49 protein-coding genes, 1 tRNA gene and 2 pseudogenes (1 of these 52 cut by a window edge) are annotated in these 57514 nt (G+C 63.0%); 36 read left to right on the forward strand and 16 right to left on the reverse strand.

Annotation, left to right across the window (positions count from 1 at the left end):
- The first annotated feature begins 219 nt into the window (after positions 1 to 219).
- The gene (locus tag ACVJNE_RS09300; RefSeq protein ID WP_499565453.1) at positions 220 to 522 is read left to right on the forward strand and encodes a DUF1684 domain-containing protein; all 303 of its coding nucleotides are present in this window, start codon (positions 220 to 222) and stop codon (positions 520 to 522) included.
- An 81-nt stretch (positions 523 to 603) separates the two neighbouring features.
- On the opposite strand, the gene ACVJNE_RS09305 is transcribed toward ACVJNE_RS09300, so the two are convergent.
- Complete coding sequence (locus ACVJNE_RS09305; RefSeq protein ID WP_499564944.1) at positions 604 to 1542, reverse strand: LysR substrate-binding domain-containing protein; 939 nt, start codon at positions 1540 to 1542, stop codon at positions 604 to 606.
- Positions 1543 to 1784: 242 nt separating this feature from the next.
- Here ACVJNE_RS09305 and ACVJNE_RS09310 point away from each other — a divergent pair, with 242 nt between their 5' ends.
- The 8 genes from ACVJNE_RS09310 to ACVJNE_RS09345 all read left to right on the forward strand — a co-directional run bounded on the left by ACVJNE_RS09310 (position 1785) and on the right by ACVJNE_RS09345 (position 11358).
- On the forward strand, positions 1785 to 2819 hold the full coding sequence (locus ACVJNE_RS09310) for an ABC transporter ATP-binding protein (RefSeq protein ID WP_499564946.1): 1035 nt from the start codon (positions 1785 to 1787) through the stop codon (positions 2817 to 2819).
- Positions 2820 to 2887: 68 nt separating this feature from the next.
- Positions 2888 to 3943, forward strand: a complete 1056-nt coding sequence (locus ACVJNE_RS09315; protein WP_499564948.1) for an extracellular solute-binding protein — start codon at positions 2888 to 2890, stop codon at positions 3941 to 3943.
- Positions 3944 to 4082: 139 nt separating this feature from the next.
- Positions 4083 to 5687 carry a class I adenylate-forming enzyme family protein gene (locus tag ACVJNE_RS09320; protein ID WP_499564950.1) on the forward strand — a complete coding sequence of 535 codons (1605 nt, stop codon included), beginning with the start codon at positions 4083 to 4085 and terminating at the stop codon, positions 5685 to 5687.
- A 13-nt stretch (positions 5688 to 5700) separates the two neighbouring features.
- Complete coding sequence (locus ACVJNE_RS09325; RefSeq protein ID WP_499564952.1) at positions 5701 to 7143, forward strand: amidase; 1443 nt, start codon at positions 5701 to 5703, stop codon at positions 7141 to 7143.
- A complete protein-coding gene (locus tag ACVJNE_RS09330; RefSeq protein ID WP_421927194.1) occupies positions 7140 to 7988 on the forward strand; it encodes an amidohydrolase family protein in 849 nt (282 codons plus the stop codon). Before ACVJNE_RS09325 ends, ACVJNE_RS09330 begins: the two co-directional genes overlap by 4 nt.
- Positions 7989 to 8024: 36 nt before the next feature.
- The gene (locus ACVJNE_RS09335) at positions 8025 to 8906 is read left to right on the forward strand and encodes an ABC transporter permease (protein ID WP_499564955.1); all 882 of its coding nucleotides are present in this window, start codon (positions 8025 to 8027) and stop codon (positions 8904 to 8906) included.
- 3 nt (positions 8907 to 8909) lie between these two features.
- Positions 8910 to 9704, forward strand: coding sequence for an ABC transporter permease (locus ACVJNE_RS09340; RefSeq protein WP_173194742.1), 795 nt, complete (start codon positions 8910 to 8912; stop codon positions 9702 to 9704).
- Between the two features lie 106 nt (positions 9705 to 9810).
- Complete coding sequence (locus ACVJNE_RS09345) at positions 9811 to 11358, forward strand: acetolactate synthase large subunit (protein WP_499564957.1); 1548 nt, start codon at positions 9811 to 9813, stop codon at positions 11356 to 11358.
- On the opposite strand, the pseudogene ACVJNE_RS09350 reads toward ACVJNE_RS09345, so the two are convergent.
- Positions 11355 to 11751, reverse strand: a pseudogene (locus ACVJNE_RS09350) (IS5 family transposase); the annotation flags it as partial. The gene ACVJNE_RS09345 and the pseudogene ACVJNE_RS09350 overlap by 4 nt on opposite strands.
- Here ACVJNE_RS09350 and ACVJNE_RS09355 point away from each other — a divergent pair.
- The 3 genes from ACVJNE_RS09355 (at position 11743) to ACVJNE_RS09365 (ending at position 13177) form a co-directional block, all read left to right on the forward strand.
- A complete protein-coding gene (locus ACVJNE_RS09355; protein WP_499564959.1) occupies positions 11743 to 11937 on the forward strand; it encodes a short-chain fatty acyl-CoA regulator family protein in 195 nt (64 codons plus the stop codon). The pseudogene ACVJNE_RS09350 and the gene ACVJNE_RS09355 overlap by 9 nt on opposite strands.
- Positions 11938 to 12068: 131 nt before the next feature.
- Positions 12069 to 12299, forward strand: coding sequence for a hypothetical protein (locus ACVJNE_RS09360; RefSeq protein ID WP_499564961.1), 231 nt, complete (start codon positions 12069 to 12071; stop codon positions 12297 to 12299).
- A 233-nt stretch (positions 12300 to 12532) separates the two neighbouring features.
- Positions 12533 to 13177: a hypothetical protein gene (locus ACVJNE_RS09365; RefSeq protein WP_499564963.1), complete on the forward strand. Its 645-nt coding sequence runs from the start codon at positions 12533 to 12535 to the stop codon at positions 13175 to 13177.
- A gap of 91 nt (positions 13178 to 13268) precedes the next feature.
- On the opposite strand, the gene ACVJNE_RS09370 is transcribed toward ACVJNE_RS09365, so the two are convergent.
- A tRNA-Thr gene (locus ACVJNE_RS09370) sits at positions 13269 to 13344 on the reverse strand.
- Positions 13345 to 13611: 267 nt separating this feature from the next.
- On the opposite strand from ACVJNE_RS09370, the gene ACVJNE_RS09375 reads away from it, so the two are divergent.
- The 5 genes from ACVJNE_RS09375 (at position 13612) to clpS (ending at position 19434) form a co-directional block, all read left to right on the forward strand.
- Entirely contained in the window at positions 13612 to 14112 is a 501-nt protein-coding gene (locus tag ACVJNE_RS09375) for a (2Fe-2S)-binding protein (RefSeq protein ID WP_368802119.1), read from the forward strand.
- 119 nt (positions 14113 to 14231) lie between these two features.
- Positions 14232 to 16586: a xanthine dehydrogenase family protein molybdopterin-binding subunit gene (locus ACVJNE_RS09380; RefSeq protein WP_499564966.1), complete on the forward strand. Its 2355-nt coding sequence runs from the start codon at positions 14232 to 14234 to the stop codon at positions 16584 to 16586.
- 12 nt (positions 16587 to 16598) lie between these two features.
- Positions 16599 to 17399 (forward strand): FAD binding domain-containing protein, encoded by an 801-nt coding sequence (locus ACVJNE_RS09385; protein ID WP_444727275.1) that lies wholly within the window; start codon positions 16599 to 16601, stop codon positions 17397 to 17399.
- A gap of 110 nt (positions 17400 to 17509) precedes the next feature.
- Positions 17510 to 19066 (forward strand): phospholipase D family protein, encoded by a 1557-nt coding sequence (locus tag ACVJNE_RS09390; RefSeq protein ID WP_499564968.1) that lies wholly within the window; start codon positions 17510 to 17512, stop codon positions 19064 to 19066.
- A 56-nt stretch (positions 19067 to 19122) separates the two neighbouring features.
- Positions 19123 to 19434, forward strand: a complete 312-nt coding sequence (clpS, locus tag ACVJNE_RS09395) for an ATP-dependent Clp protease adapter ClpS (RefSeq protein WP_173187188.1) — start codon at positions 19123 to 19125, stop codon at positions 19432 to 19434.
- Here clpS and ACVJNE_RS09400 read toward each other — a convergent pair.
- A complete protein-coding gene (locus tag ACVJNE_RS09400) occupies positions 19412 to 19861 on the reverse strand; it encodes a DoxX family protein (protein ID WP_499564971.1) in 450 nt (149 codons plus the stop codon). The two genes, clpS and ACVJNE_RS09400, sit on opposite strands and share 23 nt — an antisense overlap.
- Positions 19862 to 20038: 177 nt before the next feature.
- On the opposite strand from ACVJNE_RS09400, the pseudogene ACVJNE_RS09405 reads away from it, so the two are divergent.
- Positions 20039 to 20973, forward strand: a pseudogene (locus ACVJNE_RS09405) (glycerophosphodiester phosphodiesterase family protein).
- Between the two features lie 3 nt (positions 20974 to 20976).
- Here the strand turns inward: ACVJNE_RS09405 and dgcN are convergent.
- Positions 20977 to 21972: an N-acetyltransferase DgcN gene (gene dgcN / locus ACVJNE_RS09410; protein ID WP_499564973.1), complete on the reverse strand. Its 996-nt coding sequence runs from the start codon at positions 21970 to 21972 to the stop codon at positions 20977 to 20979.
- A gap of 262 nt (positions 21973 to 22234) precedes the next feature.
- Between dgcN and ACVJNE_RS09415 the strand changes: the two genes are divergently transcribed.
- The gene (locus tag ACVJNE_RS09415; protein ID WP_499564975.1) at positions 22235 to 23932 is read left to right on the forward strand and encodes a bifunctional metallophosphatase/5'-nucleotidase; all 1698 of its coding nucleotides are present in this window, start codon (positions 22235 to 22237) and stop codon (positions 23930 to 23932) included.
- Between the two features lie 36 nt (positions 23933 to 23968).
- Here ACVJNE_RS09415 and ACVJNE_RS09420 read toward each other — a convergent pair whose 3' ends face one another.
- Positions 23969 to 24886, reverse strand: a complete 918-nt coding sequence (locus ACVJNE_RS09420; RefSeq protein ID WP_499564977.1) for a DMT family transporter — start codon at positions 24884 to 24886, stop codon at positions 23969 to 23971.
- Between the two features lie 11 nt (positions 24887 to 24897).
- Positions 24898 to 25851, reverse strand: coding sequence for an NAD(P)H-dependent flavin oxidoreductase (locus tag ACVJNE_RS09425; protein WP_499564979.1), 954 nt, complete (start codon positions 25849 to 25851; stop codon positions 24898 to 24900).
- A 205-nt stretch (positions 25852 to 26056) separates the two neighbouring features.
- Between ACVJNE_RS09425 and ACVJNE_RS09430 the strand changes: the two genes are divergently transcribed.
- Positions 26057 to 27088 (forward strand): hypothetical protein, encoded by a 1032-nt coding sequence (locus tag ACVJNE_RS09430; protein ID WP_499564981.1) that lies wholly within the window; start codon positions 26057 to 26059, stop codon positions 27086 to 27088.
- 3 nt (positions 27089 to 27091) lie between these two features.
- On the opposite strand, the gene ACVJNE_RS09435 is transcribed toward ACVJNE_RS09430, so the two are convergent.
- Positions 27092 to 28690 carry a cisplatin damage response ATP-dependent DNA ligase gene (locus ACVJNE_RS09435; RefSeq protein WP_499564983.1) on the reverse strand — a complete coding sequence of 533 codons (1599 nt, stop codon included), beginning with the start codon at positions 28688 to 28690 and terminating at the stop codon, positions 27092 to 27094.
- Between the two features lie 60 nt (positions 28691 to 28750).
- Positions 28751 to 29761, reverse strand: a complete 1011-nt coding sequence (locus ACVJNE_RS09440) for a ligase-associated DNA damage response exonuclease (RefSeq protein WP_499564985.1) — start codon at positions 29759 to 29761, stop codon at positions 28751 to 28753.
- Positions 29762 to 29867: 106 nt separating this feature from the next.
- Here ACVJNE_RS09440 and ACVJNE_RS09445 point away from each other — a divergent pair, with 106 nt between their 5' ends.
- The 3 genes from ACVJNE_RS09445 to pdeM all read left to right on the forward strand — a co-directional run bounded on the left by ACVJNE_RS09445 (position 29868) and on the right by pdeM (position 34133).
- Positions 29868 to 30842: a class I SAM-dependent DNA methyltransferase gene (locus tag ACVJNE_RS09445; protein ID WP_499564987.1), complete on the forward strand. Its 975-nt coding sequence runs from the start codon at positions 29868 to 29870 to the stop codon at positions 30840 to 30842.
- Between the two features lie 67 nt (positions 30843 to 30909).
- Positions 30910 to 33420: a ligase-associated DNA damage response DEXH box helicase gene (locus ACVJNE_RS09450; RefSeq protein WP_499564989.1), complete on the forward strand. Its 2511-nt coding sequence runs from the start codon at positions 30910 to 30912 to the stop codon at positions 33418 to 33420.
- A gap of 44 nt (positions 33421 to 33464) precedes the next feature.
- Entirely contained in the window at positions 33465 to 34133 is a 669-nt protein-coding gene (gene pdeM / locus ACVJNE_RS09455; protein WP_499565455.1) for a ligase-associated DNA damage response endonuclease PdeM, read from the forward strand.
- Here the strand turns inward: pdeM and ACVJNE_RS09460 are convergent, their stop codons facing one another.
- The 4 genes from ACVJNE_RS09460 to ACVJNE_RS09475 form a co-directional block, all read right to left on the reverse strand.
- Positions 34134 to 34586, reverse strand: coding sequence for a DUF3429 domain-containing protein (locus ACVJNE_RS09460; protein ID WP_499564991.1), 453 nt, complete (start codon positions 34584 to 34586; stop codon positions 34134 to 34136).
- A gap of 5 nt (positions 34587 to 34591) precedes the next feature.
- A complete protein-coding gene (locus tag ACVJNE_RS09465; RefSeq protein WP_499564993.1) occupies positions 34592 to 35395 on the reverse strand; it encodes a TIGR02186 family protein in 804 nt (267 codons plus the stop codon).
- A 3-nt stretch (positions 35396 to 35398) separates the two neighbouring features.
- On the reverse strand, positions 35399 to 36322 hold the full coding sequence (locus ACVJNE_RS09470) for a sulfite exporter TauE/SafE family protein (protein ID WP_173187162.1): 924 nt from the start codon (positions 36320 to 36322) through the stop codon (positions 35399 to 35401).
- A 179-nt stretch (positions 36323 to 36501) separates the two neighbouring features.
- Positions 36502 to 40203: a peptidoglycan-binding protein gene (locus ACVJNE_RS09475; protein WP_499564995.1), complete on the reverse strand. Its 3702-nt coding sequence runs from the start codon at positions 40201 to 40203 to the stop codon at positions 36502 to 36504.
- A 418-nt stretch (positions 40204 to 40621) separates the two neighbouring features.
- On the opposite strand from ACVJNE_RS09475, the gene ACVJNE_RS09480 reads away from it, so the two are divergent.
- The gene (locus ACVJNE_RS09480; RefSeq protein WP_368802829.1) at positions 40622 to 41059 is read left to right on the forward strand and encodes a MerR family transcriptional regulator; all 438 of its coding nucleotides are present in this window, start codon (positions 40622 to 40624) and stop codon (positions 41057 to 41059) included.
- Between the two features lie 61 nt (positions 41060 to 41120).
- Here the strand turns inward: ACVJNE_RS09480 and ACVJNE_RS09485 are convergent, their stop codons facing one another.
- Positions 41121 to 41630, reverse strand: a complete 510-nt coding sequence (locus tag ACVJNE_RS09485) for a GNAT family N-acetyltransferase (RefSeq protein WP_499564997.1) — start codon at positions 41628 to 41630, stop codon at positions 41121 to 41123.
- Positions 41631 to 41835: 205 nt separating this feature from the next.
- On the opposite strand from ACVJNE_RS09485, the gene ACVJNE_RS09490 reads away from it, so the two are divergent.
- From ACVJNE_RS09490 to ACVJNE_RS09535, 10 genes are all read left to right on the forward strand, one after another.
- Entirely contained in the window at positions 41836 to 43626 is a 1791-nt protein-coding gene (locus ACVJNE_RS09490; protein WP_499564999.1) for an acyl-CoA dehydrogenase C-terminal domain-containing protein, read from the forward strand.
- 68 nt (positions 43627 to 43694) lie between these two features.
- Positions 43695 to 44861, forward strand: coding sequence for an acyl-CoA dehydrogenase family protein (locus ACVJNE_RS09495; protein WP_173189882.1), 1167 nt, complete (start codon positions 43695 to 43697; stop codon positions 44859 to 44861).
- 2 nt (positions 44862 to 44863) lie between these two features.
- Entirely contained in the window at positions 44864 to 45496 is a 633-nt protein-coding gene (locus ACVJNE_RS09500) for a glutathione S-transferase family protein (protein WP_499565001.1), read from the forward strand.
- Positions 45497 to 45557: 61 nt separating this feature from the next.
- Complete coding sequence (locus tag ACVJNE_RS09505; RefSeq protein ID WP_173187158.1) at positions 45558 to 46766, forward strand: acetyl-CoA C-acetyltransferase; 1209 nt, start codon at positions 45558 to 45560, stop codon at positions 46764 to 46766.
- A gap of 8 nt (positions 46767 to 46774) precedes the next feature.
- A complete protein-coding gene (locus ACVJNE_RS09510; protein ID WP_499565003.1) occupies positions 46775 to 47359 on the forward strand; it encodes a cysteine hydrolase family protein in 585 nt (194 codons plus the stop codon).
- Positions 47360 to 47370: 11 nt separating this feature from the next.
- Positions 47371 to 49584 (forward strand): 3-hydroxyacyl-CoA dehydrogenase NAD-binding domain-containing protein, encoded by a 2214-nt coding sequence (locus ACVJNE_RS09515; protein WP_499565005.1) that lies wholly within the window; start codon positions 47371 to 47373, stop codon positions 49582 to 49584.
- A gap of 70 nt (positions 49585 to 49654) precedes the next feature.
- Positions 49655 to 50200 carry a thioesterase family protein gene (locus ACVJNE_RS09520; RefSeq protein WP_499565006.1) on the forward strand — a complete coding sequence of 182 codons (546 nt, stop codon included), beginning with the start codon at positions 49655 to 49657 and terminating at the stop codon, positions 50198 to 50200.
- A gap of 97 nt (positions 50201 to 50297) precedes the next feature.
- Positions 50298 to 50912, forward strand: coding sequence for a 2-hydroxychromene-2-carboxylate isomerase (locus ACVJNE_RS09525; RefSeq protein WP_499565008.1), 615 nt, complete (start codon positions 50298 to 50300; stop codon positions 50910 to 50912).
- A gap of 89 nt (positions 50913 to 51001) precedes the next feature.
- Positions 51002 to 51652 (forward strand): S24 family peptidase, encoded by a 651-nt coding sequence (locus tag ACVJNE_RS09530; RefSeq protein ID WP_499565010.1) that lies wholly within the window; start codon positions 51002 to 51004, stop codon positions 51650 to 51652.
- 9 nt (positions 51653 to 51661) lie between these two features.
- The gene (locus ACVJNE_RS09535) at positions 51662 to 52387 is read left to right on the forward strand and encodes a thermonuclease family protein (RefSeq protein WP_499565012.1); all 726 of its coding nucleotides are present in this window, start codon (positions 51662 to 51664) and stop codon (positions 52385 to 52387) included.
- On the opposite strand, the gene ACVJNE_RS09540 is transcribed toward ACVJNE_RS09535, so the two are convergent.
- Positions 52376 to 54034 (reverse strand): lysine--tRNA ligase, encoded by a 1659-nt coding sequence (locus ACVJNE_RS09540; protein WP_499565014.1) that lies wholly within the window; start codon positions 54032 to 54034, stop codon positions 52376 to 52378. The two genes, ACVJNE_RS09535 and ACVJNE_RS09540, sit on opposite strands and share 12 nt — an antisense overlap.
- Before the next feature lie 155 nt (positions 54035 to 54189).
- On the opposite strand from ACVJNE_RS09540, the gene ACVJNE_RS09545 reads away from it, so the two are divergent.
- Positions 54190 to 54603: a tellurite resistance TerB family protein gene (locus ACVJNE_RS09545; RefSeq protein WP_499565016.1), complete on the forward strand. Its 414-nt coding sequence runs from the start codon at positions 54190 to 54192 to the stop codon at positions 54601 to 54603.
- Between the two features lie 6 nt (positions 54604 to 54609).
- Here ACVJNE_RS09545 and ACVJNE_RS09550 read toward each other — a convergent pair whose 3' ends face one another.
- Positions 54610 to 55416, reverse strand: coding sequence for a transporter substrate-binding domain-containing protein (locus tag ACVJNE_RS09550; RefSeq protein ID WP_499565018.1), 807 nt, complete (start codon positions 55414 to 55416; stop codon positions 54610 to 54612).
- A 669-nt stretch (positions 55417 to 56085) separates the two neighbouring features.
- Between ACVJNE_RS09550 and ACVJNE_RS09555 the strand changes: the two genes are divergently transcribed.
- Positions 56086 to 57514 carry the 5' portion of a glycosyltransferase family 2 protein gene (locus ACVJNE_RS09555; RefSeq protein ID WP_499565020.1) on the forward strand. The gene runs 518 nt beyond the window's last position, so the window shows 1429 of its 1947 coding nt (coding positions 1-1429); its start codon is at positions 56086 to 56088; its stop codon lies beyond the right edge, outside the window.

The raw sequence follows: 57514 nt of genomic DNA on the forward strand, positions 1-57514 counted from the left end.
TGGCGTCCACATCAGGTCTCTCCGAATAGGCTTCGACACCCAATTCGGAATCACGACCGCGCCAGCTACTCAACCCTTTCGAGACGGGCTCTTAGGCCGATACGTTTCGCGCCTTAGCGGGATCGAATTGCGCCTCAGTAAGGCTGCGTTGTCGCTCTGCAGATTGTTGGCCGCCTTTGCCCAAAACGCTAGGAGATTAGGCCTCGATCCGTCTTGCAGATGTCAGCGCCCCCAAGCGTACAGCCCGTAGCGCACATTCGCGAGAGAAGCAGCGGCCCAGTCACCTACGGAGCCGACCGCGTCATCGAGTTGCAGCTCGCTGATGATACGAAAATCTGCATCGACTGGATCGATTTGAACTATGTGGTTGCGCTGCCATGCGCATTCACGAACGTCGTCACCTGCCCGGTGGTCCCTCCTGAAAATCAACTCGACTTCCAGGTCCTCGCGGGGGGAGAATTACCCCCGCAACAGGTGGTTAGGACGATGACATTTCAAAGCGAAGCAAAGGGCGCTTCTTGACCGCCGTCAGTTTATGCACAGGGCAGTGTCCATCGACAGCGGAAAGGCGGCTGGAAGAACGGAAGTGTTTCGGGTCTACCTCTACGTCTCATCTGCGAGCTCGACTTCTCGCAACCCCCTTGGATCCTCAAGCCTGCCGAACTGCACGATGCGCGTCTTCAGGTCTGCCACAAAGTGATCTGTAAGGCGCGACGCTTTCTTGAAGCGCGGCAGCAGCATATTGAAGGTGAAGTGGATGGCCGGCTCCAGTCTGCAAACGGCAATGCCGGGTGGCTGCCGGTAGGCAACCCCAAGCGGCTCGACGATGCTCACGCCCACGCCGCGCTCGACCAGAGCGCAGGCCTCTCCGGAGGAATAGACATCGTATTGTGTTTGGCGTGCCACACCCCTGCTTTCAAACAGCGCGTCGATGATGTGCCGCATCCGGCTGTCACGCATGAAGGAGATGAACTGCTCATCCCTCAGGTCTTCCGGGCTCACCACTTCCTTCTCCGCAAGACGGTGACCGGCGGGAACGATGCACACCGCGCGGGAATAGAAGAGTGGCTGCGTGTGGAGGAGGGGGTGCTGGAACCTCAGGAACGAAAAGCCGATATCCACCTGTTGGGTCATCACCGAATGGCCAACGCCGCTGGTGATGTAGAAGAGCATTCGGGTCTTCGGGTGCTGAGCGGAGAAATGCGCGATCGTATCGGCGATCAGCGTTTGCCCGACCGAGGCGGCAGTCGCTATGCGTAGCTCGCCGGCGCGCAGGTTGCGCAGATCGTCGGCGAAATTCTCGACCTCGGCCAGCGACGACATAATGCGTAGAACCTCCTGGTGAAGAAGCTCGGCCTCGTCGGTTGGCACCAGGCGCTTCTTCTCGCGGATGAAAAGCTGCAGTTTCAGGTCCATCTCCAGGCCGGCGAGAATCTTGCTGACTGCGGGCTGTGTGACCCGCATTCTTTCAGCCGCGGCGGTAACGCTGCCCGTTTCCATGAACATGCGAAACGCTTCGAGTTGACGATGGGTGATCGGCATGACTGGGTCCCCGAGTGTCAGGTCGCATCTAACATTACTTTTGATTATGAAGATACGCTCACTTGAAATTTGCAGGCACCCTTGCGGCGTGTTCTGTTGGATGAAAGTGGCTTTGAGGGCAGATTATGAATCGAATACAGGGCCATACAGCGGGAGGAGTGCTGTTGAGATCGTCGGGCGGAGATATAAGCTTTGCGCTTGAAATCGAGAATGTTCGCAAGACATTCGGAGGATTTCGTGCTGTGGACGGCGTCTCGTTCACGGTCCGGCGCGGGGAGTTTCTCTCGCTTCTCGGTCCCAGCGGATGCGGCAAGACAACACTGCTGCGCATGATTGCCGGCTTCGAGAGGCCGACATCTGGCGAAATCCGCATCGCTGGCTCTCGTGTCAACGAACGGCCTCCTTATGCCCGCCCCATCGGGATGGTGTTCCAGAACCTCGCCCTGTTCCCCCACATCTCGGTCGGTGAAAACGTCGCCTACGGGCTGCGGGTTCGATCTGTCGACAAGGCGGAAATCGTCAGGCGTGTGGACGAGGCACTGCAGCTCGTCGGACTGCAGGGGTTCGAAAGTCGCAAGATTCATGAACTCAGCGGAGGCCAGAAGCAGCGCGTCGCGCTTGCGCGGGCGATTGTAATCCGGCCGGAGGTCCTGCTTCTGGATGAGCCTCTGAGTGCGCTGGATCTCAAGCTGAGACGGCAAATGCAGCAGGAACTCAAGCAGATCCAGAGACGCATCGGCACGACCTTCATTTTCGTCACGCACGATCAGGAGGAAGCTCTGGCGATGTCGGACCGCATCGCCGTGATGAATAACGGGAAGGTCGAGCAATTGGGGGAGCCACAGGCGATCTACGCAAGCCCGCTGACGCCTTTTGTCGCCCGGTTCGTGGGCGATACGAACTTTTTCGAGGGAAGTGTGGCTTCAGCGTTCGATGACGGTTTGCAGGTTTCGATCCCGGAACTTGGCCGGGAGGCGCGGTTGCGAACCCCTTATTACCTGAGCGCGGGCGAGCGGGTCGGCATTTCGGTGCGCCCCGAACACGTGTCCATTGCGCACGAAACCGCGGGTGCAACGGCGCTTCCAGGCCTGGTGACGGAGTGTTCCTACGTCGGCGCAAACACGCGTTACGTGGTGACACTGAAAGAGGCGCCGACGATTGGCGAACTCATCGTCCTGACGCCCAACACCCAGGTTGGAACGCAGCAATTCGAAACCGGCCAGGACGTCTATGTCGGCTGGAGCGACGACAGCATGGCGCTGGTCCCGCTTGCCTGAATCTCTGCGAGCAGGCCGCAGATGCAGCCGCAACATCGCAACGATGCTTAACAATGGGAGAGGAAGATATGCCGAACTTACTGAAAGCAAAATGCATTGCCGGGGTTTCGTTCCTCGCGTTGGCTACAGGCATCGGCCCCGCTGCGTCGGAAGAGTTGCTCATCGCAACGTGGGGTGGCGGCGTTGAAGCCGTGTGGGAGGAAGCCTTCGCAAAACCCTTCAAGGAGGAAACGGGTCTCGACGTGCGTATCGTGCCCGTGCCCACGCCGGAAGCACAATTGCGCACGCAGGCAGGCGACCCGCAATATCATGCGGTCATGGTGACCTATCCGCAGGGTGCCAACCTGCTGAAGGACGGCATGATCGAGTTGTTCGATCCCGCCGATATTCCGACTTCCGCAGAAACCAATCCCGACTATCTGATGCGCAGCGAAGACGGGAAGCTGGCAGGCGTTAGCCCGTATTTCATGTATTACGGAATCGCGGTCAACACCGACCTGGCCAAGCCGGAAGAGTTCAGTTCGTGGAGCAATCTCGGCGACGAGAAATGGCGTGATCTTCTGGCGATCACGCGCCCGATCTATCTGTCATCCTATGATCTGCCAATCATGGCCAAGGCGATGGGTGGCGACGAGCGCAACCCGGAGCCGGGCCTCGAACTGCTGAAGAAGGTGGCCGCCAACACGCTGACGACCTACAGCTCGATCGCGCATATGAACAATCTCCTGACGCGCGGCGAAATAGCCGCCGGGCCTTATTATTCCGGCCGGGTCTGGCACCTGCGCCAGCAAGGCGCTGAAAACGTGACCATGGTCTCGCCGAAGGAAGGCGTTCTGATGATCCCGTACATGCTGGTCGTTCCGAAAGGGGCGAAGCGGCTGGAGGACACGAAGAAGTTTCTGGACTTCGTGTCGAGGGCCGAACCCCAGCTTCGCGGCTCGATCCTGGGTGGCTACCTTCCGCTCAACTCCAACGCGGTCCTCCCTCCAGAGGCTGAAGAACAGATGGGCATGACGTTCAAGGAGCTGATGGAACGCGTTTATCAGCCCGACTGGCAGTACATCGCCGAACAGGAGCGCGATCGCATCAACATGCTCGAACAGCTCATCGGCGCTGTCGAATAACGGCTTGCCGCGCCATGGCGACGTGGCGCGGCCATCTATCAAGACCAGAACCCTACCCAGATTGAGGAACAGTGCGACGATGTCCCCTGTTATTGATGCCCCTTTGCCTGTTGAAACGTTTGTCGACGCGCTTTCTCGAATGAACCCGCAAGGTCGGCGGGACGCGCTTGAGGGGGCACAGCTCCCAAGAAACATCGGCGCTCTTCTCGATCAGGCGGCGGCAGAGGCGGGCGGGCGTGACGCGCTGAATTTCTTCGAGTTGGGAGAAACGCTGACCTATTCCGAACTGGTCGAAAAGGTCGGGCAGGCGGTCAATACCTTGCTGAGCTGGGGTGTGACGCGCGGAACGCATGTAGCCGCAATGCTTCCCAATATCCCTGAGATGCCGATCATATGGCTGGCGCTTGCCCGGATCGGGGCGGTGATGGCGCCGGTCAACACGCGCTATACGGCGCGCGAGCTTCATTACGTGGTCACGGACTCCGAAGCCGAATTCCTGATCGTTCACGCCGACCACGCTGCTCTGGCCGGGCAACTGTCGTCATTTGGCGAGATCAAGATCACGGCCGACAGGATTGCAGTCGTCGGCGCGGCCGAAACATACCGCTCCTGGAGCGATATGGGGGCTGGCCAGCCCATCGCCGTCTCGCTCGACTACGAGGTCGATCCGGACGACCTGATGAATATCCAGTACACATCCGGCACCACCGGCTTTCCCAAGGGGTGCATGCTCACGCACCGCTATTGGGTCATGGCAAGTTTCGTCAACGGTTTGCGTGACGGCCGACGCTATGAGCGCGTGTTCGCGTCGACCCCCTTCTTCTATCTCGATCCTCAATGGCTGATGCTGCTGGCCTTTCACCAGCGCGCGACGCTGTTCGTGGCGAACAGGCAAAGCTCCAGCCGCTTCGCGGGCTGGCTTCGCGAGCACAGGATCCATTTTTGCCTGTTTCCTGAGATCGCCTACAAGCAGCCGCCTTCACCGCAGGACCACGAACTGGTCGTGCGTCGCGCCAACATCTATGGGGTCCGAAAGCAGATTCATGCCGATCTCCGTCGCCGGTTCAATCTTCCTGCGATGGAGGCCTTCGGCATGACCGAAGTCGGACCGACGCTTTATATGCCGCTTGAACACACGGAGATGGTCGGCTCCGGCTCATGTGGCATTCCCGCGCCGTTTCGCGAGTGCCGGATCGTCGATGATGAGGGTATCGACGTCGCGCGAGGGGAAGAGGGCGAACTGGTGGTCCGGGGCCTCGGCATCATGCAGGGCTATTACAAGAAGCCCGAGGCCAACAAGGAGAGCTTCTTCGGCGAGTGGTTCCGCACCGGCGATCTTTTCCGGCAGGATGAAAAGGGCTTTTTCTACATCGTCGGCCGCAAGAAGGACATGGTGCGGCGTGCGGGCGAAAACGTTGCCGCAAGAGAAGTCGAGGCGGTTTTGCGCGACGGGCCGGGCGTTCTCGATGCCGCCGTAGTGGGTGTTCCGGACGATCTTCGCGGTCAGGAGGTGAAAGCCTACATCGTCCCGGCCGTTCCCCAGGACGAGGCCGACGCGGTTGTGGAAGCGGCGATGGCGCATTGTGTCGCCAACCTCGCCGCGTTCAAGGTGCCGCGTTACTACGAGATCGTCGAGAGTCTTCCCCGAACGCCATCGGAGAAAATTGCCAAGGGAGAACTCATCAAGGCCAAGGAAGATCTTCGAACGGGTTCGTTCGATCGCGTCGACAAGGTGTGGCGCTGAAGGAGAGACCGCAATGACCAGCATATGGCGCCTTCCGGCGGGTCAACTTGCATCGCGAATTCGTGCCCGGGAAATGTCCTCCCGTGATGTCGTCGAAGCCTTCTTGACGCGCATCCAGACACTGGATGGCCAGGTCAATGCGTTCGCACTGCTGGATGCAGAAGGGGCGTTGAAGGCTGCTGATGCGGCGGACAATGCGCTCGCGTCGGGAACCGCAGTGGGATCGCTGCACGGGGTTCCCGTATCGGTAAAGGACCTCGTGGCGACGAGAGGCATGGTCACGGCCTTCGGCTCGCACGCATTTGCCGACAATGTTCCCGCCGAGGATGCGGAAGCGGTGGCACGACTGCGGGCGGCGGGAGCCATCATTATCGGCAAGACGACGACGCCGGAGTTCGGGCACAAGGTTCTGACGGACAGCCCCGCCTACGGCTACACGCGCAATCCCTGGGATGTGTCGAAGAGCCCCGGCGGTTCCAGCGGCGGCGCGGCTGTCAGCGCGGCCATGGGCTTTTCGCCGCTTGCTGTCTCGACGGACGGTGCAGGCTCTGGCCGCATCCCGGCATCTTGCTGTGGCATCGTCGGATTGAAGCCAACTATCGGCGCGGTGCCGCACGAGACCAATTCCGATCTCTTCGGCTCGCTGACCTGCATTGGCGCGATGGCGCGCTCGGTGTCGGATACGGCCTTGCTGTACTCCGTCATGCACGGGCCTGACCCGCGTGACCCCTGGTCTCTGGCGGGCAATGCCGGGCCCGTAAATCTGCCGTCCGATCCGATCGGTGTCCTGAAAGGCCTTCGCATCCGCTATCTGCCAAGGACGCAAAACAGCTATCTCGACCCGGAGGTCGAACGGCTGTGCGCCAGTATGGTGGCGCGCCTTGAGGGCGAAGGTGCCGAGGTCAGGGGCGACGATCCCATCGGGGACTGGAACCTTGCTGCCGCCTTGAAGCTGATGCGCGCCTATCAGGCCGCCCGGTTCGGCCATCTGCTTGATCGATGGCGCGACAGGATGGATCCGGCCCTTGTCGAAGGGCTGGAGCAGGGGCGCGCATTCAGCGGTGAGGAAGTCGCCCATGCCATCGCCGATCGCACGCGGCACTACCGCAGCATGCAATCGCTTTTCGCGGATGCCGATGTCCTTGTCACGCCGACGGTCTCCGTACCTTCGCTCGACATCGAGCAACGCTCCAACGAGCCGCTGGTGATCGACGGCAATACGCTCGGTCCACTTCGTGAAACCTGGTATTGCTACACAATCCCGTTCAATCCCTCCGGCAACCCGGCCATATCGGTGCCATGCGGTTTTTCCGGCGCGGGCCTGCCCGTCGGACTGCAGATCGTCGGACCGTGGCATTCCGAACCACTTCTTTTGTCGATCGCCGCTGCGATCGAGTCGCTTTCGCCCTGGGCGGACCGCTGGCCGGCTCTTGCCGTTGAAGGAAACCCGCAATGATCATCGACTACGCAAGCCGGCCGCCGGTGCCAGAATTCACGCAAACTGCGACAGGTCATTTGCACCGGTACAGAACGGTGTACGGCGCGAGTGAGAAGGCGGCACAGTCCCGTCCGGCGACACTCGAAGATTATCTGTCGGCCTATGACGCCGCGGGCGCGCAGCATGTCGTGGTCAAAGCGCGCGATCTCGAATCGACCTTCGGCTGGAAGATTTCCAACGAGGACGTCGCTGCCTTCTGCCGCAAGCAGGGGGAGCGTTTCATCGGCTTTGCGGGTGTCGATCCGCACAAGGGGATAGCCGCGGTCCGGGAGCTTGAGCATGCCGTGCGCGATCTCGGGCTCAAGGGGCTCAATCTACAGTGTTTCGAGCACAAGCTGGCGATCAACGATCCGCGTATGTATCCGCTCTATGCCAAGTGCATCGAGCTCGACATTCCGGTCAATCTCCACACGTCGATCAACTTCGCCACTTCCACACTCATGGAGTATGGCCGGCCGGCGCTGCTGGACGAGGTCATGGTGCATTTTCCCGAGCTTCGCGTCTGCGCCGGGCCGCCCGGCTTCCCGTGGGTCCATGAGCTGATCGGTGTCGCCTGGCGTCATGCCAACGTCCATATCGGCCTGGTTGCGGTACGACCCAAATATCTCAACACGCCGGGTTCGGGCTATGAGGGGCTCTTGGCCTACGGCAAATCCATCCTGCAGGACCGCATCATTTTCGGCTCCTCGTTTCCGCTTATGCCGGTCGAATGGTGCGTGGACGAAATCAACGCCCTGCCGCTGGACGAAACGGTAAAGCGCAAATGGCTGTACGAGAACGCAAAGCGTTTCCTGCGTCTTTGAAATGGAATTGGGCCGGTCGGCACGGGAGGAGGGCGGATGTCTTCAACGGATTTGGCGTTCAGACAGAAGATGCGCGGCCCCGGACGCGAGGCGTGGGGCAGGTTGTTGCTGCTGGCACCCGCTGTTTTGTTGCTTGGCCTGTTTGGCGTGAGCGTGGTGCAGCTCATCGCCTCGTCTTTCGTCGATGAGGGCCGGCTGAGCCTGGCGCTCTATACCGACTTTTTTTCCCGTGCCGACTACCGCGACATCCTGTTCAGGACAATTCGCGTGTCGCTGCTGGTAGCTGCACTGTGCGTCGTGATTGGGTATCCGATCGCCTACGCGATGTGGCGCTACAAGGGCAACCGCAGCCACCTGATGATATTGATCATCCTGCCGTGGTTGGTATCGATTGTTGTTCGCACTTACGGCTGGATGGTCATCCTCGGTCCCAAAGGCCTGATCAACGAGTTTCTTGCCTGGGCCGGGCTTATCGAACGGCCGGTACGGATGATGTTCAACACCACGGGTGTCGTCATCGGACTGGTTCACATTCTGATCCCGTTCATGATCATCTCCATCCTGTCGGTCATGCTGCATCTCGACCGCCGTCTGGAGGAAGCGAGCGCCAGTCTGGGCGCGCGCAGCTACCACACTTTCTTTCGTGTCACGCTGCCTTTGACCGTTCCGGGGATCATCACGGGAACGATGCTCGTCTATCTCATGTCGACGGGTGCCATCGTGACGCCGATTCTGCTCGGCGGCGTACGCGACAGGATGATGGGAACGCAGATGTATCAGGAGGTCATCCAGACCTTCAATTTCCCAAAAGCCTCCATGCTTGCCTTCCTCCTCCTGCTCGCCGGACTGGCCGTTGTGCTCCCGTTGCAGGCACTCGAACGCAAGCTGTCGCGCTTCATGGATCAGAAGGGGAGCTAGGCGATGCTGAAGCAGAGATGGGATACGATCGGCATCTGGGCGGTCCTGCTGTTCATGCCTGCGCCGATTATTATCGTCGCTGCGGCGTCCTTCAGCCACGACGGCTACATCCAGTTCCCGCCAGGTGAACTGTCGCTACGCTGGTACCAGGAATTCCTGACGGATGCACGCTGGCTGCGCGCTCTGGTGGTGAGCCTTGGGTTGGCGATCGCCGGCGCCTTGTTGAGTACCACGGTGGCTTTCCTCGCTGCGCTGGCCGTCTCGCGCCGGCAAACTGCCTTCACGCGCTACTTCGAAGTCGCGGTGATGACACCGCTTCTTTTTCCGCACGCAGCACTGGGCGTCGCCATGCTGTCGCTCTTGATGATGATCGGCGGCTACGGCACCTTTGCCGGGCTGCTTCTCGTCCACTGCATCATCACCTTGCCGTATGCCTACCGGCCCATTTCCGTGAGCCTGCGCAAGCTGGACAGGGAACTGGAAGAGGCGTCCATGAGTATGGGAGCACGGAACTGGTATACGTTCCGGCACGTGACCCTGCCGCTGGTGCGCCCGGGGATCATCACCGCGCTTCTGTTCAGCTTCATCCTGTCCTTCGATGAGGTGACGGTGACCATGTTTCTCGTCGGCCCGTTCATCACGACACTCCCTGTCGAGACCTACTCCTTTATTCAGGAGAGCGGCACGCCGGTGGTTGCCGCGATTTCGACGGTGCTCGTCGTGATGACGCTGCTGCTGGTCATTCTCCTCGAGCGGCTGGTCGGCCTGGAGTTTTTTGTCGAACCGGATCGCAAATAGGCCGAGTACGATAGCAACCGGATCATCCGCCCTGGATCATTGCGGCGCGCGGACAAGTTGCTTTTCATCGCCGCGCGATGAACCGAAGTGCCATGGGAGAGATGAGATGAACGGTGCCGACAAGCTTTGCGATGTGCTTTTGACCAATGGCGTCGACATGTGCTTTGCCAATCCGGGCACCTCGGAGATGCATTTCGTCGCCGCCCTCGATCGAAAGCCGGAGATGCGCTGCGTGCTGGGTCTTTTCGAGGGCGTGGTGACCGGTGCTGCCGATGGCTATGCGCGCATGGCGGACAAGCCGGCGGCTACGCTCCTGCATCTCGGGCCGGGCCTCGCGAATGGGTTGGCAAACCTGCACAATGCGCGCCGCGCCGACACACCCGTCATCAACGTCGTCGGCGATCATGCAACATACCACCTGCAGTACGATGCGCCACTGACCAGCGACATTGAAAGCCTGGCACGGCCGATGTCCCAGTGGGTTGGCCGGGTTGAAACCGCGGCGGACATGCGCCGTGTGACGGAAGATGCTTATCGCGCGGCTGTAAGCCGTTGCGGCGTATCGACGATGATCCTGCCCGCAGATGCGGCGTGGGGCGATACGGAGCCCGAGGATCTTCGGCCGGTCGAAGTGCCTGCCGCAGTGCCGGCCGCCCCCGAACAGATCAGCGAGGTTGCCGTGGCGCTGACGGGTGGAAAACGCGCGGCGATCATTCTTGCGGGCAGGGCGCTTCGCGCGGACACGCTGGAGGTCGCAGGGAAAATCGCGGCGGCGACCGGCGCACAGCTTTTTTCGCAGAATTCAGCCAGGCATGAGTGCGGCGCCGGACGCGCATCGATTAAGCCGATTCCCTATCCAGTCGGCATGGCGGTTGCAGCACTGGCGGAATTTGAGGTTGCGATCTGTGTTGGCAAGGGCGCGCCTGTCGCATTCTTTGCTTATCCCGGCATGCCCAGTCTCATCCTGCCGCCCGATTGCAAGGTCATCGACCTCGGCGGGCCGGAAGCCGACCTTCTCCAGACGCTGGAACTTCTTTGTTCCGAACTGGGCGCCGGGTCGACCAAGCCCGCACTGAACGCATTGACACAAGCTGAAATGGAGGAACCCACCGGCGACCTGACGCCGGAAACGATCAGCCAGGCGCTCGCCCGGCGAATGCCTGAAAACGCGATCATCTGCGATGAGGCGATCACATCCGGGCGCGGGTTCGGCCAGCTTTCGTCGGGCACTCATCCGCACGATCATCTGTCATTGACCGGTGGGGCGATCGGCATCGGCATTCCGCTGTCGATCGGCGCGGCGCTGGCGCGGCCCGACCGAAAGGTCATCCTGCTGCAGGCGGACGGGAGCGGGATGTACACGGCGCAGGGGCTGTGGACGCAGGCGCGGGAAAATCTCGATGTCGTCACCATCATCTACGCAAACCGCTCTTACGCGATCCTTCAGGGCGAGATGCGCAATGTCGGCGTGAACAAACTCGGCAGGAATGCACGCGCCATGCTGAACCTCGATAGCCCGGATCTCGACTGGTGCCTGATGGCTCGCGGGATGGGGGTTGAGGCCGGCCGCGCGACAACGATCGAGGAATTCTGCAAGCTTCTGGACGGGGCGCTCGCAAACAAGGGGCCTTTCCTGATCGAGGCGATGATCTAGGACGTAGACTCATAATCGCGTAGCCAGATGCGGATCGAGACGAGTTTGAGGGCCGCGAGATAGTTCTCGGCCAGCTTGTCATAGCGAGTGGCGACGCGGCGGAACTGCTTGGCCTTGTTGAAGAAACGCTCGACGAGATTGCGTGCTTTGTAGAGGAAGGGGCTGAAGCAGATCGGATACTTGCGGTTGGCTTTAGGCGGGATGTTGGCCCAAGCCTTTTTCCTTCACGGCGGCGCGTAACACATTGGCATCGTAGCCCTTGTCCGCCAGCAGCATTGCACCATCAGGCAGGTCGGCGATCATACCTGCTGCGGAGCCGATGTCGCTCTTCTGCCCTGCGGTGAGCGTCAGCTTGATCGGTCTGCCTTTGGCGTCGACAAGTGCGTGGATCTCCACGCCGACCGGCTTGTCTATTCGCAAGGCATTGTCCAGAATGACCCCGCCGCACGAACGTTGATCGGCGCCGGCTGCAAGGTGTGCGAACGCTCCGGCTGCTCTCAGCGTGCGTTCCCGCCGATCACGAAGACACTGGTCATCGACGACCGCCAAAGTTCATTCGTGCCGTATTCGACGGCCTGACATAGCACGAAGATATAAGGAATCCGGGAAGCCACGACTTTCTTGAGGTTCCTTGCCTGGTTCAAAGTAGCGAAGCTGTCGCCAGCCGCGCCCTGCTGGACGAGGTTGAGCAGGCCGGTGTTGACCGCAGAATGGCCCCGGCTGCTGCCGCGCTGATTGCGCAAAGCGTGGAGTTCGAGGTCGAGGACGCAGGGAGTGGCGAGCTTGCCATTGCGCGGACCAGCATGGGACTGAAGTCGATTGGCGCGCTGGTGGCCGATTTCCTGCTGTCGGACGACGGTGCGCCCTTCCGTCCGAAAAGCAGCGCGCCCGACGAAGGGCGCTTCGCAGCTATGGTCGAGGAACTGAAGCGGGCGCGGTAGCGGTAGCTGTCAAGAGGCTTTTCCACAAAGTGATCACAGGTTGTGTACACCTGTAAATCATGGAGTTTGAGCGCTTTGGGGGACGACAAACGTAGAAATCTGACTATTGAAGAGAGTCATCTTTTAACAGGGAACTACCCAAGATGACTGCACTTCAAATAGCATACGTAATGATCGCGGTGTCCTACCTTGTTGCCGCATACGCACTTCTTCAACATTAGCTCGAAAAGCCAATGCCCGACACAATTGCTAGCCAGCCCGTGTATGAGCATCGCATGGGAGCGGCGGACGCTTACAGGCAATCCATGGTGATCATCCGGAACCGCTTTCTTTCTGCTTCAGAAATGGTGGACCATGAGACGCCGTTACAGCGAGCAGAGCGCCTAGCATTGCACGTCAGAAAGATCGTTGAAGGTGTGGCTTTCGCGGCCCTCAGCGGCGTCGAATTCCGGAACAGGCAGTTGCTGAGTGAGCAGCGAACCCAAGACGCCGACAAGTTACTAGGGTGGCTAGAAAGAAAAGGTCTCTTGCGGCTACCGCAAGCTCAGCGCTTGGGCAAACCACAGGACGGCTTCGACATAGTGTTTGAAGGGGGTGAAGGAGCTGCTGCAGGCCTTGACCTCAGTGCTGCAATGCTGCGGGAAATGTTCTCGCGTGCGAGCAGCCTCATTCATGAGAGGCACCCAGAACGTCTAACACAGGCGCAAGTGGAGCAGGAGTTGTCAGCGCTAGAAGCGGATGTTCAGAGCCTCCGCAACTGGCTCTGGTTACACGTCATGTTTTTCAAGGATGGCGGGTTCCTCTTGCAGATGGGGCAGTTCGGCTCAGAGTCGTTCATGGTCCCGATTGAGAAGAAATCCGATTACCCAGCGCGCTGACAATGGATGTCGATTTTCCTTATTTGGGTGCGGGTCCAAATAAGTTGCCAGCCGCATAAGTTTCGTAAGTATTTGATTTTATTGAGAAAAGTGGTGCCGCTTAGGTGACTCGAACACCTGACCCCATCATTACGAATGATGTGCTCTACCAACTGAGCTAAAGCGGCGCCTCGGCAGCGCGATTGCGCATCTGCCGAAAGTGCGCGCGTGATAGCGTCATTGCGCGCGAAAGACAAGCGCGAGATTGGCCATTTTGCGCGTGTGTAGTTCAGGTGCCGCACGTCGCGTTTGCCTGATGTCCAAAAATCTATTGCGCTTATGACCTTGGCCCCATGGACTCTTTGCCGAGGCGCGGTAATCTGCCCTCAGGTAAGGCGCGTCCGGACCCCATTCTCCAGAGGCGTTTTGCCCGGCCGGCAATCTGGAGGAGATTCATGTCGCAAGTCGAAATGGTGGTGAACGGGCGCAAGGTGTCCGGAACCGTGGAAGATCGCACCTTGCTCGTGCACTACCTGCGCGAGCATCTTGGGATGACGGGCACGCATGTCGGCTGCGATACCTCGCAGTGCGGCGCCTGTGTCGTTCACATGGACGGCAAGGCGGTAAAGTCCTGCTCGATCCTGGCAGCACAGGCATCTGGATCGGACATCGTCACCATCGAAGGGCTGGCGAACGGCGCGGACCTGCATCCCGTGCAGGCGGCTTTCAGGGAACATCACGGCCTTCAATGCGGCTTCTGCACGCCGGGCATGATCATGGCGGCCACCGACATGATCGCGCGCCATCCCGAAGGTCTGGACGAAAAGACCGTGCGCGCCGAGCTCGAGGGCAACATCTGCCGCTGCACGGGCTATCACAATATCGTCAAGGCCATCCTTGCCGCCTCCAAGGCGATGGGCAAGGCCGGCAAGGGCAAGACGAAGAAAGCTGCTTGAATAACGGGAGTAGGGCAGTAGGGCATTAAGGCAGTAGGAAATACCTGTCGAAGTGTCGGGCCTACCTACTGCCTTATTGCCTTACTCCCCGACTGCCCTTTCTTCCGGAGGAGGAAGCAATGGGAATTGAAGGTATCGGCGCACGCGTTGCGCGCAAGGAAGACAAGAGGTTCATCACCGGCTCGGGCCGCTATGTCGACGATATGGTCGTGCCGGGCATGAAACATGCCGCATTCGTGCGTTCGCCGCACGCTCATGCCGACATCAAGAAGATCGACGTGAAGGCCGCGCAGGCGATGCCGGGCGTGATCGCGGTGCTGACCGGCAAGGAGATCAAGGCCGACGGGATCGGTAATCTGATCTGCGGCTGGATGATTCATTCCAAGGACGGCACGCCCATGAAGATGGGCGCATGGTCTCCGATGGCCGTCGACCGCGTGCGCTATGTAGGCGACGCCGTGGCGATCGTGGTCGCCGAGACGAAGGGCCAGGCGCGGGACGCCGCAGAGGCGGTCGAGGTTACCTACAAGGAGAAGAAATCCGTCGCGGATGCGGTCGAGGCGCTCAAGAAAGGCGCGCCGCAGCTTCACCCGGAAGCGGATGGCAACCTCATCTATGACTGGGAGATTGGCGATTCCGCTGCGACCGACGCGGCGATCGCCAAGGCGGCCCACGTCACGAAGATGCACATCGTCAACAACCGGCTGGTGCCAAACGCGATGGAACCGCGTGCGGCGCTTGGCCACTACGACAAGGGCGAGGATCACTACACCTGCTGGACGACGTCGCAGAACCCGCACGTCGCGCGACTGGTGATGAGCGCCTTCTACAATGTCGCGCCGGAGAACAAGCTGCGGGTGATCGCGCCCGATGTCGGCGGCGGCTTTGGCTCCAAGATCTTCATCTATCCCGAGGAGATCGTCTGTCTGTGGGCCTCCAAGCGCGCCGGTGTGCCGGTCAAATGGGTGGCTGACCGCACCGAAAGCTTCCTGACCGATGCGCACGGTCGGGACCACGTATCCGAAGTGCAGCTTGCCTTCGACGCCGACAACAGGATGACGGCATTGAAGGTCGACACGGTCGCCAATTTCGGCGCCTACATGTCTTTGTTCTCGTCCTCGGTGCCGACCTATCTCTACGCCACGCTGCTGTCGGGCCAGTACGCCATTCCGGCGATCCACGCCAATGTGCGCGCTGTCTATACAAACACGGCGCCGGTCGACGCCTATCGCGGGGCCGGGCGGCCCGAAGCGACCTATCTGCTGGAGCGGGTGGTCGAGACGGCTGCGCGCGAGCTTGGCGTTTCGCCTGCGGAACTGCGGCGCAAGAACTTCATCCGCGAGTTCCCTTACCAGACGCCCGTGATCATGGCCTACGATGCCGGCGACTACGAGACCTCGCTGGAGGCGGCCATGAAGGAGGCCGACTACGCCGGCTTCGAGAAACGCCGTGAAAAGGCGAAGAAGGCCGGCAAACTGCGCGGCATCGGCATGAGCTGCTACATCGAGGCCTGCGGCATCGCGCCGTCGGCCGCAGTGGGGTCGCTCGGCGCCGGCGTCGGCCTTTGGGAAAGCGCGGAAGTGCGTGTCAATGCGGTGGGCACCATCGAGGTGCTGACCGGTTCGCACAGCCACGGCCAGGGTCACGAGACGACGTTCTCGCAACTCGTGGCGGATCGCTTTGGCGTGCCGATCGACTCCGTCTCCATCGTCCATGGCGATACCGACAAGGTACAGATGGGCATGGGAACCTACGGCTCGCGCTCAGGTGCGGTCGGCATGTCGGCGGTCGTCAAGGCGCTCGACAAGGTCGAGGCCAAGGCGAAGAAGATCGCCGCCCATCTGATGGAGGCAGACGAGGGCGACATCGTGATCGAGAACGGCGAACTCAAAGTGGCCGGCACGGACAAGTCGGTGCCGTGGTTCCAGCTCGCGCTGGCCGCCTACACGGCCCACAACCTGCCCGGCGGCATGGAACCGGGCCTGAAGGAAGGCGCGTTCTACGATCCGACCAACTTCACCTTCCCGGCCGGCTGCTACATCTGCGAGGTCGAGGTCGATCCCGATACGGGCGAGACCGAGATTGTGCAGTTCGTGGCGGCTGACGATTTCGGCAATATCATCAACCCGATGATCGTCGAGGGGCAGGTGCATGGCGGCATCGCGCAGGGCATCGGCCAGGCGTTGCTGGAAGGCGCCCACTACGATCCCGCGTCAGGCCAGCTTCTGACGGCCAGCTACATGGACTACACCATGCCGCGTGCTGACGATCTGCCGTCCTTCAAGGTCTCGACCTCGAACACGCCGTGCCCGGGCAACCCGCTCGGTATCAAGGGCTGTGGCGAAGCGGGCGCGATCGGCTCGCCGCCGGCGGTCATCAACGCCATCACGAATGCAATCGGCAACAACGACCTGGCCATGCCGGCGACGGCGCAGAAGGTCTGGTCGGCGTTCAAGGCCGCGACGAAGCACTGAGGAGACACGACCATGTATTCCACCAACTATCATCGCGCTTCCTCCGTCGCCGACGCCGTGAAGCTTCTCAAGAAGGCGGATGACGGCAAGTTCGTCTCCGGGGGCATGACCCTGATTCCGGCAATGAAGACGCGGCTTGCGGCCCCGTCCGATCTTGTCGACCTGCGCCATGTGCCCGAGCTGAAAGGCGTGAAGATTTCCGGAAAGACCGTGACGATCGGTGCGGCCACGACACATGCCGAGGTCGCCACGAACGCCAAGCTCGCATCCGTCTGCCCGGCGATCTGTCATCTGGCGGCGCATATCGGCGACCCGCATGTGCGCCACATGGGCACGATAGGCGGATCGGTGGCCAACAACGATCCGGCGGCCGACTATCCGGCGGCGCTGCTTGCGCTAGGGGCCACCATCGTCACCAACAAGCGCGAGATCGCCGCGGACAAGTTCTTCACCGGCCTGTTCGAGACAGCGCTCAAGGATGACGAGGTCATCACTGCCGTCACCTTCACAGCGCCGGCAAAATGCGGCTATGCGAAATTCCCGAATCCGGCTTCACGTTATGCGATGACCGGCGTGTTCGTTGCCAAGGCGAAAGATGGCGTGCGCGTGGCGGTGACTGGGGCTGGAGAGGACGGTGTCTTCCGCTCGAAGGAAATCGAGGCGGCATTGTCCAAGAAGTTCGACGCCTCTGCACTGGAGGGCGTTTCCGTGTCCGCCGGAACGCTGATGAGCGACATCCACGCGAACGCCGAATATCGTGCCAATCTGGTCGTCGTCATGGCCAAGCGCGCGGTGGCCTCGGCAAACGGGTGACGGGCGGCATTCCGCGAAGGCGAGGGAAGGGGCTGCTCCGCCCCTTCTCCTTGGCAAGGCGCAGGGGATGGCTATGATGGATACGGTCAATTCCTAGCTGCGATGCGGCGATGCGCATGTTCGTGATTCTGCTGGTCGGTGCGCTCGTTCTCGTTGCGGCGTCGTTCCTCGCCGCGCTTTCCTATGGCCATTTCGCTCGCCATGCCCGTGGCGAGGACATGTCGGCGCTGCCTACCGACCCGGCCTTCACCGTCCTGGATCGCGGCATCGGGCCGCGCGTCGAAGCGCAGCATGGCCGCAGCGGCCTGACCCTGCTGCCCGACAACCTCGATGCCTTCGCAGCGCGCGCCCTGACCGCCCGCGTGGCGGCCCGCAGTCTCGACCTCATGTATTATTACTGGCTGGACGACCTGACCGGGCGTCTCCTCGCCAATGAGCTCATTGGAGCCGCCGATCGCGGCGTGCGCGTCCGGCTTCTGCTCGACGACATCAACGCCACCGGCAAGGACAGCATCTATCTGGCGCTAGATGCGCATCCCGGCATTTCCGTTCGGCTGTTCAACCCCAGCCGGGCCCGCGATGGCGGGCTGCGGCGTGGGCTTGAAATGGTTCTGCGCGCTTTCAGCGTGACGCGGCGCATGCACAACAAGGCGTGGATCGCGGATGGCAGGCTCGCCATCATCGGCGGGCGCAACATCGGCGACGAGTATTTCGATGCGGCCGAAACGTCCAACTTCCGCGACATCGACATGCTCATGATGGGACCGGTGGTCAGACAGACGGAAGTCATCTTTGACAGCTTCTGGAACAGCGACGTCTCAATGCCGATCGGCGCACTTGCCACGGCGCGCGAAGGCGGACTGGAAACGCTGCAGAAAGGTCTTTCCCAACTGTCCAGAACCGGTGAGGCAGCACCCTATGTCGATCGGGCTCTGGAACGCATATCGGTGCTCTCCATGCTCGACGGCGGCTTGCCGACCTACTGGACAAGCGAAGCCAAGGTCATTTCGGATCCGCCGGAAAAGGCGCTGGCCAAGAATCCGGATAACTGGATGATGACCACGCTGATGCCGGTCATCGCTTCCGCGGACCGCTCCGTGGAAATCACGTCGCCGTATTTCGTGCCCGGTGTGGAAGGAACGGGCGGCCTCACCGGCATGGTCAGGAACGGTGTCGACGTGGCCGTGCTCACCAACTCGCTCGCCGCCACCGACGTCGCCGCGGTCCATGGCGGCTACGCGCCCTACCGTCCGCAACTGCTTGCCGGAGGCGTACGGCTCTTCGAGCTGCAGCCGCATGCCCGGCCGTCGGACATGTCGCTGTTCGGCTCGAGTGCGGCGAGCCTGCATACCAAGGCCTTCACCGTGGACGGCACGACCGGCTTCGTCGGATCGTTCAACTTCGATCCACGGTCCGCGTCGCTCAATACGGAAATGGGCGTGCTGTTTGCGGACGAAGGGCTCGTCGGCCAGATGCGTGAGGTCTTCGCCGAGGAAACGGCGCCCTCCATGAGTTATCGCGTCTATCTCGATGCCGAGGGAGACCTGCGTTGGGAAGGCGAGCGTGATGGCAAGATGGAGATCTACGATCGGGAGCCGGAGGCAGGTTTAACGCGTCGTATCATCGCCAGGATCGTCTCATGGCTGCCGATCGAATCGCAGCTTTGACCGGCTCGCCCGCCAATGCGACAATGCGGCTTCGCTGACGTACGAGCGGAACCGTCATGCCAACGAGCAACCCAACCACGACGCCGAAAACCAGGACCAAGCCGAAGATCGAGCGGCCACGACTGCACAAGGTGATCCTCGTCAATGACGATTTCACCCCGCGCGAGTTCGTGGTCACCGTGCTCAAGGGCGAGTTCCGTATGAGCGAGGATCAGGCACATCGTGTCATGATCACCGCACACCAACGCGGTGTCTGCGTCGTGGCTGTCTTTACGCGGGATGTGGCTGAAACCAAGGCGACGCGGGCGACAGATGCGGGTCGCGCCAAGGGCTACCCGCTCCTGTTCACGACCGAGCCGGAGGAGTGAGACCAGTTTCCGGATCGCGAGCAGCCGCTGGCTGCGGCCGTGCGTTGGCAAAGGGGAAGATCGCGCGCAGACGCGGGTCCCGCAACCACAGCCCACCCCACATGAACAGGCCGAGGTAGAGGCTGAACAGGATGTGGCTGAAGAGCGGGCTTTCGGCGCGCACCTGCGTCGCCATCGCGCCCCCGAGCAGTCCCATGTTCAGCACCGCACCGAATACGCTCGTCCTCGGGTAGACGTAGAGGATCACGCAGACGAGTTCGATGACGCCGATCATCATGGCGTAGCCTGCCGGCCAGCCAAGCTGCGCCATGGTGTCTTCCGCCACCGGCATGCCGGTAAGCTTGGGTGTCACGGAAGCACCCAGCATGAAGAGTACGAAAAGGCCCGAAAGAATGCGGCCTGCCCAGAGCGTCGCGGTCGTGTTCATGTGTCCCTCCTTCACGAGGCTTCGTTGCTGCTGCCTCAAGGACGCACGCACCGCCGGGTACCCGACATGCGTTCGAAAATTTCTCGCGGAAGGGTTGTGAACAGCGAAGCGCGCCGGTGCCTCAATTCGTTCACACTCGCCGCATCTATCCTCGGTTGTTGCCGAAGGGGATAGCCGATGAAGAAATTTGCCGCGCTTGCGCTGCTCGTCGTGCTCGCGATCTATTTCTGGAACGCCTCATGGTTGGCCGTCGCACCCGATACGCCAGCCGTGAAGCTGATCGCGCATCGTGGCGTTCACCACACCTTCGATCGCACCGACCTCGACAGCGACACCTGCACGGCGTTGCGTATCCATCCGCCCGAGCACGGCCTCTTCGAAAACACGATACCGTCCATGCAGGCCGCGTTCGCTGCCGGCGCCGAAATCGTCGAACTAGACGTTCATCCGACCACCCATGGCCAGTTCGCCGTCATGCATGACTGGACGGTCGACTGCCGGACGGAGGGCACTGGCGAGACGCGCAGCCACGACATGGCCTATCTGAAAACGCTGGACGTCGGCTACGGCTATAGCGCCGGCGGCGGCGAGACTTTTCCCCTGCGCGGCAAGGGCGTGGGGTTGATGCCGTCGCTGACGGACGTGCTGGCCGCCATGCCGGAGCGCCGCTTCCTGATCAATTTCAAGTCCAACGAAGAGCGCGAGGCGGCGATGCTCGCCGATCTTGCGGAGCGGGAGTCGGAGTGGAGGGCGTCGCTTTGGGACGCTTATGGCGGCCACGCCCCCACGCTCGCGGCCCAGAAACGCCTGCCGGCGCTGAAGACCTGGCCGCGCTCGGATGGTCCGGCTATGTGCCGGAGGCCTGCCGGGACACGATGGTAATGGTTCCGATCAACGTCGCGCCGTGGCTATGGGGCTGGCCGAACCGCTTCCAGCAGCGTCTCGCCGCCGTCGGCAGCGAGATCATTCTGCTTGGGCCGTACAGTGCCGGCGATCCGGGAACCGCCGGCATCGACGACCTCAAGACGCTGGATCGCGTCCCGGCCAGCTTCGACGGCTATGTCTGGACCAACCGGATCGAGATCATCGGCCCCGCGCTCGCAAGCCGATAAGCGTCAGCCCAGCGCGTCGACCAGACGGGCCGCACCGTCGCGGAACGGATCAACCGCAGGCAGGCCCATGCGCTGCTCGACCTCTGCGAGGTAACTGCGCGCCTCGTCCACCGACATTCCTGCCGTGTTGACCGATATGCCGATCACCTTGACGTCGGGATTGACCACGCGCGCCATGTCCAGCGCGGTATCCCTCAGCGTTTCGAGAGACGGGAGCTGGTAGTGCGGCAGGCCGCGCATATGTGTGCGGGTCGGCTCGTGGCATAGCACCAGCGTGTCCGGCTGGCCGCCATGCACCAGCGCCAGCGTCACACCGGAATAAGACGGGTGGAACAGGCTGCCCTGGCCCTCGATGAGGTCCCAGTGGTCCGCCTCGTTGTCGGGCGTCAGCCACTCGATCGCGCCGGCCATGAAGTCCGCCACCACCGCATCGAGCGGCACGCCGGAGCCGGTGATCAGGATGCCGGTCTGTCCGGTTGCGCGGAAGCTGGCCTTCAGGCCCCGCGCCCGCATTTCCTTTTCCATCGCAAGCGCGGTGTACATCTTGCCTACCGAGCAATCGGTGCCGACCGCCAGACAGCGCTTGCCGGTGCGCTTCTTGCCGTCAGCGATCGGGTACTCGACCGTCGGAACGCGCACGTCGAAGAGCTGGACGCCGGCCTTCGCCGCCGCGTCAACCAGTTCCTTGCGATCGCGCAGCAGGTTGTGCAGGCCGGAGGCGATGTCCATGCCGGCCTCGATCGCCTCGATCAGCGTGGCGATCCAGGCGTCCGAAATGACGCCGCCGCGATTGGCGGCTCCAACGACGAGCGTCTGCGCGCCTGCGGCCTTGGCCTCGGCGATCGTCATGTTGGGAAGGCCTAGCTCGGCCTTGCAGCCCTCCAGCTTGAGCTGGCCGAGCGAGAACTCCGGCCGCCAGTCCTTGATGCCCTGGGCAACCTTCGCGGCAAGCTGGTCCGGCGCGTCGCCGAGAAAGAGGAGATAGGGCGTCTTGAGCATCGGCTGTCTGCCTTTCGTTTCAATGTTTGGCGCAGCAATAGCAGTGTCGCGCGCGCGCGTCATGCCCCCCATGATGGGCCAGCAAAGCCGCTCCCTTTAGCCGGCTGCGAAGGTATTTCTTGACCAAAGGGTCAACGCAGGGGAACATTCATCAAGCGATCACAGAACCGGGCCATATCCGGGCCGGGGACACCCGTCCCCGACCACCATCCAGGCCCGGCGTCGCGGGGAACATCAAAGCGCGAAAAAGGAGGCGCACGAAATGTCTAGCAACGACAAGAAGAACGCAGGCGGGACACCGGAAACCGCACTCAGCCGCCGCAGGTTCCTGCAGGTGGCGGGCGCCAGCCTGGTGGTCGCCGGCGGCGTTTCGACCGGCCATTTCTCGATGACGTCGGCCCGCGCGCAGGGGGCATACAAACTCAACGTGCTGCATATCAACGACATGCATTCGCGTGTCGAGTCGATCAGCAAGTACAATTCGACCTGCTCGGCTGAGGATGCCGGGGAAGGCAAGTGCTTCGGCGGCTATGGCCGTCTGGCGACGAAGATCTGGCAGCGCCGCAAGGAAATCGAGGACGCCGGGGAGAATGTAATCACGCTCGACGCGGGCGACCAGTTCCAGGGTTCGCTGTTCTACACCACCTACCGCGGCAAGGCGGAAGGCGAGTTCATGAACAAGATCGGCTTCGACACGATGGCCCTCGGCAACCATGAATTCGACAACGGGCCGGACAATCTGGCCGATTTCGTCGATCTGGTCGAGTTCCCCGTGGTCTGCGGCAACCTGACCGTTGCCGAATCGGAGAAGTTGCGCGGCAAGGTCGACGAATGGGCGATCCTGGAAGCCGGCGGCGAGAAGATCGGCATCCTGTCCGTGTTGACCGCCGACACGGCCGTCACCTCGTCGCCCGGCCCCAACGTCAGCTTCGGTGACGAAATCGAATATCTTGCGGATGCCGTGTCGCGTATTCGCGGCGAGGGCGTCAACAAGGTGTTGCTGCTGTCGCATGTCGGCTTCACGCGCGACCAGGAGATCGCCGCAGCGGTCGAAGGCATATCGGCAATCATCGGCGGTCATAGCCACACGCTGCTGTCCAACACCGAGGAAGGCGCGCCGGCCTATGCGACGCTGGTCGAGAACCCGGCCGGCCGCGCCGTGCCGATCGTGCAGGCAGGCGCCTATTCCAAGCATCTCGGCGATCTGACGCTCGTCTTCGACGCCGATGGCTATGTTGCGGAGGCCACGGGCGACACCCGCATCCTCGATGCTTCGATCGAGCCCGATCCGGAGATCGAGGCGCGCATCAAGGAACTGGCCGGTCCGATCGAGACGCTCAAGGCGACGGAAGTTGCCGAGGTCGCAGCCCCGATCGACGGCAGCCGCGAGACCTGCCGCGCCAAGGAATGCGAGATGGGCAACCTCGTCACCGACGCGATTCTGGCACGCACCGCCGACCAGGGCGTCACCATTGCGATACAGAACGGCGGCGGCCTGCGTGCCTCCATCGACGAGGGCATGGCGACGGTCGGCGACGTTCTCTCCGTCCTGCCGTTCCAGAACACGCTGGCAACGATGAAGCTCAAGGGTGCCGACATCGTCGCCTCGCTGGAAACGGCGGTGAACGACATCGAGAACGGCGCCGGCAAGTTCCCACAGGTTGGCGGTCTCAAATACACACTCGACATGACCGTCGCGCCCGACCAGGGCCGCATCAAGGACGTCGAGGTGCTCGACGGTGACCAGTGGGTGGCCATAGAGATGGAGAAGGTCTACGGCGTCGGCACCAACGACTTCATGCGCAAGGGCGGCGACGGCTACGCACTGTTCGCCTCCAACGCGGTGGACCCATACGACTACGGTCCCGGCATGGAGGAGATCGTGGCGGAATACCTCGCCAACAACGCTCCCTACAAACCGAAGCTCGAGGGCCGCATCACGGTTATCGAGGCGAACTGACCCGTACTTCAGGGAACAGGAAGGCCGCCGGTTGAATCAGCCGGCGGCCTTTTTGCCGCGAGCAGTCCAGCGCCGCCGTTGAATGCGCTCGCGCCACGCGATGGTCAGCGCGCCGGCGACGATCAGCACCGCGCCAACGATGCCAGCCGCGGTCGGGCGCTCGTCAAAGACCAGATAGTCGTAAAGACCGGCGAATATCAGCGTCGTGTAGAAGAATGGCATCACGAAACTCGCCTCGCCCCGCCGCATCGCCTGTATGAAGATTGCCTGCACCGTCACCATGGTGACGCCAAGAACGGCCAGAAGCACCCACTGGTCCGGTGTGGGCATACGCCAGACGAAGAATGCTGCCGTTGCCGCGAGGCACGCGCCGATCAGGTTGTTTATGAAGAGGATGCGTAGCGGCGGTTCGGTGTCGGCCAGCTTCTTGATGAGTATCGCCTCCGAGCCCATGAAGAAGGCCGCCGTCAACGCGACCAGTGCGATGGGCTGAAACGCGTCCGTTCCCGGCTCGGACAGGATCGCGGCGCCGGCAAAGGCAATCGCAGCCGCCGCCCAACGCCATGCCCCGACGCGTTCTCCGAGCAAGGGGATTGAGAGCATCATCGCCACGATCGGGTTGAGGAACGAAATGGCCGTCGCGTCCGCTAGCCGCATGACGGAGGACGCGGCAAACAGGCAGGTGATGCCCGCCCACCCGAACAGTACGCGCAGGATGTGGTTTCGCCAGTTTCCGCCGGAAAGCGGCGGCCTGAGCCATGCGGTCAATGGAAGCAACGCCGCCAGCGCGAAGACGAAACGCCCAGCGGATACCTGCAGCGGGTGCAGCGCATCGGTGCCGGAGCCCGATCCCAACATCTTTGCAATCAGCGTGGTTGCCGCAACCAGCGCACACGCTAGAAGCATCAGCGCAATTGCGATGCCCGTGTCGCGGCCGGAATAACTTCGCGCCACGGGCTGCCTCATCAGGCCGCGATCTTGCTCTTCGCAGCCTCGTACTCGCGTGCGAGGCGGTCGACCAGTTCGGCGGCGCCCACCACTTCGCTGACGGCGCCGATGCCCTGGCCACAGCCCCAGATGTGTTTCCAGGCCTTGGTCTTGTCGCCGCCGAAATCCATCTTCGACGGGTCCGATTGAGGCAGGTTGTCGGGGTCCAGCCCCGCAGCGCTGATGGAGCCCTTGAGATAGTTGCCGTGAACGCCGGTGAAGAGGTTGGAATAGACGATGTCGGCCGCTCGGGATTCGACGATCATCTCCTTGTATTCGTCTGCCGCGCGAGCCTCACGGGTCGCGATGAAGGGCGAGCCGATATAGGCGAGGTCGGCTCCCATCGCCCGTGCGGCGAGGACCGCGCCACCATTGGCGATGGCGCCCGACAGCAGCAGCGGGCCGTCGAACCACTGGCGGATTTCCTGTACCAGCGCAAACGGCGACAAGGTGCCGGCATGGCCACCGGCACCGGCCGCAACCGCGATAAGGCCATCGGCGCCCTTTTCGATCGCCTTGCGGGCATGCCGGTCGTGGATGATGTCGTGCAGGACGATACCGCCATAGGAATGTACGGCCTCGTTGACCTCGGGCACCGCGCCGAGCGAGGTGATCACGACCGGCACCTTGTATTTCACGCACAGCGAAAGGTCGTGCTCCAGCCGCCTGTTGGATTTGTGCACGATCTGGTTGACCGCGAAGGGCGCGGCCATGGCATCCGGGTTCCTGGCGTCGTGGGCGGCAAGATCTTCCGTGATCTCCGCCAGCCACTCGTCGAGTTGGGCTTCCGGCCGTGCATTGAGCGCGGGAAAGGAGCCGACGATGCCGGCCTTGCACTGCGCCAAAACCAGCGGCGGATGGGAGATGATGAACAGCGGCGAGCCGACGACGGGAATGCGCAGATTGGTCTTAAGAATGTCGGGCAGCGCCATGAACTTCCATCCCCATCGGTCAATTGACGTTTGCGTAAACGTCATTTTTTAGCAGATCACCATACGAGGGCAACCGCCGAATGATTGGCACACCGTCGAGCATCAGTCCGGTATTGTGTCCTACAAACGGTCCTGCGCGATTGATTGAACGGCGCGGGAAGGCTAACCATGCGTGAAGACACGAATTCTTTGCGGCGGAACGGCCTTGGACTCGATCGAGAAAGCGATACGAAGTGCCTTCGAGAAAGGCGACCCGAGTGAGCGGGCCTATCGCGAGAAGGTCTATCGTTCGGCGTTTGCCGCACTCGACCGTGCGCTGCAGTCAAATCCGAATGTGACTCAGGACATGGTGGCGCGTCGGCGTCAGGCGCTTTCGACGACAATTTCCGCCATCGAATCGGAATTCCTGCCCGCAGTGCCAGCCGTTGAGCCGACAACACGTAGCCACGAGACCGTCGAGCCGCAAACGCGCCAATCTGCATCGGCGCGAGCGGAGCCGTCTTTTGAACCGACGCTGTCGGGCGAAGAGCGGGATTCAGCCTCCAGGCCGGACTATCGCGACGACGAGATCGATCCGGGTGTCTACGTGCCGAATGCGAGGCCGCCGCGTCGCAGCCGGTCGTGGGTGGCCACGCTGGTCACGATCGCAGTCGTGGCGCTTGTCGGCATCGGTGCATGGTGGTTGCTGGCACCGCCCGGACCCGAATCGTTCCCGCGCCCCACTGAGGATGCCGAGGACTTCACGCCGGAACCGACCGAGCCCGGTGCACCTCCGCGTGTGATCGGCGCCGACAATCTCGATGACTGGATCGTGGTCTTCGACCCGGCCGATCCCACTACCGTGACGGCACCTGGCGATTCGAGTGCCGAGGTGATGGACGACGACGGCGAGCAGTTCATCCGCATCCGCTCGGGCTCTTCCGGCGCGCCGATCCTTTTCGACGTGGGGCAGGGCGTGCTTGAGCAGGTTGCCGGCCGGCGCACCGTCTTCAACATCGAGGCGCGCGCGCAGGAAGGCGAGGAGACGCAGATTTCGGTCGACTGCAGCCTGGGCGAACTGGGCGATTGCGGCCGCAAGCGCTATGCGGTCGGCGTCACCCGCGAGGAGTTCCTGTTCGAGATCGAACTGCCCTCGGTCGAGCCCGGCGCAGGTGGCACGATCGCCATCAATCCCGACATTGAAAATGGCGGCAAGCCTGTCGACATCTACGCCATCCGCGTGACGCCTGCGCAGTAGCGTCTACCCGTCGAGCATCGCGGCAAGCGTTTCCAGCCGATCGGCTTCCGCCGGCGGCTTGTCCCAGCGCAATCGCGAGATACGCGGAAAACGCATCGCGACGCCCGATCTATGCCGCGTCGAGCGATTGAGCCCCTCGAAGGCGACTTCCAGAACCAGCCCGTGGTCGCGTTCCGCACGTACGGAACGTACCGGCCCGAACCGGTCGATAGTATTGTCGCGCACATATTTGTCGATCTGCCGCAATTCCTCGTCGGTGAAACCGAAATAGGCCTTGCCGACGGGCACGAGCTCCGGCTGCGTCTCGGGCCCGGTCCAGACGCCGAAAGTGTAGTCCGAATAGAAGCTCGATCGTTTGCCGTGACCGCGCTGCGCATACATCAGCACGGCATCGATAATGTGGGGATCGCGTTTCCACTTGAACCACGGTCCCTTGGGCCGGCCAGGCACATAGGGCGCATCGCGGCGCTTGAGCATGATGCCCTCGATGACCGGATGCGGTGGCTCGCTGCGTAGCTGATCCAGCTCCCGCCAGTCGGTGAAGGCGACGGTCGGCGACAGGTCGAAACGCGTCGGATCAAGCCCACCCACAAAGGCTTCCAGCCTTGCTCTGCGATCAGAGAAAGGAAGCGAGCGGGTGTCTTCGCCGCCGTCGAGCAACAGGTCGTAGCAGCGCATGAACGCGGGATGGTCGCGCATCGTCTTGGCAGACACGCTTTTGCGATTGAGGCGCTGCTGAAGGTCAGAAAAGGAGCCGGTATGGTCGGGCGGGTGGCCCACGAGCAATTCGCCGTCGAGCGCGCCGGAAAAGTCGAGCGCTTCCAGCAGGTCCGGGAAAGCACCGGAAATCTCGTCGCCGGTGCGCGAATAGAGCCGCCGCAGGTCGCCCTCGCAAACTGCCTGCACGCGGATGCCGTCCCATTTCCACTCGGCAACGTAGTCGGCCGGATCGAGCCGTTCGAGATCGCCTTCCTGCACCGGGTTCGACAGCATGACCGGGCGGAACAGCGCCAGGCTGCCATGCTCCGGCTTGTTCGCCTTGCCATCGAGCCAGGCGAACAGATCGTCGTAGGGAGGCTCCAGCCCGTGCCAGATTTCCTCGATCTCGTGCACATCGACAGAGCCGAGATCGGCCAGAGCCTGCTTGGCGAGCCGGGCCGAGACGCCGACCCGCAAGCCGCCCGTCACCAGCTTGATGATGGCGAAGCGCGAGTCCGGCTGCAATTCGTCGAGCAGGTTGGCAACGACGGCCGGTGCATCCGAACGGCTGGCGCCGTGCAGCCGCTCCACCGCCTCGGACAGCGAAATGTCCTCGCCGCCGGTAGCATCGACGCCCGGCCATACGAGCGAAATTGTTTCGGCGAGATCGCCGACATAGTCGTAGGAATAGGCGAAGAGCACCGGATCCATGCGCTCGGCGATGAGCGCTCGCAGCAGGGCGGGCTTGACCGAGGCGAAGGAGAGATTGCCTGTCAGAGCAGCCAGCGCAAGGCCGCGATCCGGATCGGGCACCTCGCGGAAATGGTCTGCCATCAGCTTCAGCTTCGCGTTGCGCGATGGCGTCAGGAGCAGCCTGTCCAACAATTCGGCGAAGCGCTTCATGAGGCTTTCCCCAGCAGCATGATCTTGTCCGGAAACCGGTACCCACTTTTCGGGATCATGCTACTCCGCCTCGTCCTCGTAGCCGACAAGATGCAGCGGGCGTGCCGCAACGCCCTGCAACTCGCACCATCGCACAAGAGCTTCCTCGCGCCCGTGCGTGACCCAGACTTCCCGGGCGCCCGTTTCGGTGATGGTACGGGTAAGTTCATCCCAATCCGAATGGTCGGACAGGATCAGTGGCAGCTCTACGCCCCGCTGCTTCACACGCTGGCGGATGCGCATCCAACCCGACGCGAACGCTGTGACGGGGTCTGGAAAGCGGCGTGCCCACCGGTCGGCGAAGGCCGAAGGCGGCCCCACCACGATCGCACCGGAAAAATCCCGTTTCGCCGACCGCTCGACGGTCGCGGGTTCGAGCGGCCCGAGGTCTATGCCCTGCGTGTCGTAGTAGTCGCACAACCGCGCGAGCGCGCCGTGGATGTAGATCGGCTGGTCGTAGCCGCAATCGCGGATCAGCCTGATGACGCGCTGCGCCTTGCCGAGCGCGTAGGCGCCGACGAGATGCGCGCGTTCGGGAAACTGGATCACCGACTTCAGCAGCCGGCCGATCTCGTCGCGCGGGCGCGGGTGGCGGAAGACGGGCAGTCCGAAGGTCGCCTCGGTGATGAAGACGTCGCATGCCACGAGTTCGAAATCCGCGCAGGTGGGGTCCGGCGCCCGCTTGTAGTCGCCGGAGGCGACGATGCGAATGCCGCCATGCTCGACCGCGATCTGCGCCGAGCCGAGCACATGACCCGCCGGATGAAACGAGACGCTTACGCCATTGACGTCGATTGTCTCGCCAAGCGATGCGGCCTGCGACGAATGCGCAAAGTCTTCGCCGTAGCGCAGCGCCATGATGTCCAGGGTCTGTTGCGTTGCCAGCACGTGACGATGGCCGGCACGCGCGTGGTCAGAATGGCCGTGGGTGATGAGCGCACGCTCGACCGGCCGCACCGGGTCGATGAAGAAATCGCCCGGAGGACAGTAAAGGCCTTCTGGCCGGGGGTGAAGCAGGTCGCGCGCTTGCATGATCCTGAAAAGATAGGCTTTCGCAGCGTTTGTGGAAGGGCTTGCAAAATCACTGCTGACGGCGCATATGCCAGCCGCCCGCATGCACGCGGGTTCCGGACACATCATGAAAATCCTTCCGCTCTCGTCCGGCGATCTCGTTGCCGATCGCCGCGCGGACTATGCCGAGATGCTGCGCGATGGTGGCGACGTTGCCGCCGCGGCCGACCTGATGCGCGATACGGTTGCGATCGCGCCGGGCTGGGTGGCGGGCTGGTTTCGCCTCGGCGAGATGCTGGACGAGGCGGGCCGCCCGGGCGAGGCGGTCGATGCCTGGCGGGAAGCCCTGCGCCTCGATCCCGCCGACAGGCTGGGTGCATCGCTGAAGCTCGAGCTTGCGGGTGTCCTGGCCGTATCCGAAATGCCTCCGAGCGGCTTCGTGGAAACGCTGTTCGACCAGTATGCCGGCGAGTTCGACAGCGCCCTGGTGGAGCGGCTTGGCTATCGGGTTCCGGAGCTGATCGCAGAGGCGATCGCCGCTTCCGGCCGCACCGGCTTCGCGCACGCCGTCGATCTTGGCTGCGGCACCGGCCTGATGGGCGAGCGTCTGCGGCGCGTCGCAAGCTTCCTCGAAGGGATCGACATTTCGGCGGGCATGCTGGCCAGGGCGCGGGCGAAGGGGGTGTACGACCGTCTCGAGCAGGGCGACCTGCAAATGCTGGCTTCGGGCACAGACCGTGTCGACCTCGTCACGGCGGCCGACGTCCTGATCTATCTCGGCCGGCTCGAACGGGTGTTCGGCGCGGTGGCTGCCATGCTGGCGCCGGGCGGCCTCTTCGCCTTTTCCGTCGAGAATCATGCCGGACCGGAAGACCTGATCCTGCGGGAATCGCGGCGCTATGCCCATTCCCGCCGCTATGTCGCGGAGCTTCTGGAGGCGAGCGGTTTCGATGTCGTCTCGATGGAGCAAGCGCATCTGCGCAGCGACCGTGGCGCCCCGATCGCCGGGCTGGTGGTGCTGGCAACCAGGCGAAGCTCCACCTCTGCCATGGTGATCGCCGGCGAAACCGGCGACCAAGCGCTTACGCTGGCGGTGCATTGACGCTGCACGGTTTCCCGTCCTTGGCGATAGCCGCGCGCCGCGCTACCTGTTGGCGGTGAACAATCCGATGTCCAGGGACGCGTTCGCCGCGTCGACCGTTCTGCCCGAAAGCTTCGCTCGCTGGTTCGCCAGCCGGGGCTGGGCGCCGCGCGCCCATCAGCTCGACCTGCTGGCGCGGGCCTCGGGCGGAGCCTCGGTGCTGCTGATCGCGCCGACCGGCGCCGGCAAGACGCTCGCCGGGTTCCTGCCGTCGCTGACCGATCTGGCATCACGACCGAGGCGCAAGCCGGGCGAGCGCTATCGCGGCATCCACACACTTTATATCTCGCCGCTGAAGGCGCTGGCCGTCGACATCGAGCGCAATCTCGGTCGGCCGGTGGCGGAGATGGAGCTGGACATCGCCGTCGAGACCCGCACCGGCGACACGCCGGCCCACAAGCGCCAGCGCCAGAAGCTGGTGCCGCCGGACATATTGCTCACGACGCCGGAGCAGCTTGCGCTGCTGATCGCATCGAAGGATGCGGAACGCTTCTTTGCCGGGCTGAAATATGTGGTGCTGGACGAATTGCACTCGCTTGTGACCTCCAAGCGCGGCCACCTGCTTGCGCTCGGTCTAGCGCGGCTGCGCCGCTTCGTGCCGGAGTTGCGGACCATCGGGCTTTCGGCAACGGTGGCCGAGCCGGACGCCCTGCGTCGATGGCTCGTTCCGCAGAGCTCGCCGGATGCGATGGCCGATGTGATCACCGTCGAAGGCGGCGCCAGGCCGGTTATCACCATTCTCGATTCCGAGGAGCGGGTGCCGTGGGCCGGCCACTCGGCTCGTTATGCGATCGGCGAGATCTACGAGGCGATCAAGGCGCACCGCACCACGCTGCTTTTCGTCAACACGCGCTCGCAGGCCGAGTTCCTTTTCCAGGAGCTGTGGCGGATCAACGAGGATACGCTGCCGATCGCGCTGCACCACGGCTCGCTCGATGTGGCGCAGCGCCGGCGGGTGGAAAATGCGATGGAGGCCAATGCACTGCGGGCCGTGGTGGCCACATCGACCCTCGACCTCGGCATCGACTGGGGCGATGTCGATCTCGTCGTCCACGTTGGCGCGCCGAAGGGGGCAAGCCGCCTTGCCCAGCGTATCGGCCGCTCCAACCACCGCATGGACGAGCCTAGCCGCGCCATACTCGTGCCGGCTAACCGCTTCGAGGTGCTGGAATGCCGGGCGGCGCTGGAGGCGAACTATCTCGGGGCGCAGGACACGCCGCCGCTTCAGCAGGGCGCGCTCGATGTATTGGCCCAGCACGTGATGGGCATGGCCTGCGCCCAGCCGTTCGATGAGGCGGACCTGCTGGATGAGGTGAGAAGTGCCGCACCCTATGCCGAACTCGACGCCGAAACGTTCGCGCGCGTCGTCGAGTTCGTCGCAACCGGCGGCTATGCGCTCAGGAGCTATGAGCGCTACGCGCGCATCCGCAAGACCAAGGACGGTCTATGGCGTGTCTCGCACCCGCGCTTCGCCCAGCAGTACAGGCTCAATGTCGGCACGATCATCGAATCGCCGATGCTGAATGTGCGCATGACCCGACAGCGCGGCAAGGGCGGAAACGTGTCGGGTGGCCCGGTCCTCGGCAAGGTGGAGGAGTATTTCCTCGAAACGCTCTCGCCCGGTGACACTTTTTTGTTTGCTGGCAAGATGCTTCGTTTCGAGGGCATCCGCGAAAACGAGTGCTTCGTCTCGAACGCCACCGGCCAGGACGCGCGCGTGCCGGTCTACGCAGGCGGCAAGTTTCCGCTCTCGACCTACCTGGCTGCCGAGGTTCGTTCGATGCTGGCGGATTCCGAGCGCTGGCGGAAGTTGCCCGAACAGGTGGCCGACTGGCTTGCCATCCAGGCGGAAAAATCCGTCCTGCCCAAAGCGGGCGACCTGCTGGTCGAGACCTTTCCGCGCGGCAACCGACACTACATGGTCGCCTATCCCTTCGAAGGCAGGCTGGCGCACCAGACGCTGGGCATGCTGCTCACCCGCAGGCTGGAACGCGCCGGCGCCCATCCGCTGGGTTTCGTCGCCACCGACTATGCGCTCGCCATCTGGGCTCATTCGGATATGGGCGCACTTTTCCGCAGCGGCGAGTTGCCGCTTTCCGCCCTGTTCGACGAGGACATGCTGGGCGATGATCTCGATGCCTGGCTGGCCGAAAGCTGGCTGCTGAAGCGCACCTTTCGCGCCTGCGCGGTGATCGCCGGGCTGATCGAAAAGCGGCATCCCGGCCAAGAGAAGACCGGCCGGCAGGTGACGGTCTCGGCCGACCTGATTTACGACGTGCTGCGGACGCATGATCCCGACCACATCCTGCTTCGCGCAACACAGGCGGATGCGGCGGCGGGACTGCTCGATGTCAGCAGGCTTGCCGACATGCTCTCGCGGATCAGGGGACGAATCATGCATAAGGACCTGGATCGAATCTCGCCGCTCGCCGTCCCCGTCATGCTGGAGATCGGCAAGGAACGGGTGAAGGGCGAGGCCGACGAGATGCTGCTTTCGGAGGTCGAGGAAGACCTCGTCCATGAGGCCATGGGAGACTGATGAACGTCGCACCGGAAAGACACGGCTTTACGCGCGGCTCTGGCATGATCGCCATAGCCGGTGAGGTCGCGCTGTGCGATGCGCGTGGCGCACTGTTCTTTCCCGACATGCGGCTGCTGGTGGTTTCCGATCTGCACCTTGAGAAGGGTTCGGCCTTTGCGCGGCGCGGCCGGCTGCTGCCGCCCTATGACACCGGTGCGACCCTGGACCTTCTGGATACGGTGATAGCCGATCACCGCCCCACGACGGTGATCAGCCTCGGCGACAGCTTTCACGACGGTTTCGGGGCGGAACGTATGCCGTCCATCTATCGTGACAGGCTGCTTTCGCTGATGGCGGGCCGTGAATGGATCTGGGTTGCCGGAAATCACGATCCGGACGCGCCGGCTGACCTTCCAGGCATCGTCGCGGGCGAGTTGGCGCTTGGCGGCCTGCGCTTCCGCCATGAGCCTCTTGCCGACGCCGAGCCCGGAGAGATTGCGGGTCACCTTCACCCCGGGGCGGTTGTTGTCCAGCGCGGCCGCGCCGTGCGTCGCCGCTGTTTTGCGACCGATGGCGAGCGGCTCGTCATGCCGGCCTTCGGCGCCTACACCGGCTCCCTCAACGTGCTCGACAAGGCCTATCGAGGTCTGTTCCACTGGGAGCGTTTCTTCGCCCACATGCTCGGCACCAGCCGGGTCTATACGGTCGCCCACCACCGGCTGCGACGCTGATTAGTTTGTTGCCACGAAGGCGACCAGCATAGCCATGACGGAAAGGAACGTGATGCGGGTGCGCATGCGCCCGTACCATTTCGGCAAGTCGCCCTCGTGGACTGCAAAGGCATCCCAGGTCCCCTGCGCCGCAAGCGCGAGGGCGAGCAGCACGAAGGCGGCGTTGCTTGGCAAAAGCGGCGCCATCCAGCCGATGATGACGAGCGCTGTCGCCCCGGCTGCCGCGCGTACCGAAGGCGCAAAACCCCAATGTGCGCCGGCAGTGAAGGTAAGCATTAGCGCGCCATAGCTCGACAGCAATGCTGCCGTCAGTTCCCGCCAGGGATGTGTCGCGTCGATGCTCGCAAGCCAGATTGTCAGTAGCCACATCGGCAGCAGGGTGGCGTAGCCTAGACTGCCGATCTGGCCGCTTTGAAGGACGTCGTTATTGCTGTCTTCGTCCCAATCGCTCACGCCGGTCAGTCCTTGCGGAAGACCACGCGGCCGACCCATCCGGTGAGAAAGGCCAGTGCAACGGCGGCGACGCTGTACAGAAAGCTGTTCTCCTGCGCGGCGCGGAACAGGCGCTGCTCGAAACCGGCCTTCTGGATCGAGAGTTGCGCGGAGCTTTCGTCGATGAAAGCACCGTTCTTGAAAAGGAAGGCGCGCGCCCTGTGCGTGCCGACCGGCACGTTGGGTGCAAGGTGCAGCGTCGCCCGGAACAGACTTTGCGACAGGAAATGCACACCGCCGACGCGCTCGCTGAACAGCTCGGACGCCTTCTTGCGCTCACGCAGAGCGGCTGTGAACTCGGCAATCGTTTCCGTATCGCCAGTCTTGTCGGCCGGTATCAGGGTTATGTTGTCGGCTCCCAGCGCCATCTGACGATAGCTCGCCGGATTGGTCACGTCCTGCCAGGCACGCGTGGTAGCGACGGAATAGGATACGGGAACGCTGACGAAGGTCTCCGACTGGGTGTTGATCCACATGCCGAGCACGCGGTTCTTCTTGCGCACGACGACAGGGCGGGGCGGACCTTCCAGCACCACGATGACATCGTAGCGGCCGTGGCGCGATACCAGCGGATCGGCATTGTCCAGCGCGCCGAAGATGGTCAGATCGGCACCGGAGAAGTCTGCCGTGATCGACACGCGGTCGGTGGAGAGGCCGATCTGGATGTTCTCCGGATTGGTGGTCTCCGGTGCCTGAGCCGCGGCCGGCATCAGTGGTAGCAGGATCGCCATCAGCGTGCCGGCAAGTGCTGCGAGGCGAGCGAAAGACATGCTTCAGATCCCCGACAGCGAAGACAGGGAATAGAGCGAGTTCGGACGCACGAAGAGGTCGAAGGCCAGCCGAAGCGCCACCGCCACCACAAGCAGTGCGAGTAGTGCGCGCAATTGCTCGCCGCGCAGCTTCTGCCCCGCCTTGGCGCCGTACTGCGCGCCGGCAACGCCACCGATCATCAGGAGGAATGCCAGCACCACGTCGACCGTCTGGTTGGTGGTCGCGTGCACGATGGTGGTGTAGGCGGCGGTGAAGACGATCTGGAACAGCGAGGTGCCGATGACGACGTTTGTCGGCACCTTCAGCAGGTAGATCAGGGCTGGCACCATGATGAAGCCGCCGCCCACGCCCATGATCGAGGCGAGGAAACCGATAATTGCCCCCAGCCCGAGCACGGGGATAACGCTGACGAACAGCTTGGAAGCGCGGAAGCGCATCTTGAGTGGAAGGCGGTGGATCCAGTTGTGCTGGCCGGGCTTGCGCAGCGATGGAACCGCGCCGCCCGCTGCCCGGCGCATCGCGCGCACGCTCTCGATCAGCATCATGGTGCCGACAGTTCCAAGCAGCGCGACATAGAGCAGCGAGACGAAGAGATCGAGCTGGCCGACGCTACGCAGCAGCGAGAACACCCATACGCCGACGGTGGAGCCGACGACACCGCCAGCCAGAAGCACCGTCCCGAGCTTGAAGTCTATAGTGCCCTTCTTGAAGTGCGAAAGCGCGCCTGAGGTGGACGAGGCGATAACCTGGTTCGCACCCGTGGCGACGGCGATTGCCGGCGGAATATTGTAGAAGATCAGCAGCGGCGTGATGAGGAAGCCGCCGCCCACACCGAACAAGCCCGACAGGAAGCCCACCGCAGCACCCATGGCCAGAAGCACGACCATGTTGACCGACATTTCCGCGATCGGGAGATAGATGCCCACCGCCAAGCTCGACTATTCGTGTCCGGACCCTGGAACCGTTCCTGCTTTCGAAGCGGACCAGGACGGTACCCCGTTCTTGCGCCGACATGTCCACGAAGTCAAACGCCCGAAGGCGATTGAATCCCGAAAAACTCCGGGATTTGCAGCTATTTGCGCTAAAGCGGCGCGCCGTGTCGCAATTAGCGGCGTTCCAGCAGCGCGCGCACCGTCGGCTCGTCGACTTCGCCGGTGGCTTTCATGCCGTTGTCACCCTGGAATGCGGCGATCGCAGCCTTGGTCTTCGCGCCCATGACACCGTCGGCGGAGCCGGCCTCGTAACCGTTCTTGTTCAGGATCGTCTGGATGTTGCGGACGGCCTGCTTCATGTCGACGCTGGCCGTGACCTCCTCGCCTTCGCTCCAGCTATCCGGAATCTCGACAGTATTCGCCTCGGCATCGACGGGTTTTGCGCGCCAGAGTTCCACCGCTGCACGGGCATTCTCAAGCTGCTCGGGACGCAGTGCCTTGGCAACCTCGTCGCGCTTGGCGGCCGCGTCCTTGTCTCCCGCCTTGGCAACCAGCGCGAACCACTTATAGGCTTCCTCGAGGTTCTGCTGCATGCCGACGCCCTTGGCGGCCAGGATGCCGAGGTTGAACTGGCTGTCCTGCACTCCGAATTCGGCTGCCTCGGCAAACCAGCGCGCGGCCGTATCGTTGTCGGTCGTGCCGTCAGCGCCCATGGCATTGAGTACGGCGAGATTGTGCATGGCGCTGGCGTTGCCCTGCGCCGCCGCAAGCTGATACCAGGTCTTGGCTGCCTTCACATCGCGTTCGACGCCAATGCCCTTCTCGTAGAGGTTGCCGATGCGGTACTGGGCAGGGGCCAGCCCTTGGTCGGCCGCCTTCTGGTACCACTCCGCCGCCTTGGCCATGTCTTCCTGGGTTCCGCGGCCTTCCGCGTAACGATTGCCGATCTGGTAGAGCGCCTTGGGATCACCGGCGGCGGCGGCCTCGCGCAGAGCGATCGGGCCGGCATCGACGGGGATGGCCGCAACGGCTTCCTCGCTGGCATCGGGTATGCTCGCGATCTCGGCGGTTGTTTCCTCTGCCGGAGCGGTGCTTTCCTCGATCTCGGCCGGCTGCGCGGCTGCTGCCTCTTGTTGCGGCTCCTCAGCCTCGACAGGCAATGGCGCGGCCGCGTCGGCTTCGAGCCAGTCCGTTGAGGCAGCGTGGGTCGCCTGCGGCGCTTCCGTTGTCATCATCGCGTCGGTGGCTTTGGGCGCATCTTCGCCGGCCATGCGCACGGGCTGATCCGGCGCGTCTTCGATCATCTCCGGTTCAACCGCTTCGGCAACCAGAGGTGCGGAGGTCGGCGCTGGCGCTTCGGCAACAGGCTCATCGCTGCTGCCTCCGATCACGGTCCGGCCGATCTGAAGCCCGGCCAGGGCGATCAGGATTGCGGCAACGCCCATCAGCACCGGCTTGCGGCGGCGCTTGAGGATACCTCCGAGGCTGAACCCACCGGATTTCGCCTTGGTTGCCGGCCGCCGCTTCATGATCTCGGCCTCAGCGGCTGCTGCCTGGGCAGCCCGTCGCGCCGCGGCGATGAAGTCGGCCTTGGCAGTGTCCGCGTCGGCGCCGGGCTTTGGCGGTTGACCGCGCTCGTCGCGCACCCGCTTCATGATGGCGTTCAGATCCGGTGCTCCGGAACCGGGCTCGAGCGGCTGGTTCGCCAGCTCGGGGTCCAGGCGGCTATCCAGTTCGACGTTTGGCGCAACACTGTCGGTCTGCGAGGCGTCCTGTGCGTCACCAGCAAGGGGCTGATGTTCCTGTTCGCTGGCGCTGGTCTTGCGGCCCGAGAGTGCGCGCGTCAAACCGCCGAGCATCGAAACGCGTCCGCCGGCCGCTTTCGCGCTGGCTCCGTCCGCATCGTCGCGCAGGGCATCGGCGGCGGCCTGTGCCGCGGCTGCCGCAGCGGTTCGCCTGGCAGTGCGGCCCGTATCTTTCTCGCCCGCTGGTGGAGCCACTTCGTTCGTGGCAGCCATTGGCAACGCCTCGTTCGAGGGCTCGAGCGACGGAGTCCTGTCGGCGTCGAGAAGGGTCTGGCGCGGCGTCGCCGCAGGCTTTGGTTCAGCCGCGCCGCCAGCCTCTATCGTGCCGAGCCTGCCGACGATCTTCAGGAGCGTATCGTGGATGGCCTCGAACGTCTTCGCGTTGCGATCGTCAGAGCGGCGTGTAAGCGCTTCCAGCGATTTCAGATCGTCAACGAGCCCCGCGACCAGCGGTCCCTCGCTGCCCGTGCTCGCAAAATGGCGAACCGTTTCCTCGGCAGCCTGTCTTGCCGCCTCGATCACATCCCGGCGGCTTTCGACGATGGACTGTTCGATCTTGTCGAGCCGCGGACGGATGTCTTCGTCTGCGCGTGCCGGCGAGGGCTTGGAAAGGTGTGATGTGAGGTCAGCGATCTGCGATTCCAGGCTGCGGATCAGGTCCTTGTCGATGCCGGGCTGCAGCAGCGAGGACTCGAGCTTGCTGGACATAGTGTCCATGCGCGCTTCCAGCGAACGGATAGCCTGTTCGTCCGCCGGCGCAGGAGGCTGCTGTTCCAGCCGCGCGGCGAGATCGGCAAAGCGCGCGTCCATCGCCTCGATGAAACGGGCGTCGTGGGCAGCATCGGCACCGGTGTTGTCAATGCGGGCGGCCACACTTTCCAGCCTGCGCTCCAGATCGCTAAACAGAACCTGGCCCTGAGCGACGGAATCCTCATGGCGCTGCTCGAGCATCGCGGAGATGGAAGCGAAACGATCGTCGAGCCCACGGAAAACGTGGTCCATGTCCGGTTGAGCCGGAGCCTGCTCAAGCTTGTAAGAGATCGTGTCGATGCGCTCGGCGAGGCGCTCGATAACCTGCTCGGGCAGGTCGACGCGCTGGGAGATGTCCTCGATACGACTGGAGAGTGCAGCGAGCTGATCCACAAGCACGCCGGACTGGTTGTCTACGGCGGACTCGTCGAGCTGGCGGGCCAACGCTGAGATTCGCGCCTCGATGCGCTCGAACGGTTCCGGATCGAACGCCGTTGGACGGCCGGCGCCGGCGGAGGCTGCCACGGCACGGGAAATTTCGTCCAGCCGCTCTTCGATCGCGTCGAGCGCCTCCGGTCCGATCCGGTCCTGCTGGTGTGCGAACTGGTCGACGGTGGTCGCCAGGATCTTCATCTTGTCTTCAAGCGAGCGCAGCGTGACAGAGGTCGGCAGTGCGTTGACGGCGTCGCCGATCTGCTCAAGGCGCGCGCTGAGCGCCTGCAAAGCAGGGTCGTCCGCGTTGCCGCCACCGACATTCGCGACCTGGCTGGCGATGTTGCTCCAGCGCTGGTCGAGTTCGCTCCACCGTCGATCGTAGGATTGCACGGTGTCTTCCCGCGCCAGCTTGCCCAGCGCGTTTTTCACCTGCTCCATCTCGAGGCGCAGCATGTTGACCTGACGGTCGTCACTCTGTTCGGCGAGCTTGTGGATCATGCCGGACAGGCGTTCGAACTCGGCGCTCAGGTCTGCAGTCTGGCCAACCGGCCCCGAACGTTGCATTGCGTCCTCGATTTCCTGCTTGAGCGCGGTAAACTCCCGGCGCAGCCCGGAACCCATCTGGTCGCGCAAGTCGCGGCGAAGCGCGTTCAACTCCGAGGAAAGATCGGCAGTCGATAGGCGATCCTCGCGCCAGGCGCGTTCATACTGATCGGGATGGGTGTCACGCGGCGCCTGGCGATAGGGATCGCGTTGATCGTCGAGAGGTCTGCGTATCCGCGTTTCCAGCTCGTCCAGGCTGCTGGCAATGTCTTCGAGCGAAGTGCTGGCCCTGCGCCTGCGGCCCGCGTTGATCGAATCGAGATAGGAGCGTCTGTTGTTCATCGAAACGTCCGTCGCCGCTTGATAGCCGGAAGGCCGGGGGTTGCTTCACTCTTTTCCGACGGTTGCCCTTTTGCCGATATCGGCATGACCGGGCTTCCCTCGGCGGAAGGCTCCGTAAGCAACAAAAAACAGGATAACCACGGGACTTCGTCCTGCGCACAATTCCCCGAACGTGGTAAACAAGCCGTTAACCTAAATTACCATTTCGCTTATTGCTGCCTGTGGAGCGCACTGCCTGCGGCAGGATTTCGCACTTGCAGCATAACTTATATGCGCCTATATGCGCGCCAACTGACGGGCCGCGTTGCGGTTCGTTTCGACGTTTGGTCCACTTGATCGGATGCTTGTTCGCCCCACTCGCATCCAATCGGCGCTTCCGCGGCGAGCCGAAGCGCAACCCACGGGGAATTGTGAAATGATGAACATGAGGCCGGCCGGCGAAAGCATGGCCAATGCGTCGGAGCTTTCCGACGGGTATATACGTATTGGCGACATGGCCAAGCAGTTTGACGTGACGCTGCGCACCCTTCGCTTCTACGAGGACAAGGGTCTGCTGAACCCTAAGCGCGAGGGCAATACGCGCCTCTACACGCAGCGTGACGTGACCCGCCTGAAGCTGATCATGCTCGGCCGAAAGGTCGGTTTCTCGCTCCGCGAGGTTAAGCAGATCATGGACATGTATGATCCCGATTCCGGCAACGCGAAGCAGCTTCGTACGCTGCTCGACAAGTCCGAGCGCCAGCTCGGCCGGCTGGAGAAGCAGCGCCTCGCCATCGAGGACGCGATCGGCGACCTGAAAAGCGCGATGAACACGTGGCGCTCGGCGCTGGCTGCACGACAGGGCGCAGCGGCCTAAGGCCACGCATTGCTTGAAATTTGAAAAAAGGGGCCGCTTCAAGCGGCCCCTTTTCTTTTGGTCAGCGCGCCGGCTTCCAGAGCATCTCCCGTGTGCCCATGTCGAGGAAGGTGGCATGACGCCGGAGGATTGCGCGCAGTCCCGGCCCGATCATTGCTTCAGGGATTGAATCAAAACCATGCTTGCGGAACCAGGGACCGTTCCAGCGTGGTTGTCGGAATGTCGCCAGCACCGTGCCGGAAAGACTGGACTGGCGCGTCTTCTCTTCCGCAGCGGCGAGCAGCGCGGCACCAATGCCTCGCCCGGAGAGGTCCGGCTCGACCATGATGCTGGCGATATAGTTGAGACCGTCGATCGGTTGCAGCAGAATGTAGCCCGACAGGCGATCATCCACTTCCGCCACGATGGTTTCACCGGTCGAGAAACGCTCGGGCGCGATAGCCGGCGCGGTGAGCGTGAAGCCGAAACCTTCGAGAGAGCGGTAACGTTCGTGGGCGTTGCGTTCGATGCGCCGAAGTGCCTCGATCTCGTCGGGGCGGTGCGGGCGCAGTGTTATGTCGCCTGTCTGCATGGTCTGGTTCCAATGGAGGAAGTGGCCCCTTAGCGCGACCTTGTGACAGACGCCCGACAGGGTGAAACCCGCGTGGAAAATTGCCGCATCCTTACAATTGACGTTTACGCAAACGTCAATTGTTGTTAATGTGTCTTTCGATCCTGGCTTCGCCGTGGAACGATCCCGCGCGGCGAAGATCTGCCCGACCTCTGGAGGACTTTTCATGCCGACCTACAAGGCGCCTGTCGCGGACACGCTGTTCGTTCTCAATGATGTGCTTGGCTATGAGCGCTACGCCAACCTGCCCGGTTTTTCGGACGCCGGCCCGGATGTGCTCGAGGCGATCCTCGAGGAAGCGGCAAGGCTGGCGGAAAACGTCATGCATCCGCTCAACCGTGTGGGCGACGAGCAGGGCTGCACGCGCAACGCCGACGGCTCGGTGACGACGCCCAAGGGGTTCAAGGAAGCCTACGACCAGTATCGCGAGGGCGGCTGGATGGGCCTGTCTGTGCCGGCCGAATATGGCGGGCAGGGCCTGCCCTATGCGGTTCACACGGCGCTTGGCGAATACCTCTCTTCGGCCAACATGGCGCTGATGATGTATCCGGGCCTGACACAGGGTGCGATCGCGGCGATCCTCGCCCACGGCTCGGACGAGCAGAAGCGGACCTTCGTGCCGAAGATGACCGAGGGCGTCTGGACCGGCACCATGAACCTGACGGAGCCGCATTGCGGCACGGACCTCGGCATGCTGCGTACCAAGGCGGTGCCTGCCGGCAACAGCAGCTACAAGATTTCCGGCCAGAAGATTTTCATCTCGGCCGGCGAGCACGACATGAGCGAGAACATCATCCATCTGGTGCTGGCCCGTATCGAGGGCGCGCCGGAGGGCGTGAAGGGGATTTCGCTGTTCATCGTGCCGAAGTTCAAGCTGGATGCCGATGGCAACCCCGGCGAGCGCAACGCGGTGTCCTGCGGCTCCATCGAGGAAAAGATGGGCATTCACGGCAACTCGACCTGCGTGATGAACTACGACGAGGCGGAGGGCTTCCTGATCGGCCAGGAGAACGGCGGCCTCAAGGCCATGTTCGTGATGATGAACGAAGCGCGCCTTGGCGTCGGCCTGCAGGGCCTGTCCATGGGCGAGATCGCCTATCAGAATGCCGTGGCCTACGCGAAGGAGCGTATCCAGGGCCGATCGCTCTCGGGCCCGAAGGCGCCGGACAAGAAGGCCGACCCGATCATCGTCCATCCGGACATCCGCCGCAAGCTGATGGTGATGCGCGCGTTCAACGAGGCCGGTCGCGCGCTGGTGCTGTGGACCGCTCTCAAGTCCGACGTCGCGCATCGTTCGGGCGACGAGAACGACCGTCAGACGGCCGACGACCTGCTCGGCCTGATGACCCCGATCATCAAGGGCGTGCTGACCGACAAGGGCTTCGAGCATGCGGTAATGGCGCAGCAGGTTTTCGGTGGCCACGGCTATATCGAAGAACACGGCATGAGCCAGTTCGTGCGCGATGCCCGCATCGCCCAGATCTACGAGGGCGCCAATGGCATCCAGGCGCTCGACCTCGTCGGCCGCAAGCTGGCGCTCAACGGCGGCCGCGCGGTGCAGTCCTTCTTCAAGGAGGTCGGCGACTTCTGCGAGGAAAACCGTGCCGACGAGAAGATGGCGCCGTTCACCAAGGCGCTGAAAAAGGGTCTGAACGACCTTCAGGCGGCCACCATGTGGCTGATGCAGAACGCGATGCAGAAGCCCGACAATGCGGGTGCGGCCTCCACCGACTACCTGCATCTCTTCGGCCTCGTAGCGCTCGGCTATATGTGGGCCCGCATGGTCAAGGTCGCGCAGGAAAAGGTCGACGCGGGCGCCGCAACGCCGCTGCACGAGGCCAAGCTGGTCACGGCCCGCTACTTCATGGATCGCGTCATGCCGGAGACCGGGGCGCACCTGGCACGCATTTCGGCAGGCGCGGATTCGATGATGGCTCTTGCGGAGGACGCCTTCTAGGGACTATTCCACCAGTCTGTTCAAGCTTGAACGTCTTGCGGAAGAGTATCAGGGAGGTCTTCGTGGCGATGCAACCGGCAGAAATTCTCGGTCTTCCAAGGCCCGCCTGGGCGGGCGACGAAGTCGGCATGCTCTACGACATGGCGAACCGTTTCCTGACGGAAGAGATCGCGCCGCGCTACGAGGAGTTCGAAAAGAACGAGAAGTTCGACCGCGAAAGCTGGGAGAAGGCGGGCGCTAACGGCCTGCTCTGCGCTTCCATGCCGGAGGAATATGGCGGCTCGGGCGGCACCTTCGCGCATGAGAGCGCCATCATCGAGGCGATCGGCCACGTCGGCGTCGATGGTTTCGGCATTGCCCTGCACAACGCCATCGTCGCGCCCTACATTCTCCACTATGGCTCCGACGAGCAGAAGAAGAAGTGGCTGCCGAAACTGGCGACCGGCGAGATGATCGGCGCTATCGCGATGACGGAACCGGGCGCCGGCTCCGACCTTCAGGGCGTCAAGACGCGCGCCGAGAAGGACGGCAACCAGTACCGCATCAACGGGTCCAAAACGTTCATCACCAACGGACAGCTTGCCGACCTCATCATCGTCGTCGCCAAGACCGACCCGGAGAAGGGCGCCAAGGGCACCTCGCTGATCGTGCTGGAAACCGCCGATGCCGACGGGTTCGAGCGCGGACGCAACCTCGACAAGGTCGGGCTCAAGTCCAACGACACGTCGGAACTGTTCTTCAATGACGTGCGGGTTCCGACCTCGAACCTGCTGGGTCACGAGGAAGGGCAGGGCTTCATCCAGCTTATGCAGCAGCTTCCCCAGGAGCGGCTGCTGATCGGCACGCAGGCGATCGCCATGATCGAGCGGGCGCTGGCGGTCACCATCGAATACGTCAAGGAACGCAAGGCCTTCGGCAAAGCCGTGATCGACTTCCAGAACACCCAGTTCAAGCTGGCGGAACTGAAGACGGAAGCCACCATCGGCCGGGTCTTCTACAATGACTGTGTGGCGCGCCACCTCGAAGGCGGACTCGACCCGGCGACCGCCTCGATGGCGAAATACTGGCTGACCGACCTGCAATGCAAGGTCGTCGACGAGTGCCTGCAGCTTCATGGCGGCTACGGCTACATGAACGAATATCCGATAGCGCGCATGTATCGCGACGCCCGCGTCCAGCGCATCTACGGCGGTACCAACGAGATCATGAAGCTGCTGATCGCGAGGGGGCTGTGAAGATGGCCGAATTCACGCTCTACTGCTTCTCGGAATCCGGTAATTCCTACAAGCCGGCGCTGATGCTGACGCTCTGCGGGGCTGACTGGCAGGCTCGCGGCGTCGAGTTCTTCAAGGGTGAGACGCGCTCGCCCGAATATCGCGCCGTCAATGTGATGGGTGAGGCCCCAATCCTTGTCCACCATCGCGACGAGGGCGATTTCACGCTCAGCCAGTCGGGCGCGATCCTGCTCTATCTCGCCCGCCATTTCGGCAGGTTCAGCCACGAGACCGAAGCCGAGGAATTCGAGATTCTGCGCTGGATCCTTTTCGACAATCACAAGCTGACCAGCTACACGGCAACCGAGCGCTTCATGCGCCATTTCCGCGGCAAGAAGGGCGATCCGGCGGCCGAATTCATCTACAGTCGCGCGCAGGATGCGTGGAAGGTGCTGGAAACGCATCTTGCGGGCCGCGAATGGGTCGCTGCCGCGCGCCCGACCATCGCCGACCTGTCTCTTTGCGGCTATCTCTTCTGGCCGCAGCAGATCGATGCCGACTGGAACGACTATCCCGCGATCGGGCGCTGGCTCGACCGCATCCGCAACCTGCCCGGCTGGGCTGCGCCCGAGGCGCTGATGCCGTCCGGGCAGTAAACCGTCAACGAAACTCCGGGCGGTGCCGTAAGGGCGCAGCCGGTCGAAAGGGAGAAAACAGATGGCAGACGCATATGTCTATGATGCCGTGCGCACTCCGCGCGGACGCGGCAAGAAGGATGGCTCGCTGCACGAAGTGCCGGCGGTTCGCCTTGCGGCAAAGACGCTGGAGGCCGTGCGCGACCGCAACGGTCTCGATACCTCCACCGTCGACGACATCATCTTCGGCTGCGTCGATCCGGTCGGCGAAGCAGGCTCGGTGATCCCGCGCGCCGCGACCTTCGAGGCCGGTTACGCGACCGAAGCGCCCGGCATTCAGATCTCGCGCTTCTGCGCGTCCGGGCTCGATGCTATCAACCTCGGCGCGGCCAAGATCGCCGGCGGCTCCGACGACATCGTGATTGCCGGCGGCGTGGAATCGATGAGCCGCGTCGGCATGGGCATGTCGGGCGGTGCATGGTTCATGGACCCCTCGGTCGGTCTGCCCGGCTATTTCGTGCCGCAGGGTGTTTCGGCAGACCTGATCGCCACCAAATACGGCTTCTCGCGCGACGACGTCGACGCCTATGCGGTCGAGAGCCAGAAGCGCGCGGCAAAGTCGTGGGAGAAGGGCTACTTCAAGAAGTCGGTCGTGCCGATCAAGGATCAGAACGGCATGACGATCCTCGACCACGATGAGCATATGCGCCCTTCGACCGACATGCAGTCGCTGGCTTCGCTCAATCCGTCCTTCGTGATGCCGGGCGAGATGGGCGGCTTCGATGCCGTCGCCATCCAGCGCCACCCGGAAGTCGAGGCGGTCAATCACGTGCATCACGCCGGCAATTCGAGCGGCATCGTCGACGGTGCGGCTGCCGTGCTGCTCGGCTCCAAGAAGGCCGGCAAGACGCTGGGCCTCAAGCCGCGCGCGCGCATCCGTGCTTTCACCAACATCGGCTCCGAGCCGGCGATCATGCTGACCGGCCCGGTGGACGTGACCGAGAAGCTGCTCGCCAAGTCCAAGATGAAACTCTCGGACATCGACCTGTTCGAGCTGAACGAGGCGTTCGCGTCCGTGGTGCTGCGCTACATGCAGGCGTTCGACATTCCGCACGACAAGATCAACGTCAATGGCGGCGCGATCGCAATGGGCCATCCGCTCGGCGCGACCGGTGCGATGATCTTCGGCACCGTGCTGGACGAGCTTGAGCGCCGCGACCTCAACACCGCACTTGTGACGCTGTGCATCGGCGCGGGCATGGGCACGGCGACCATCATCGAGCGGGTGTGAACCGAACCATGGCGGCTCTGGGAAAAGAAGCGGCGCTGATCCTCATCGACGTGCAGAAGGCATTTGTCGAGATGGAGGACACTGGCCGTCGGCGCAACAATCCGCAGGCGGTGGCCAACATGGCGCGCCTGCTGGAGGCCTTCAGGAACCGGGGGCTCGCAGTTTTCCATGTCCGCCATGCGTCAAAGGAGCCAGGGTCCCTGTTGCGCCCCGAGCGCAGCGGGTACGAGGCGATCGGTGAAGCAGCCGAACGGGCCGACGAGCCGGTGCTGGTGAAGCACGTGAATTCGGCGTTCATCGGCACCGATCTCGAGCAGCGTTTGCGTGACGGCGGGTACGAAACGGTGGTCATCGCAGGCATCACCACCAATCACTGTGTCGAGACCACGACGCGCATGGCGGGCAATCTCGGCTTCGACGCGCGTCTCGTGGAAGACGCCTGCTACACTTTCGACCGTGTCGGCCATTCCGGCGAAGTCGAAAGTGCGGAGGCAATCCACGCCATGACCCTTTCCAATCTCGATGGCGAATTCGCCAGGATAGAAACGACTGAAACGGTGCTGGCGGCGCTTCGTCACAGCGCTGCGGCATGAGGAGCAATCAGATGACCTACAAGAATTTCAACGTGGAGACCGATGCCGACGGCATCGCCCTCGTCACCTGGGACATGCCCGACAAGTCGATGAACGTCTTCACCGAGGAGGTGATGGACGAGCTCGACAAGATCATCGACCAGGTCGTGGCCGACGAGGCCGTCAAGGGTGCCGTCATCACCTCCGGCAAGGACACGTTTTCCGGCGGTGCCGACCTGACCATGCTGCAGCGCATGCTCAAGCTCTTCCGCGAGGAAGAGGCGCGCGACCACGACAAGGCGATCAAGATGCTGTTCGACGGCGCCGGCCGGATGAGCTGGCTCTGGCGCAAGCTGGAAACCTGCGGCAAGCCGTGGGTCTCGGCGATCAATGGCACCTGCATGGGCGGCGCGTTCGAGCTGTCGCTGGCCTGCCACGGGCGCGTGGCCGCTGACTCGGACAAGGTCAAGATGGCGCTGCCCGAGGTAAAAGTTGGCATTTTCCCCGGGGCCGGCGGTACCCAGCGCGTGCCGCGCCTGACCGATCCGCAGTCCGCCCTGCAGATGCTGACCACCGGCCAGAACCTCTCGCCCAAGAAGGCGAAGCAGATGGGCCTGATCCACGAGGTTGTCGAGCCCGCCAAGCTGATCGATGCCGCCAAGGCGATGATCGCAGCCGGCCTCAAGCCGGTGCAGCCTTGGGACGAGAAGGGCTTCAAGCTGCCGGGCGGCCCCGTCTATTCGGCCGCGGGCGCCAATCTGTGGCCGCCGGCAATCGCCATCCTGCGCCGCGAGACCTACGGCAACTATCCGGCTGCCGCGGCGATCCTGAAATGCGCCTATGAGGGCCTGTTGGTGCCCTTCGATACGGCGCTCCGGATCGAGCAGCGCTACTTCACCGAAATCCTGCGTTCGACCGAAGCCGCCATGATGGTGCGTTCGCTGTTCGTCTCGCTGCAGGAACTCAACAAGGGCGCGCGCCGTCCGCAGGGCGTGCCGGAGACGAAGTTCAAGAAGATCGGTGTGCTCGGTGCGGGCTTCATGGGCGCGGGCATCGCCTTCGTGACGGCCAAGGCCGGCATCCCGGTCGTGCTTCTCGACCGCGACATCGCTGCTGCCGAGAAGGGCAAGGCGCATTCGGCGGGCCTGATGGACGGCGCGATCAAGAAGGGCCGTGCAACGGAGGAGCAGAAGGAACAGCTCCTGTCGCTCATCACCCCGACGGTCGACTACAAGGACCTCGAAGGCTGCGACCTCGTCATCGAGGCGGTGTTCGAGGATTCGGAGGTCAAGAAGAGCGCCACCGAGCAGACGGAAGCCGTCATCGCCAAGGATGCGGTCTTTGCGTCGAACACGTCGACGATCCCGATCACCGGGCTGGCAAAGAACTCCAAGCGCCCGGACAATTTCATCGGCATCCATTTCTTCTCGCCGGTCGACAAGATGATGCTGGTCGAGATCATTCTGGGCAAGAAGACGGGCGACAAGGCGCTTGCCGTGGCCATCGACTATGTTCGCGCGATCAGAAAGACGCCGATCGTCGTCAACGACACGCGCGGCTTCTACGTGAACCGCTGCGTGCTGCGCTACATGTCGGAATCCTACCAGATGCTGATCGAGGGCGTGCCGCCGGCGATGATCGAGAACGCCGCCAAGATGGCCGGCATGCCGGTTGGCCCGCTGGCGCTGACCGATGAGACGGCCATCGACCTTGCGCAGAAGATCATGAAGCAGACCATTCGCGATCTCGGCGAGAAGGCGGTCGACAAGGACCAGTTCGCGCTCATCAACACCATGGTCGACAAGCACGGTCGCCACGGCCGCAAGAACGGCAAGGGTTTCTACGACTATCCGGAGAAGCCTGCCAAGAAGCACCTGTGGCCGGGTCTAAAGGATCTTTATCCGCAACAGGATGCCGACAAGATCGATGTGGAGGCGCTGAAGCAGCGCTTCCTCGTCACCATCGCGCTGGAAGCGGCCCGCGTCATGGAAGAGGGCATCGTCACCGATCCGCGTGAGGCGGATGTCGGCTCGATCCTGGCTTTCGGTTTCGCGCCCTATACGGGTGGCGCGCTCTCCTACATCGAAGGCATGGGCGTGGCCGAGTTCGTCGCACTCGCCAAGAAGCTGCAGAAGAAGTACGGCGCGCAGTTCAAGGCACCCAAGCTTCTGGTAGAGATGGCGGGCAAGGACGAGACGTTCTACGAGCGCTTCAACCCTTACCCGAAGGCGAAGAAGGCGGCCTAGGCCCCGAAGTCGTTCCTCTCCCCCTTAGCGGGGAGAGGAATCGCAAGGCCGGCAGCAACGGAGCACTCTCATGTATGTCTGGCTGCGCCTCGCCCGCATGATGGCGACCGCCAAATCGCGCGGTCGCTATCGCATGGGCGACGAAAGCCGGTTGACCTTCCGTTGCCTGCCGACGGACATCGATTCCAACCTGCATCTCAACAATGCCCGCTACATGATGCTTGCCGACGTCGGCCGCATCGACATATTTGCGCGCGCGGGGCTTATAGCCTTGGCGCGAAAGCACCGCTGGGCGCCGATGATGGGCGGCTTGCAGGCCGTCTATGTGCGAGAGATCAGGCTCTGGAAAAAGTTCGACGTCGTTTCCACGGTCGAGACCTGGGAAGACACGCAGGTGATCGGACGGCACCGCTTCGTGCTGGAGGATGGTCGGACGGCGGCGCTGGTGATGACGACGGCAGGCGTCTATGACTTCGGCGCGCGGCGTTTCGTGCCGATCGACGAGGTTGTCGGCAATCTTGGCGTCGCCGCGAAACCGCGCCAGCCCACGGAGGAGGAGCGCACCTTCATGGCCTCCCATGGGCGGCTTCGGCAACTTGCCAAGGATGCGACCTGACCGAGCGCTGGCGCAAGAAAAAGCACACTGTCGGCAATACGAGCGTTGTAGCAGCGACCTGCGACGTTAAAGTCAGGCAAAACGAGAAAGCTTCGCCATGACCGCCATCGACTACTATTTCATCTGTTCGTCGCCCTTCGCCTATCTTGGCCACAAGGCGTTCCATGAACTCGCCGCTAGGCACGGCGCTGAAATCCGCTACAAGCCGATCAACATTGGCGGCGTCTGGGAAAAGTCCGGCTCCGTGCCGCTCGGCCAGCGCACGCCGCTGCGCCAGCGTTACCGCCGGATCGAATTGCAGCGCATCGCCGACATGCGCGGCCTGCCGCTGGAGCTCGAGCCCAAATTCTTCCCCGTCGATCCCGGCCTTGCCGATCGCTGCGTGATAACGCTCGTCGGGCAGGGAGCCGATCCCGCAGGCTTCATCTGGCGCGCGCATCAGGGTGTGTGGGCCAAGGGCGAAAACATCGCCGATCCTGAACAGCTCGCAGCCTATCTTATGGCCGAGGGCCACGACGCAGACGCCGTGCTGAAGGCCGCCGGCGAGCCCGAAGCCGCTGAAACGCTTGCCCGCAATACCAGCGAAGCCGGCGATGCCGATGCGGTCGGCGCGCCGGTCTACGTGCTCAACGGCGAACCGTTCTGGGGTCAGGATCGGCTCGATCACCTTGCCCACGCGCTGGAAACGGGGCGAGCGCCGTTCAGAGCCTGAGGAAACCGGCGGCATTGGGCTGGACAGTCCGGCGCGCAGGGATTAACTAGACGGGAAAGGTATTTTTTCCTGTCTTCGGGGAGGGCGCGATGCTCTCGCATGAACGTGTCTGGGCGGCAATCGACGCGCTCGCGGCGGAGCATTCGCTGTCTGCGTCGGGACTTGCCAAGCGGGCCGGGCTCGATTCCACCGCCTTCAACAAGTCGAAGCGGCTGTCGGCTGACGGCCGGCCACGCTGGCCGTCGACGGAGTCGCTGGCAAAGATCATCGAGGCGACCGGTGTTACGTTGGGCGACCTCTTCGCGCTGGTCGAAGAACATCCACGACGGCCCGTTGGCCGGATGCGTCAAAGGCGTCCTGCTGTTCCGCTGCTCGGTTTCGCGCAGGCAGGCGCGGGCGGCTTTTTCGACGATGCCGGCTTCCCGGTTGGCCAGGGTTGGGAGGAGATCGAGCTTCCCGCCGGCGCGGGCGAGGGTGCCTATGCGCTGCAGGTTCAGGGCGATTCCATGCTGCCGCTCTATCGCGACGGCGACGTGTTGATCGTTGAGCCCGGCGCGCAGGTGCGCAAGGGCGACCGTGTCGTGGTCAAGATTATCAGCGGCGAGGTTACGGCGAAAGTGCTCGCAAGCCGCAGCACCGAGTCTATCGAACTCGTGTCTCTCAATCCCGCCCATCCCGATCGCACGGTATCGACGGCCGAGATCGAGTGGATGGCGCGCATCGTCTGGGCGAGCCAGTAGGTGCGGCCCGTGGCGGCAATCGTCGCTCTGGCCGGGCTCGCCGGTGTGAGCGCCGCGCTTCTGTCTTCGGGCGATTTGCTGACCAGCCACAAAGGCCCTGCCGCGATCGAGATAGTTCCCACCAATCCGGAGGCCGTGGCGCAGCCGGATCCCGCAGTGCCGCTGCTGCCCGTTCCTTCTCGGGTTCGGCCCGTTGCACCGGATGTGGTCGCGGCACCACTGGTGGAGCAGGAAGGGCTGGAGCGGATCGATCCGCGCGAGGCGTTGGGCATCGGCCGCGTGCGGGCCCCGTCCGAGGGGCCGCCCACCGAAACCATGCTTCACCGACCGGTGGCAACCGCTGCCGGCGCGTTCGAGGCGCGTGGCTATCACGTCGCGCTTTCGGGCATCGAGGTCACCGATGCGGATGAGACCTGTGGAAGCGATGGCGCATCCTGGCCGTGCGGCGTGCATGCCCGCACCGCTTTTCGCAACTGGCTGCGCGGCCGCGCGCTGTCCTGCGTTGTGCCGCCGGTTGCTCCGCAGCAAACCGTCGTGACCGAATGCAAGCTTGGCGGGCATGACGCGGCAGCCTGGCTGGTCGCGCAGGGCTGGGTACGTGCCGTGGCCGATGGACCCTATGCTGAAATGGAGGCCGAAGCGCGGGAAAAGGGGCGGGGGCTTTTCGGTGCAGCACCTTCCAGCGCCGCGCCGCCCCCGCTGACGGTCACCCTGCCTGAAACCTCAGGCGGTTAGCTCCCCGATCAGCGCCTTGCCGATCAGCGCACGCGTGTTGTCGATGCCGTAGAGCGCGGCAAAGGAGCCGAAGCGCGGGCCGCGTTCCTGCCCGATCAGCACCTGGTAGATCATCTGGAAGAAGGCCACGGAGACGCCCGGGCCGCCCTCGGGGCTCTTCTTGGAATGATCCTGATAGCGCTCGATTGCGCGCGCGACATCCAGCGCGGCGTTCTGGATCGCCTCGCCATCGGAGCCGGCCGGCAATGTGGCGAGCTTGTCGGCGAGCGCCTGCAGGGCCTCTGCTTCCACCGCATCCGGCGCGCGGAACTGCTTCTGCGGCTTTACGAAGTCTTCGAAATAGCGGATCGCGTAACCGACCAGTCTGTCGAGCTCGGGATGGGTCTGCGGTGTCACGCCTGCAGCGTGGCGGGAAATGAACCCCCACAGCACCGACTTGTCATGCGCGTTCGAAGCGCTGACGAGATTGAGCAGCAGGCCGAACGGCACCGGCATGTCGACGACCGGCGGATTGCCGTCATGGATATGCCAGACCGGATTGCCCAGCCGCTCCTTCCAGTCCTGCCGCTGATAGGCCGACAGGAACTGGTAGTATTCATCGACCGCGCGCGGAATGACATCGAAGTACAGCTTCTTGGCCGTGCGCGGCTTCTGGAACATGTAGAGCGCAAGGCTCTCCGTCGGCGCATAGGTCAGCCATTCGTCGATCGTCAGGCCGTTGCCCTTCGACTTCGAGATCTTCTGCCCATTCTCGTCGAGGAAGAGTTCATAGACGAAGTGCTCCGGCGCCCGGCCACCGAGCGCGACGCAGATGCGGTCGTAGACGCCCATGTTCGGCCCGTGGTCCTTGCCGAACATCTCGAAATCGATGCCCAGCGCCGCCCAGCGCGCGCCGAAGTCCGGCTTCCACTGCAGTTTGACCATGCCGCCGGTGACGGGAAGGGTCGTCTCCGTGCCGTCCTCGTCGTCGAAGGTGATCGTTCCGGCCTCTGCATCGACCTTCTTCATCGGGACGTAGAGCACGCGGCCCGTCTTCGGCGAGATCGGCAGGAACGGGCTGTAGGTGGCCTGGCGTTCCTCGCCGAGCGTCGGCAGCATGATCGCCATGATCGCGTCGTAGCGTTCCGCCACGCGCTTCAGGATCGCGTCGAGGCGACCTGACTTGTAATAGTCCGTAGCGCTGGCGAACTCGTAGTCGAAGCCGAACGTGTCGAGGAAGCGGCACAGCATGGCATTGTTATGATGGCCGAAGCTCTCATAGTCGCCGCCAAAGGGGTTCGGCACCACGGTCAACGGCTTGTGCAGATAAGGCTCCAGGAACGCACGATCCGGCACGTTGTCCGGGATCTTGCGCATCCCGTCCATGTCGTCCGAAAAGCAGATCAGCTTGGTGGGAACCTGGCCCTCGGTCAGAATACGGAAGGCGTGACGCACCATCGATGTGCGCGCCACCTCGCCGAACGTGCCGATATGCGGCAGGCCCGAAGGCCCATAGCCGGTCTCGAACAGCACGACCTCCGGCCAGTTACCGCCTTCGTAACGTTTGATGATCTTGCGGGCCTCCTCGAACGGCCACGCTTTGCTCTCGCGTGCCGCCGAAAGGATTTCGGGCGAAAGCATCAGCGAGTTCGATCGCGAAGTGGTCATTTCGAGTGTCCTGTGAAGATTTGCGGGCCTTCTTGCCAGCGCGCGCAACGTCTATGCGCGCTTGAGCAATGCGTCAATCGCGACAGGGGTTTTTCATTGCGGTAGCGCTCGCAGCTTCCTACCTTGCGGTTCGGACAGCATCAATGGAGCAGAACATGTCGAAGCCGACCCCGCAGGAAGCGATGGTCTATCTGATGGTCATCATGTCGGCATCCGACCGCGACATGGGTGACGAAGAACTGGCGCGCATCGGTGCGATTGTACGCACGCTGCCCATCTTCCAGGGCTTCGATCAGTCTCGCACGCTTGCCGTGGCGCAGGAGTGCCAGCAACTTCTGCAGCAGGAAGACGGCTTTGCGACCGTGTTGGCGCTCATCAAGGGCGCACTCTCCGAGGATCTGCGCGAAACTGCCTACGCGCTTGCAGTCGACATTGCGGCTGCCGACCTTTCCGTGCGCGAAGAGGAAACGCGCGTGCTCGATCTGGTCAAGGATCGCTTCGGGCTGGACCCGCTGGCCGTGGCGGCGATCGAGCGCTCGGCCGCCATCAGGCACCGCACGTCCGGCTGAAACCGCTCAGTAGAAGCTGACGGGGAAATATTTCAGGTAGAGCTCGGCAAACGTTCCGTTGACCGAGATTTCGCGCAGCGCGAAGTCGAACGCGCGCGCCAGCACGGCATCGTCGCGCTCGACGCCGATAGCCAGACCCGAGCCGAGGAATTCCGGTGCGAGGTACGGTCCACCGGCGAAACGACAGCAATTTTGCGATGCAGATCCGGCAAGCCAGAAGGAAAGCCGCATCCCGTCGCCGAAGATGCCGTCGATCCTGCCTTCGCGCAGTGCGTCCTGAAGCCATTCAGGCTTCGTGAAGGTCACCGCTTTGGCGTTCGGAAAATAACGCCGCAGCATGGCCTCGTGGGCGGTGCCTGCCATCACGCCCGTACGCTTGCCGTCGATTGCCTTGTACAGGGGTTCGTACAGCGTGGTGCTCTTGCGAACGACGAAGCGCGCCGGAAAGCGCAGATAAGGACGGGAGAAGAGGTAGCTTTCCCGGGTCTCCGCATTGATCGGCGTCCCCGCTATCAGCGCTTCTCCCTGGCCCGATGCCATGGCGGCGTCCAGTTCGTCCCATGGCAGTCCCTGGATCTGGCAGCGCGCCACGATGTCGAGTTCGCGGCAGACTTCCCGCGCCAGGTCGACATGGAAACCGGACAGCCTGCCTTGCCCGTCCAAAAAGCTGAAGGGGGGAAAATCGATCGTCGTCAGGAAGCGCAGGCGCTCGACGCCGGATAGGTCGGGTTTCGGTAGCCGCTCCCGCTCGTCCCAATAGTTCGGAATGGACGGCTCGGCCGCACGCGCGGCTGAACCGGCCAGTGCGGTCATGATCGCCAAAGCAGACAGAAGAAGGGTTAGTGTCCGGTGCATGAAACGCCGTCGCCGGTGGAACGAGATTGCCATTCGATAACGGGTTGGGGGCGGTCTCGCAAATCGAATGTCGCATCTCACGCGCGGCCGAACTGTGGTCACATGAAGCAGATACCGCGTCGTCGCGCCTTCTGCTGTCTGCCTGATCGCTTGCCTGCGGGCCTATCAACTGGGGCGCGCAACCCGCGGGCTCTTGTCTGGAGGATCGAAATCCAGATGGATTGCGATGCAACAAGGTCAATGCGGAAAATTACTGCGGATGCAGATGATTAAAAATCTATTGAAAAGCAAAAAAACACCAAATACATTGCAACCTGGGGTGGGGGTTCCATGTACTCGGTGTCTTTCGGGCAGTCTGTCCGATCTGTCGATCTTTGCTGTCAGATACGCTCGTTAGCAACGAAAGGCCTTGCTGCCTTCCGTCGTATCCGGCCGTTGTGCCTGGCCTGTCGCATTGCGAGCGGAGATTAGGCCGTGGCTTTTTCCGGCGCGTCGCATGTTCCCAACGTAGCGCCGCCGATAGGCCCGTCCTTGTTGACCGTTGGGCGACTGAACCATTCCCCCGATAACGGCCTTCCAGAAGTCGCCCTCGGCTCGGGTCCGTCCACACGCCCCGCAGCAGCGGAAATGTCCCGGGCCAGCCCTCGCGATCTGCTTATGCGCGAATGGTTGCCGGTCATCCGACGAACCAGACTGACATCCGAAATCGTGCTGCGGGCGCTGGATCGCGCGTCCGCAAATGGCACCGGCTTCGTTGTGGAGTTGCTCGCTTCCGGCGAAATCGACGAGGCAGTGCTTTTCCGTGCCATCGCCGATGAACTGGATTTGCCGTTTCTGTCCGAAATCGATGCGAAGAGGCTGAAAGTGCCCGAGCGCTACCGCCTGGCGGCCTTGCGCCGCCCCCGCGGTCTGCCTCTGGCCCTGCTCGAGCGGACGGACGGCACCACGTTGCATGTGATCGCTACGCCCGATGTCGGAATTTCACTCATGCGCGCCAGGCTGGCGGCATCGCCACATTTGAAGACGCGTCTTGCGGTGTCTCCGCCGGGCGTCCTTCGCACTGCTATTCTGGAGCTGACGAAGCGGCGACTGGTCGAGGATGCCCAGAACGGTCTCTTCCTTCGCCACACCGACTTGTCTGCACGCATCGTCGCGAATGCCTGGCAGGGTGCCTGCGTCGCGACGATCCTTGTCGTCCTGCCGCTCTGTCTGGCCGTCGCGGCGATGGAGACCATCCTGGTGCTGCATCTGGTCGCGACGCTCGCCTTTGGCGCCTGTGTTGCGCTACGGATCCTGGCGTTGACAGCAGCCCAGCCCCTGAGATTGCGTCCGCCGCCGCCTGTCGATCCAGCTGCGTTGCCGGTCTACTCCGTCATGGTCGCGCTTTATCGCGAGCGGGAGGTGATCCCGCAGCTTCTGGTCGCTCTGGGCCGGCTGCAATGGCCTCGCAGCAAGTTGGAGATCAAGCTGGTCTGCGAGGAGGACGACCACGAGACGCTGGCGGCGTTGCGCGAGCACAAGCTACGACCCTGTATCGAGATCATAACCGTGCCGCCAGGACTGCCCCGCACAAAGCCGAAGGCGCTGGCATATGCGCTGCCTCTATGCAGCGGAGAATTCGTCACGCTTTTCGATGCCGAGGATCGCCCGCATCCGCATCAGCTGATCGAGGCATGGCAACGCTTTCATGCCGAGGACGACACGCTCGCCTGCCTGCAAGCGCCGCTCGTCATTACCAACGCATCGGCAAGCCCGCTGTCGCGGATGTTCGCGTTTGAGTATGCAGGGCTTTTCCGCGGTGTGCTGCCATGGCTGGCCGGCCTGGGCGCGCTTCTGCCGCTAGGCGGAACGTCGAACCACTTCCGGCGATCGGCACTCGTGGACGCCGGCGGCTGGGACGCCTACAACGTGACCGAGGATGCGGATCTCGGGCTTCGGCTTAAACGCTTCGGTTATCGCGTCGGCGTCATCACGCATCCAACCTACGAAGACGGGCCGGACGATCTCAAGACCTGGCTGCCGCAGCGTGTGCGCTGGTTCAAGGGCTGGGCGCAGA

It is taken from the genome of Mesorhizobium sp. DxT, assembly GCF_058448885.1.

Coding starts and splice junctions, on each gene's coding strand:
- ACVJNE_RS09505 (WP_173187158.1), top strand. CDS start 45,558: ATGGCAGACGCATATGTCTATGATGCCGTGCGCACTCCGCGCGGACGC.
- ACVJNE_RS09450 (WP_499564989.1), top strand. CDS start 30,910: ATGTCCAGGGACGCGTTCGCCGCGTCGACCGTTCTGCCCGAAAGCTTC.
- ACVJNE_RS09540 (WP_499565014.1), bottom strand. CDS start 54,034: ATGACCACTTCGCGATCGAACTCGCTGATGCTTTCGCCCGAAATCCTT.
- ACVJNE_RS09545 (WP_499565016.1), top strand. CDS start 54,190: ATGTCGAAGCCGACCCCGCAGGAAGCGATGGTCTATCTGATGGTCATC.
- ACVJNE_RS09330 (WP_421927194.1), top strand. CDS start 7,140: ATGATCATCGACTACGCAAGCCGGCCGCCGGTGCCAGAATTCACGCAA.
- ACVJNE_RS09435 (WP_499564983.1), bottom strand. CDS start 28,690: ATGAAGCGCTTCGCCGAATTGTTGGACAGGCTGCTCCTGACGCCATCG.
- ACVJNE_RS09365 (WP_499564963.1), top strand. CDS start 12,533: ATGCCCGACACAATTGCTAGCCAGCCCGTGTATGAGCATCGCATGGGA.
- ACVJNE_RS09520 (WP_499565006.1), top strand. CDS start 49,655: ATGTATGTCTGGCTGCGCCTCGCCCGCATGATGGCGACCGCCAAATCG.
- ACVJNE_RS09510 (WP_499565003.1), top strand. CDS start 46,775: ATGGCGGCTCTGGGAAAAGAAGCGGCGCTGATCCTCATCGACGTGCAG.
- ACVJNE_RS09340 (WP_173194742.1), top strand. CDS start 8,910: ATGCTGAAGCAGAGATGGGATACGATCGGCATCTGGGCGGTCCTGCTG.
- ACVJNE_RS09305 (WP_499564944.1), bottom strand. CDS start 1,542: ATGCCGATCACCCATCGTCAACTCGAAGCGTTTCGCATGTTCATGGAA.
- ACVJNE_RS09440 (WP_499564985.1), bottom strand. CDS start 29,761: ATGCAAGCGCGCGACCTGCTTCACCCCCGGCCAGAAGGCCTTTACTGT.
- ACVJNE_RS09530 (WP_499565010.1), top strand. CDS start 51,002: ATGCTCTCGCATGAACGTGTCTGGGCGGCAATCGACGCGCTCGCGGCG.
- ACVJNE_RS09525 (WP_499565008.1), top strand. CDS start 50,298: ATGACCGCCATCGACTACTATTTCATCTGTTCGTCGCCCTTCGCCTAT.
- ACVJNE_RS09360 (WP_499564961.1), top strand. CDS start 12,069: ATGGCCCCGGCTGCTGCCGCGCTGATTGCGCAAAGCGTGGAGTTCGAG.
- clpS (WP_173187188.1), top strand. CDS start 19,123: ATGCCAACGAGCAACCCAACCACGACGCCGAAAACCAGGACCAAGCCG.
- ACVJNE_RS09325 (WP_499564952.1), top strand. CDS start 5,701: ATGACCAGCATATGGCGCCTTCCGGCGGGTCAACTTGCATCGCGAATT.
- ACVJNE_RS09425 (WP_499564979.1), bottom strand. CDS start 25,851: ATGGCGCTGCCCGACATTCTTAAGACCAATCTGCGCATTCCCGTCGTC.
- ACVJNE_RS09320 (WP_499564950.1), top strand. CDS start 4,083: ATGAACCCGCAAGGTCGGCGGGACGCGCTTGAGGGGGCACAGCTCCCA.
- ACVJNE_RS09445 (WP_499564987.1), top strand. CDS start 29,868: ATGAAAATCCTTCCGCTCTCGTCCGGCGATCTCGTTGCCGATCGCCGC.
- ACVJNE_RS09465 (WP_499564993.1), bottom strand. CDS start 35,395: ATGTCTTTCGCTCGCCTCGCAGCACTTGCCGGCACGCTGATGGCGATC.
- ACVJNE_RS09475 (WP_499564995.1), bottom strand. CDS start 40,203: ATGAACAACAGACGCTCCTATCTCGATTCGATCAACGCGGGCCGCAGG.
- ACVJNE_RS09385 (WP_444727275.1), top strand. CDS start 16,599: ATGTATTCCACCAACTATCATCGCGCTTCCTCCGTCGCCGACGCCGTG.
- ACVJNE_RS09490 (WP_499564999.1), top strand. CDS start 41,836: ATGCCGACCTACAAGGCGCCTGTCGCGGACACGCTGTTCGTTCTCAAT.
- pdeM (WP_499565455.1), top strand. CDS start 33,465: ATGATCGCCATAGCCGGTGAGGTCGCGCTGTGCGATGCGCGTGGCGCA.
- ACVJNE_RS09500 (WP_499565001.1), top strand. CDS start 44,864: ATGGCCGAATTCACGCTCTACTGCTTCTCGGAATCCGGTAATTCCTAC.
- ACVJNE_RS09390 (WP_499564968.1), top strand. CDS start 17,510: ATGCGCATGTTCGTGATTCTGCTGGTCGGTGCGCTCGTTCTCGTTGCG.
- dgcN (WP_499564973.1), bottom strand. CDS start 21,972: ATGCTCAAGACGCCCTATCTCCTCTTTCTCGGCGACGCGCCGGACCAG.
- ACVJNE_RS09480 (WP_368802829.1), top strand. CDS start 40,622: ATGAACATGAGGCCGGCCGGCGAAAGCATGGCCAATGCGTCGGAGCTT.
- ACVJNE_RS09485 (WP_499564997.1), bottom strand. CDS start 41,630: ATGCAGACAGGCGACATAACACTGCGCCCGCACCGCCCCGACGAGATC.
- ACVJNE_RS09335 (WP_499564955.1), top strand. CDS start 8,025: ATGTCTTCAACGGATTTGGCGTTCAGACAGAAGATGCGCGGCCCCGGA.
- ACVJNE_RS09380 (WP_499564966.1), top strand. CDS start 14,232: ATGGGAATTGAAGGTATCGGCGCACGCGTTGCGCGCAAGGAAGACAAG.
- ACVJNE_RS09345 (WP_499564957.1), top strand. CDS start 9,811: ATGAACGGTGCCGACAAGCTTTGCGATGTGCTTTTGACCAATGGCGTC.
- ACVJNE_RS09375 (WP_368802119.1), top strand. CDS start 13,612: ATGTCGCAAGTCGAAATGGTGGTGAACGGGCGCAAGGTGTCCGGAACC.
- ACVJNE_RS09495 (WP_173189882.1), top strand. CDS start 43,695: ATGCAACCGGCAGAAATTCTCGGTCTTCCAAGGCCCGCCTGGGCGGGC.
- ACVJNE_RS09415 (WP_499564975.1), top strand. CDS start 22,235: ATGTCTAGCAACGACAAGAAGAACGCAGGCGGGACACCGGAAACCGCA.
- ACVJNE_RS09400 (WP_499564971.1), bottom strand. CDS start 19,861: ATGAACACGACCGCGACGCTCTGGGCAGGCCGCATTCTTTCGGGCCTT.
- ACVJNE_RS09300 (WP_499565453.1), top strand. CDS start 220: ATGTCAGCGCCCCCAAGCGTACAGCCCGTAGCGCACATTCGCGAGAGA.
- ACVJNE_RS09515 (WP_499565005.1), top strand. CDS start 47,371: ATGACCTACAAGAATTTCAACGTGGAGACCGATGCCGACGGCATCGCC.
- ACVJNE_RS09315 (WP_499564948.1), top strand. CDS start 2,888: ATGCCGAACTTACTGAAAGCAAAATGCATTGCCGGGGTTTCGTTCCTC.
- ACVJNE_RS09550 (WP_499565018.1), bottom strand. CDS start 55,416: ATGACCGCACTGGCCGGTTCAGCCGCGCGTGCGGCCGAGCCGTCCATT.